The following is a 56,766-nucleotide window of genomic DNA, read 5'->3' on the forward strand; positions in this document are numbered from 1 at the left end:
GCGTGCCACCCCATGAAACCGCACATGGCGCAGGGCGCCGCGATGGCCATCGAGGACGGCGCGATGCTCGCGCGCTGCCTGAAGGAAGTCGGCGCGCAGAACCACGAGCTCGCGTTCGCGCTGTACGAGGCCAACCGTGCCGAGCGCGCGAGCAAGGTGCAGCGCATCTCGCACGACAACACCTGGCTGCGCACGAACGAGGACCCGTCCTGGTGCTTCGGCTACGACGTATTCGACGTGCCCCTGGTCGATCCGAAGACGAAGACCGCTGCCTGACACCGGCGCCGCGCGGGCGCGAGGCCTTTATGCTTTCGCGCTCGATCGAACCACGCTTTGCCATATGCCGAATCGCCGTTCCGCTCACGAACCGCCCATGGAAAACTCCCTCCATCCAGACTGCGCAGTGCTCGCGCTGCGGGTCAACGGGCGCGCGCATCGGGTGCCCGCCGCGCCCGATACGCCGCTGCTGCACGTGCTGCGCAACGACCTGGCGCTGAACGGCCCCAAGTTCGGCTGCGGCCTGGGCGAATGCGGCGCGTGCACGGTGCTGATCGACGGCGTCGCGGCGCGCTCCTGCGTGATCCCCGTGCGCGCTGCGCGCGGCCGGGAGGTGACCACGCTGGAAGGGCTGGGCACGCGCGCGCAGCCCGGCGCCACGCAGCAGGCCTTCATCGAATGCCAGGCGGCGCAGTGCGGCTACTGCCTGAACGGCATGATCATGACCGTGGAGGCGCTGCTGCGCCGCAACCCGCGGCCGACCGAGGACGAGCTGCGCAGCGAGCTGCACCACAACCTGTGCCGTTGCGGTACGCACATCGAAATCCTGCGGGCGGGCTTGCGGGCCGCGCAGCTACGCGCCGAATGCGGCGCCGCCTGCGTGGGTAAGCCGCACGGGGCGGGACGATGAGCGGTATGCCGCCCGGGCCGGCCGAGGCGACACCGGTGTCCAGGGTCGAGCGCCCCGTGGACTGCCTGCATGGCCTGATGCTGCGGCCGCCGGTGGTCCTGTGGGACGGCGCACGCTATCGCGGCAGCCGTCTGGTTCGTGCGCCGCTGGCCGACGCGCGCAGCCAGCCGGGCGTCGTCTCGGTGGTGCAGTGCGCCGAGTTTATCGGCGTGGTTGCCGTAGGGGCCTTGTATGCCGGCCAGGCGCTGGCCAGTCTCGCGCCGGTGTGGCGTGCGCCGGAGGGCGGGGTACACGAGGCACCGGCCGGCACGCCGCCCGCCTCGGCGGGCGTGTCTCACGCCGATGCGCCGTCCACCCCGGCGCGCTACGTCTGGCGTACGGCCGGCAGCGACGTGCCCGCGGGCATCGAGGTGGTGGTGTGGTGCGCCGACCATCATGCCGGCGTCTGGCTGCCGCCTTGTCCGGCACCGGCCCAATGGCTGGTGCGCCGGGAGCTTGCCGCGCTGTTGAGGCTGGCGCCGGACGCGCTCGAGCTGCATGTCCTCGAGGGTGGGGCCTCGGGCCTGCACCCCCTCAGTCTGATGGATGCGGCTGCGGAGGCCGCCTTGCTGTCGCAGGCGGTCGGCCGTCCGGTCGGTGTGCCATGCCGTGGCGAGCATCCGGCGGCGCTGGCCCTGAGCGCGGTGCCGGCCGATGCGTTCGGCGCCGATGCGCCGGCAGAAGACGCGGTTTCGGCGCCGCCACCCCGGGCGGGCGCGACGGGGCCCAGGTTGCGCGCGGAATCGCCGTGGGGTGTGCGGCCCAGCCTGGCGCGCCTGCTGAGCGAGCCCGACAGTGCCCACGCCGTGGCCGGTGCCGGCGTGCAGCCGGCGGGGGCGGTCGCCGCCGGTCGGGGCGCGGTCGCCGGCGCCGCGCACGTCGGTGTCCATGAACTGAACGCCGCCCAGGTCTTTGCCCAGGAAAGCCTGTGGCACGAGCAGGCGCTGGCCCGCGGCGAGGACCCGCTCGCCTGGCGGGTGCGGCAGATGCCGGACGGGCCGGGACGCGTGCTCGCGCAGCAGGTGGTGGAATCGGCTGCGCTCGGTGCGCACGCGCCGCAGCGCGGCCCCGCAAGCGACGGCTTGCTGCATGGGCGGGGCTTGGCCACTGCCCAGGTGCAATGCACGGACGATGACGGCGGCAGTCGCATGGTCTGGAGCGCCTGGGTCGCGCAGGTGCGCGTGCAGCCGCGCACCGGCGAGGTCGACGTGACCCGTGTCGTGGCCGGGCAGGACAGCGCGCATCTGCAGGCGGTGCAAGTCGCCAGCACGCATCGGCGGATCGTCCAGGACCCGGCGCTGCTCGCCAGCGCGCGCGAGCTGCTGGGTGCGCCGGCCGCTTTCGACGATTGGGCCCCTCGCGCCGGCGCGGGGACCACGGACGGTGGTGGTGACAGTGCGCTCGCGAGGCACACGGGCGCGCTCGCGCCGGCAGCGCAAGGCGCTGTGGCCGAAGGCCGTCTGGCCGTCGACGGCGTGCTCACGCTGCCGGCTGCCGCGGCGATCGCCAATGCCATCCACGATGCCACCGGGGTGCGCCTGCGCGAGGCGCCGTTCGAGCGCGAGGCATTGCGCCTCGCGCTCTCGGCGGGCGCGGGCGCCGCGCGCAGGCCGGGCCGGCTGCGCCGCGGCTGGGCCTGGCTGGCGAGCGGCGCGGCGGGCCTGGCGGGGCTGGCGGCGATGGCCTGGCCCGTCAAGCCGGCGCTGCCGCTGACCGAAGGGCCCGACGTGTCGCTGTATTCCGAGCAAGTCATCGAGCGCGGCCGCCTGGTGGCCGCCGCCGGCGACTGCATCGCGTGCCACACGGCCCCGGGCGGTGCGCCGAACGCCGGCGGGTTCGCCCTGGAGACGCCGTTCGGCACGATCTACTCCACCAACATCACGCCGGACAACGAGACGGGCATCGGCCGCTGGTCGTATGCGGCGTTCGAGCGCGCCATGCGCGAGGGCATCCACCAGGACGGACGCCAGCTCTATCCCGCGTTTCCCTATACCGCTTTCGCCAAATTGAGCGATGCCGACATGCAGGCGCTCTACGGCTACCTGATGGCGCAGCCGCCGGTGCAGGCCGAGGCGCCCGAGACGCGCCTTGCCTTTCCGTACAGCCTGCGGCCCGCGATCGCCGGCTGGAACGCCTTGTTCCATGACCCGACACCCTTCACGCCCGACCCCGGGCGCAGCGTCGAGTGGAACCGCGGCGCCTACCTGGTGCAGGGCGCGGGGCATTGCGCGGCCTGCCATTCCCCGCGCAACAGCCTGGGTGCGGAGAAAACGGGCATTCATTACCTGGCCGGCGGCGCGGCCGAAGGCTGGCAGGCGCCGGCGCTGAACCGCCTGGCCGACGGCCCGCTGCCATGGACGCGGGAGGAACTCTACCAATACCTGCGTACCGGATACGCCGCGCGTCACGGCGTCGCCGCGGGGCCGATGGCGCCGGTGATCCACGGCCTGGCCGAGCTGCCGGACAGCGACGTGCGGGCCATCACGACCTACCTGATGGCGCTGCCGGGCGAGACGGATGCCGGCGGCGTTGCCAGTGCGCAAGCCGGTGCGAAGGCGGCCGCGGCGCCGGCCGGCCCTGCCGGCGCGCCGGCGCAGGCCGACACGGCCCGGCTCTTCCCGCAGCACGCGAACGGCGAGCGCATCTACCAGAACGCCTGCGCGGTGTGCCATGAAGCGGGCAGCGGTCCGACCCTGTTCGGCGTCAAGCCGCTGCTGGGGCTGAACACCAACCTGCACGCGGCGACGCCGGACAACCTGATCCAGGTGATCCTCAACGGGATACAGACGCCGGCGGACGATGCCCTGGGCTACATGCCGGCCTTTCGCGACAGCCTGGACGACCGGCAGATCGCCGATCTGGTCGGCTACCTGCGCAGCCGCTTCGCGCCCGGGCAGCCGGCCTGGCGGGAAGTCGCCGACGCGGCGGGCAGGATGCGCGCCGCCGGCCATACCACTCACGAGCAGGGGGAGGCGCAGCAAGCAGAGTGAGGTGCCGCGCGCCCGGCAGGGGCGCGGCGTTGCCGTCGGGGCCCGAAGGAAGGGCAGGCGGGCGGGTTCGATGGGTCCTAGTGCGCGCACCCAAGGGCGCGGTTTGAGCAACATGGTGATGACCAATCAAGGAGTTTTCAGGTGTCGTCCACATTCATCTCGGTAGAAAAGGGCATCCAGACTGCGGGTGTCGGGAAGTTCCAGTACAGGCTGTTCGTGATCTTCGGCCTGGTCTGGCTGGCCGACGCGATGCAGGTGTTGTCGATCGGCTTCAGTGCGCCATCGATCGCCAAGACCTTCGGCCTGACCATGCCGCAGGCACTGCAGACGGGAACGCTGTTCTTCGTCGGCATGCTGGTCGGCGCGTTCGCATTCGGCCGGCTGGCCGACCGCATCGGCCGCCGGCCGGTCCTGATGATGGCCGTCGTCATCGATGCCTGCGCCGGCGTGGCCTCGGCGTTTGCGCCGGAGTTCGGCTGGCTGCTCTTGCTGCGCTTCCTGACGGGCGTGGGGGTGGGCGGCACGCTGCCCGTGGACTACACGATGATGGCCGAATTCCTGCCCAGCGACCGGCGCGGCCGCTGGCTGGTGCTGCTCGAATCGTTCTGGGCCGTGGGCACGATCTGCCTGGCGATCCTCGCGCTCTTCGCGGCTTCCTGGGGCGACGATGCCTGGCGCGTGATCTTCTTCGTGACCGGGCTGCCCGCCTTGATCGGCGTGGTGCTGCGCTTCTACATTCCGGAATCGCCCCTGTACCTGAACCGCAGCGGCAAGTCGGACCAGGCGCGCTCGGTGCTCGAACGCGTGGCCAAGGTCAACGGCCGCACGGGCGGCATTCCGCCGCTGCAGCCGGAACCCCACGAGCACAAGTCCATCTTCGCGCTGTTCTCGACCGAGCTGCGCCGCCGCAGCATCGCGCTGTTCCTCGCCTGGGCGCTGATCTCCATTGCCTACTACGGTGTCTTCGTCTACCTGCCGATCCGGCTGAGCAGCGAAGGCTTCGCCTTCATGCGGGGCCAGGAATTCCTGGTGATCCTGGCGCTCGTCCAGTTGCCGGGCTTCGCGCTGTCGGCCTACGGGGTCGAGCGCTGGGGCCGCAAGCCCACCCTGATCGGCTTCCTGTTGCTGAGCGCCGTCGGCTGCATGTTCTACAGCCTGGGCACCTCGCCGGTGGTGGTGATCGGCTCGACGCTGCTCATGAGCTTCTCCCTGCTGGGCACCTGGGGGGCACTGTACGCCTTCACGCCCGAGGTCTATCCGACCGCGCTGCGCGCCAGCGGCATGGGCACGGCGGGCGCGGTGGCGCGCTTCGGCGGCCTCTTCGCGCCGGCCATCATCGCGCCGATCATGACCACGCACTTCACGCTGGCGCTGGTGGTGATCTCCAGCATGCTGGTGGCGGGGGCCGTGGCGATCTGGGCGGTCGACGTGGAGTCGCGCAACCGGGCCCTCGATTGAGGCGGACGCCGCCGCGGCCTGCGGGGCGCGGCGGTGGGCGCTCGCGAGCCGATGCGCGTGCCGGCCGCCGCTCGTTCAGGCGGCCTCGGCGTCCGGGCCGTCGCCTTCCAGCATCTTCTTGAGCAGGAAGTCCAGGGCGAGCCGCTCGGCCGGATTGAGCCTGCCGTAGGTGCTTTCGGTGATCTGCCGGGCAAACGGCTCCATGCGCCGGACCAGATCCTTGCCCTCGTCGGTCAGGCTGACGACGACCTTGCGTCTGTCTTGCGCGTCGTGGCCCACGTGCACGAGCTTGCGCTGCCTGAGGCGGTCGACCACGCCGCGGATCGTGGCCTGGTCGATGACGGTGGCCTTCACGATGTCGACCAGCGAACTGCCGCTGTGATCGCGCACCGCGCACAGCACCACGAACTGCGCGGCCGTGAGCTGCGAATCCGGGATGTACTGCTGGAAAAGCGACGTGTGCCGTTGATAGACCCGCCGCAGCAGATGACCGACCTGCTCGGAGAACAGGTAGCCGTGCTGCGGCGTCGAAGCGTTCTTCATGGTGGCGTGCGTGGGCTGATGCGTAACGTAGGCATATGATATACGCGCCTCGGTTGGCGCCCGGCCTAGTCGGGAGGGCTTGAACACCATCAGGTGGAAAATCGCCAGGAACGCGCCGAGGACCGAAAAGCCGAGGACGAACTCGGCGCTGGCGGGCGCGGCGGGCGCGGCGGGCCGGCGCGTCGGTCCGGGCGCTATGATCCTGGGTTTGCCCGCACGGGCCGAGCGTACGGCCGGCCTGTCGCGCGCCGCAGGAGGCCGTTCATGGAATCCGTACCCTTCGATCTGAGTGCCGTGCCGGACCGCGCCGGCACGGTGCAGGCGGCTCTGCAGGGCGCCGCCGGGCGCATCGAGCTTTTGGTCGATCGCCCGGTCGGGTCCGCGCGCGGCGTGGCCTTGATCACCCACCCCCAGCCGGTGCTGGGAGGCAGCCCGCGGCACAAGGTGCCGCACCGCCTGGCGCGCGCAGTCCAGCAATCGGGCTGGATCGCCGTGCGGCCCGCCTTCCGGGGTGTGGACGGCAGCGAGGGCGTCTACGACGAAGGGCGGGGCGAGACCGAGGACGTGCTGCTGGTGGCGCGCGCCATCCGGGCGCAGGCGGGCCTGCCGCTGGCCCTGGTCGGTTTCTCCTTCGGAGCCTTCGTCGCCGGCCACGCCAGTGCGGCGCTGGGCGCCGCCGGCGAGCCGGCCGACGTGACCGCGCTGGCCGGCATGCCGGTGGGCACCGTGCCCGCCGGGCGTTACTACGCCGCGCCCGAACTCGCGCCCGACGCGCTGCTGGTGCACGGTGAACGCGACGAGATGGCGCCGCTGGCTTCGCTCATGGATTGGGCGCGCGAGCGTACCCATCCGATCGTCGTGATACCGGGCGCCGATCACTTCTTCAGCGGCCGCATCGACCGGTTGGTGCAATGCGTCACCGACCGGCTGCGCCTGCGGCTCGCGGACTCGCTCAGTCCTCCCCGAGCGCCGCGAAGCGTTCGGCCAGATGGTCGATGAGTGCGCGCACCGCGGGCAGTTGGCCCCGTCGCGAAGGAAACACGGCGTGGATGATCTCGCGCCTGGGTGCCCAGCCCGGCAGCGCCTGAACCAGTTCGCCGCGCGCGATCTGCTCCTGCACCATCATGGTCGGCAGTTGGACCACGCCCACGCCGGCGATGGCCGCGGTGCGCAGCGCGAACATGCCGCGGGTGACGAGCCGGGGCCGATGACGGACCGCGGCCCGCGCACCGTCGGGGCCGTACAGGTCCCAGATGTGTTCCTGGCGCGGCTGGCCCAGGTCCATGCTGGGCAGGTCGGCCAGGTCGGCCGGCACCGTGCAGACGCGCCCGCGCAGCAGGGTGGGCGAGGCGAGCAGGCACTGGCCCCGGTCGCCCAGCACGCGCATCACCAGGTCGCTGTCTTCGATCGGCGGCGGGCGCACGCGCATGGCGATGTCGATGTTTTCGGCGATGACGTCCACGCGGCGGTTGGTGTCTTCGAGGTGTACCTCGACCAAGGGGTGGCGCATCATGAAATCGGCAACCATGGCGGCGACCCGGGTGTCGAGCAGCGCCACCGGGCAGGCCATGCGCACGGTGCCGCGCGGCTGGGCCTGGGTGACGGCCACGGCCTCCTCGGCGGCGTCGGCCTCGATCAGCATCGCCTTGCAATGCTGGTAGTAGATCTGGCCGATGTCCGTCACCGCGAACTGGCGGGTAGAGCGCTGCAGCAGGCGCACGCCCAGGCGGGCCTCGAGTTGCGCGATGCGCCGGCTGAGGCGTGACTTGGGCATGCCCGATGCGCGGCCCGCCGCGGCAAAGCCGCCGTGTTCCACGACCTGCGCGTAATAGAAGAGATCGTTGAGGTCGTAGGGCATATCGTTCTATTCATGGGACGATGTGGCCCATTTTCGCCTCTTTTGATGTGATCGTCTCGAACCTATTATGGAAACATCCAGGTTTCCTGTGAGGAACATGCCATGAAGAAGATCCTTGGGGTGTACAGCGCGCCGAGGCCGCATTGGGTCGGCGACGGCTTTCCCGTGCGCTCGCTGTTCGGCTACGACGGCCTGGGCCGCCACCTGAGCCCGTTCCTGCTGCTCGACCATGCCCAGCCCACGCGGTTCGAACCCACGCCGCGCCGGCGCGGCGTGGGCGTGCACCCGCACCGCGGCTTCGAGACGGTCACCATCGTCTACCAGGGCGAGGTCGAGCACCGCGACTCCACCGGCGCGGGCGGTGTGATCGGGCCGGGCGACGTGCAGTGGATGACGGCCGCGGGCGGCATCCTGCACGAGGAATTCCATTCGCAGGATTTCGCCCGGCGCGGCGGTACGGTGGAGATGGTGCAGCTCTGGGTGAATCTGCCCGCCAAGGACAAGATGTCGGCGCCCGGCTACCAGACGCTCCTCGCTGCGGACATCCCGGTGATCGAGCTGCCCGACGCAGCGGGCGCGGTGCGCGTGATCGCCGGCGCTTATGGCGGACGGACCGGGCCTGCGCGTACGTTCACGCCGATCGACGTCTGGGACGTGAGCCTGAGGCAGGATGGCATCGCGCGATTCACGCCCATCGCCGGCCATACCCTGGCGCTGGTGGTGCTGCGCGGTACTGTGCAGCTCAACGGCGACGCCATCGCGCGCGAGGGTCAACTGGTGCACTTCGCGCGGGAGGGCGGCGAGGACGTCGTGATCGAAGCCAATGGCGATGCCCAGGTGCTCTGGCTGGCCGGCGAGCCGATCGACGAACCCATGGTCGGCTACGGGCCTTTCGTGATGAACACGGAGGACGAGATTCGCGAGGCCATCGCCGACTTCAACAGCGGCCGCTTCGGCGCGATGCATGCGTGATGTCCCCGTCCCTGGCCCCGACCCCGGCCGGGGACGGGTAGGCCCGCGGTGTGCTCGACCACATCGCCGGTTAGCGCGACCTCATCGACAGCGACGACACGCGGAGCCGGAGTCCGTCCGGCTGCATGGCTGCGCCTGGCTCACGCGCTCGCCGGTGGTGCGGACGTAGTGGCCCGGCCCCGCACGACGACCTGTGCGGGGCCTGGCCGCAGTTCGCCGATCGCGCTGGCGTGGGCGAAGCCGTCCCGATGAAAGCAGGCCAGCACGTCGGCCGCGGCTTCGGGCGCACAGGCGACGAGCAGGCCGCCGGAGGTCTGGGGGTCGGTCAGCAGGGCGCGCAGGGTAGCGTCGGCAATGCCATCCACCGCGTCGCCGTAGGAGGCCCAATTGCGGCCGGAGGCGCCGGTCACGACGCCAGCGGCGGCGAGTTCGGGTACGGCGGGCAGCCAGGGCAGGCGCGCCGTATCGATGTGCGCCTGAAGCTGCGAGCCGCGGGCCATTTCCAGGGCATGGCCGAGCAGGCCGAAGCCGGTCACGTCGGTGATGGCATGCACGCCCGGCAGGCGCGCAATCTCGGCGCCCGGGCGATTGAGCCGGGTGGTGCTGTCGATCATGGCCGCGTAACCCGCCGCGTCGAGCAGGCCCTGCTTGAACGCGGCCGACAGCACGCCCACGCCCAGCGGCTTGCCGAGGATCAGCACGTCGCCGGCCTGGGCGTCGCAGTTGCGCTTGATGTCGCGCGGATGGGCCAGCCCCATGGCGGCCAGCCCGTAGATGGGTTCGACCGAGTCGATCGTGTGGCCGCCCGCCACGGGTATGCCGGCCTCGGCGCAGATCGATTCGCCGCCGCGCAATACCTCGGCGATCACCTCGGGCGGCAGTACGTTGACCGGCATGCCGACGATGGCCAGGGCGAGAATGGGGCGCCCGCCCATGGCGTACACATCCGACAGCGCATTCGCCGCGGCGATGCGGCCGAAATCGAAGGGGTCGTCGACTACCGGCATGAAGAAATCGGTGGTGGCGATCAGGGCCTGCTCGTCGTTCAGGCGATACACAGCGGCGTCGTCGGACGTTTCCCGGCCGACGAGCAGCTCGGGCGGCGCGAGCGGGCCGGCGTAGCGGGACAGCAGCCCCGAGAGCACGCCCGGTGCGATCTTGCAGCCGCAGCCGCCGCCGTGGGCCAGGGAGGTGAGACGAGGCGTGGCTTGAGATTCGGTCATGGTGTGCGGCGCAGTGGCGGAAGGTAGCAGGAGTCGAACCTACCTGGGAGCGTCTGACGCCCCCAACCGGGTTTGAAGCCCGGCCGCGCCACCGGGCACGGATACCTTCCTTCGAGAACCCGACGATGATAGCCGCTATGCGGTGCCGCCGCGAGCCTGCAGCGGGGCGGCCGGTTCGAACAGATCCGGCGAGCCGCGCAGCACGTGGCCGTCGCGCAGCCGGCGGGTGAGGCCGACCCGATCGAAGAACTCCAGGATCTGGATCGCGCGCTTGCGCCCGAGCCCGGCGCGGTCGCGAAACACGGCCGCGTGGGCGGTGCCCTCGCGCTGGCACAGCTCGACCACGAGCGCGGCCAGGCGGGCAAGCTGCTCGCGATGGTAGAAGAGATCCTTGACCACCTGGGCCAGTTCGCCGCGGCGCACCAGCTTGCGCAGCAGCAGACGCGTTTCGTCTTCGGGAATGGCGAACTCGCGGGCGAGCTCGCGCGTCCAGGGCGGCTCGAACCCGCCGGCGTGGATGCGTGCGAGCAGCGCGGCCGCGCGCTCGTTGTCCAGCGGCGACAGGGTGGCACCATGGCCGGGCAGGTGCAGCCACGGCCCGTTGCGCGCGATCTGCCGGCCCGCCGTCATATGTTCCATCAAAGCCGACCACAGAGATTCCGAGACCTGCGGCAGCGCCATGCGCTTGAGGCGCTGCATCTGCGCGCCGGGCTCGTCGGGCGACTGCTCGTGAAAGGCGCCGAGCGCCTGGCACACGGCGGCGCACAGCGCTTCCAGATGCGGCTGCGCGATGAGCGTGCGCGGCCCGGCGGTGCGCGGCGTGAGCCAGGTAGCGCTGTCGGCGTCGAGTTCGGGCCAGGCCGTGCGGCCGGTCAGGCGTGCCAAGGCGTCTTCCGGAACGCCCCAGGCGGCCTCGCGCAGCACCGGTGCCAGCCCTTCGCCGCGCAGCAGGCATTCGATCGCGTCGAGCCAGGCCAGGCGCTGCGCCGAGCGCCGCTTGCGGTCCGGCGCGGCCGGATCGAGCACCATGCCGCCGCCGATGGTCCGGTTGGCCTGCGGGTTGCGCAGGATGTAGCGCTCGCCGGGCATGGCGCACACGGGCGCGTCGAACACGAGCTGCACGCGCGCTCGTTCGCCCCGGCCCAGCGTGTCGACCGAAAGCGGAACCGCGTGCGCGACGTGATGCGCCGCTCCCAGGTGGACGTGGACCGGCGTCCAGGTGCGCAGCGGCTGCTCGGCATCCGGCAGCAGGTGCAGGGCCACGTCGATGTGGCGCGCGGGGGCGAAGCAGCGCACGTCGGCGATCCAGTCGCCGCGCTGGATCGCATCCTTGTCGATGCCGGCCAGGTTCAATGCCAGGCGCTGGCCGGCAGCGCCGCAGGGGCTGGGCCGGTTCTGCGCGTGGATGCTGCGCACGCGCACCGGCGTGCCGGCCGGCATCAGCCGCAGGTCGGCGCTGTCGTCCACCCGCACGGTGCCGCCGTGGGCGGTGCCGGTGACGACCGTGCCACGGCCCTGCAGCGTGAACACGCGGTCGACGGCCAGGCGGAACAGCCCGTCCGCGTTGCGCGCTCCGGTGCCGCCCGCCTGCTCGGCGAGGTGGCCGCGCAGGGCGAGCAGGCCGGGGTCGTCGGCATGGCGTGCGTCGATCTCGAAGATCGGCGCGGCTTGCAGGAAGCTGCCGGCGATGAGCGCGGCAAGCTCGGCGCGCACGTGCGCGCGCTGCGCGGCATCCGCCCGGTCAGCCTTGGTGAGGGCGACGGCGCCGCGGGCCACGCCCAGCAGTTGCAGGATGGCCAGGTGCTCGCGGGTCTGCGGCATCACGCCGTCGTCGGCCGCGACCACGAGCAGGCCGAAGTCGATGCCGCTCGCGCCGGCGGCCATGGTGTGCACCAGCTTTTCATGGCCGGGCACGTCGATGAAGCCGAGGATGTCGCCGTCCGGCAGCGGCACGTAGGCGTAGCCGAGCTGGATGCTGATGCCGCGCGCCTTCTCTTCCTTGAGGCGGTCGGTGTCGACGCCGGTCAGCGCGCGCACCAGCGTGGTCTTGCCATGGTCGATGTGCCCCGCGGTGCCGACGATCATGGCGCGGCCTCGAGCTGGCGGGCGAAGGCGTCGGTGTCGACTTCTTCGAGGCAGCGCAGGTCCAGCCACAGTGCATCGTCGGCGATGCGGCCGATCACCGGACGCGGCAGCTCGCGCAGACGGGCTTCGAGCCGGCCCAGGTGGCGTCCGGCGCGGCCCGCGCCGGACCACCGGACCGTCAATCCGGCGCTCGGCAACTGGTCCACGGGCAGTGCGCCGCTGCCGATCTGGCTGAACATGGCGGTCACATGCACGGTGTAGTCGTGTCCGACCCACGCCTGCAAGGTGGATTGCAGTCGCTGCGCCTGGGCCTGCATCTGTGCCGCGGGCCGGGTGAACAGGCGCAGCGTGGTGAGGCGCTCGGCCAGGTGTTCGGGTGCGCGGTACAGGGCCAGCACGGGTTCGAGCGCAGCCAGGGTGAGCTTGCCCACGCGCAGCGCGCGCTTGAGCGGGTTCTTCTTGATGCGGCGGATCAGGTCGGCGCGCCCCACGATCAGGCCCGCCTGCGGTCCACCGAGCAGTTTGTCGCCGCTGAACGTGACCAGGTCGGCGCCGACGGCGAGCGTCTCGCGCACGGTTTCCTCGCGCGGCAGGCCCCATTGCGTGAGGTCGACCAGGGTGCCGCTGCCCAGGTCCACCGTGGCCGGCAGGCCGTGCGCGTGGGCCAGGCGTGCGACCTCGGCCACGGGCACGCTGCGCGTAAAGCCGGTGATCGCATAGTTGCTGCAATGCACCTTCATCAGCATGGCGGTGCGTGGGCCGATGGCGGTTTCGTAATCTGCTGGATGGGTGCGGTTGGTCGTGCCGACCTCCTTCAGGCGCGCGCCGGCCCGCCCCATGATGTCGGGAATGCGAAAGGCGCCGCCGATCTCGACCAGCTCGCCGCGCGACACCACCACCTCGCGGCGGTTGGCGAGGGCGTTGAGCATCAGCAGCACGGCCGCCGCATTGTTGTTGACCACGGTGGCGGCCTCGGCACCGGTCAGCTCGCGCAGCAGCTCTTCGACGAGGTCGTCGCGATCGCCGCGCCCTCCGCTGGCCAGGTCGAACTCGAGGTTGGCCGGCGCGGTGAGCGCGCGCACCACGCCGGCCACCGCGGCGTCGGGCAGCAGGGCGCGCCCCAGGTTGGTGTGCAGCACCGTGCCGGTGAGGTTGTAGACCGCGCGCAGCCGGGGCTGCGTGGCACGGGCGATCTCACGCTGTACCTGCGCGCCGATGTGCGCTTCGTCCAGCAGGTCCGGGCTGGCGTCGCCCGTGCGGATGCGCGCGCGCAGGCCGTCCAGATGGCGGCGCAGCGCGGCGACTGTGTAGGCATGGCCGTGGGCCTGGATCTCGGCCTGGATCGCGGGCACTTGCAGGAGCCTGTCGAGCGCCGGTATGTCGGATAGCTGGGCGAAAGCGCTCACTGCGCGGCTCTCCTGTGGCTGCGCGGCATCCTCCTCGCGGGAGGAAACGCGCTGGCTTCGGGCGGCCTGGCGGAGGCGCTCATACCTCCTCCCCATGCCAGAGCAGCGGGTTGCCGCTGGCGCGCTGGTAGCCGGCTTCGCCCATGAGGATGTCCAGGGCGAGGCTGGCCAGGTCGTCGGCGACGGGGTCCACGTACAAGTCCTTCTCCTGGTAGAAGATCTTGCGGTAGGTGCCGCAGTGATCGCAGGATTCGGCGCGCACGGCGCCTGCGCGGTCGCGGGTTTCGCGGGCGTCGTCGGTCGGCGGCGCGTCCCGGCTCTCGACGCTGTGATAGACGATCTTCTCGTTGTCGCCGCAGTGGCTGCAGGTCACGCGCACGCGGTGCCATTCGGTGGCGCACAGCGGGCAGCACAGATAGCGGTAGCCGTCGTACTGGCCGCCCACGCGCACGATGCTCGCGACCGGCGCGCTCGCGCACACCGGGCACACCTCGGGCGGGCTGGTCACCGGCAACTGCGCGGCGTCGAAGCGGCTGGCGAGCGCGGTCCAGTAGACCTGCAGCGCCGCCATCACGAAGGGCGCAGCGAGCGCGTCGACGCCCACGTCGGATTCGGCCGTCAGCACGTCGGCCAGGCGCTCGAGCGCGGCGGGGTCCTGCTCGGCCAGCGCCCGCAGGCGGTGACAGGTCTCGGCCGCCTCGGCAGGCAGGGCGGGGTCGGCCAGCAGGTGCTCGAGCAGGGCGTCCAGCACGTCGCGCCAGCGCGGGTCGCGCGGCCATGCGGTGGCCTGCATCGTGGGCAGGCCGTAGGCCTGGGCGCGCTCGATCTGCTCCGGGCTGGCGCCGGGTGGCGTCAGGCTGTCGCGCAGCGCGTGCTGGGCGTCCGCCACCCGCGCCATGAGTTCGAGATAGCCTAGCAGCGGATGCCCGGCGGCGAGCTGGCGCAGGCGGTTGGCGCGGTCCTGGAATACCGCGCCCGGCTGGGGCAGACGCACGCGCGCGATGGCGGTGTGGTCCAGGGATTCGATTTCGCCGCGTGAGAGGATGCGCTGCACGTGGAACTCCTGTGAAAACGAACACGGCCGCCTGCGGCAGCCGTGTCGCGAGGGTGGGGGCGCTCGCCCGGCCTATTTGCGAACCGGCTCCTTGGGGGCCTGGCGGAACCAGGCGCGGTGGTGTTTCCAGGCCCAGCCCGGGCTGACGGTGCCGCGCACCATCGCACCCACCGACCCCTTGACCCAGATCGCCGCGTAGATATGCACGATGATCGCGCAGATCAGGACGAATGCGAAGAAGGCATGCAGCAGCGAGGCCAGCCGGATCAGCCAGATCGGGAAGTAGAACGAGAAATACTCGCGCCACATCACGATGCCGGTGAGCAGCAGCATGATCATCGACACGATCAGGGCGTAGAAGAGCAGCTTCTGGCCGGCGTTGTACTTGCCGACTTCGGGCAGGCGGTCCTCCCGGTTGTTGAGCACGTCGCCCATCCTGCCCAGCCACTGGCGGTCGGCCTTGACCAGCTTGTTGTCGCCCATCATGCGCAGGGCGAAGACGAAGAAGCACACGAACATGAGCACCCCGATGAAGGGGTGCAGGATGCGTGTCCAGGGGCCGCCGCCGAACAGGTGGGTGAGCCAGAAGAAGGCCGGATGGAACAGCGCCAGCCCCGAGAGCGCGAGCATCACGAAGGTGAGGGCGATGATCCAGTGGTTGACGCGCTGGCCGGTGGTGTAGCGCCGGACCCGCCAGCGCGGCCGCGTGAGGCGTTCGCGCGGCGGCGGATCCTGGCGGGCGGGGGCGTTCACGTTCATGGGGTCATTCATGACGCGTCTCCTGGGCTGGCGCATTGCGCAGTTCGGCTTCGGCGTGGTCTTCGTCTTCCTCGTCGGTCTCGTTCGGGCCCGTGCGCACATAGTGAAAGAAGCCGGCCAGCGCGGTCACGGCCATGGCGGCGACGGCCAGCGGCTTGGTCACGCCCTTCCACAACGAAACCATCGGGCTGATCCTGGGCTCGTCGGGCAGGTTGTTGTACAGGCTGGGCTGGTCGGCATGGTGCAGCACGTACATGACGTGCGTGCCGCCCACGCCCGCCGGGTCGTACAGGCCGGCGTTCTCGTAGCCGCGCGACTTGAGGTCCTCGATGCGCCCGGCCGCGTGCTGCTTCATGTCTTCCTTGGTACCGAACACGATGGCACCGGTAGGACAGGTCTTCACGCAGGCGGGTTCCTGGCCCACGGCCACGCGGTCGGAGCACAGGGTGCACTTGTACGCCTTGTGGTCCTTCTGCGAGATGCGCGGAATGTTGAACGGGCAGCCGGTGATGCAATAGCCGCAGCCGATGCAGTTTTCCTCGTGGAAGTCGACGATGCCGTTGGCGTATTGCACGATCGCCCCGGGCGCGGGGCAGGCCTTCAGGCAGCCCGGGTCCTCGCAGTGCATGCAGCCGTCCTTGCGGATCAGCCACTCCAGGTTGCCCTGCTCGTTCTCGAACTCGGTGAAGCGCATCACCGTCCAGGAATGCTCGGTGAGGTCGGCCGGGTTGTCGTAGACCCCCACGTTGGTGCCCACTTCGTCGCGCAGGTCGTTCCACTCCATGCAGGCGGCCTGGCAGGCCTTGCAGCCGATGCACTTGGAGACGTCGATCAGCTTGGCGACCCCGCCGGTGACGGGTTCGCGCACGCTGGGCGACGGTGTGCTCGTCGCGGAGCGGCGCTTGATGTCCAGTGATTGCAGTGCCATCGTGCGCCTCCTATACCTTTTCCACTTTGACCAGGAACGACTTGAACTCCGGCGTCTGGCTGTTGCCGTCGCCCACGACGGGCGTGAGTTCGTTGGCCAGATAGCCCGGCTTGGCCAGGCCGACAAAACCCCAGTGGATGGGGATGCCGACCTGGTGCACTGTCTTGCCCTCCACCGTGAGCGCCTTGATACGCTTGGTGACCAGCGCCACCGCCTGGATGTGGCTGCGCTTGGAGGACACCCGCACGCGCGCGCCCGTGGCGATGCCCAACTCGTTGGCCAGCGCCTCGCCGATCTCGACGAACTGTTCCGGCTGCAGGACGGCCGTGATGCGCACGTGCTTGGTCCAGTAGTGGAAGTGCTCGGTCAGACGGTAGGTGGTCGCCACGTGCGGGAAATCCTGCGCGGTGCCCATCGCGGCCAGGTCGTCCTTGAACACGCGCGCGGCCGGGTTGCTGATCGCCCGCTTCTCGTTGGGGTGCAGCGGGTTGTAGCCGAGCGGGTTCTCGAAGGGCTCGTAGTGCACGGGGAAGGGCCCTTCGGCCATGCCCGCGCGGGCGAAAAAGCGCGCCACGCCTTCCGGGTTCATGATGAACGGGCCCATGCCGCTGCCCGGCGCCTCGTCGCCCTTGAAGTCGGCCACGTCGTAGCCGCCCCAGGCATGACCGTCCCAGGAAATCAATTGACGCCTGGGGTCGAACGGCTTGCCTTCGAGATCGCAGGACGCGCGGTTGTACAGGATGCGCCGGTTGGCCGGCCAGGCCCAGGCCCAGTTCAGCGTCTGGCCGATACCGGAAGGGTCGGCGTTGTCGCGCCGCGCCATCAGGTTGCCCGTGGGCCCCCAGGCGCCGGCGAAGATCCAGCAGCCGGAGGCCGTCGAGCCGTCGTCGCGCAGCTCATGAAAGCCCGAGACCTGCTCGTCGCGCTTGCGCACGATCTTCGTGGGGTCCTTGGCGTCGTAGATGTCGAGCAGGGCCTTGCCCGAATACTCCTTGGCGAGTTCCTCGGCCGTGGGCTCGTGCTCGCGGGCGTAGGGCCAGGACAGGTTGACGATGGGATCGGGATAGGCGCCGCCTTCCTTGCGATAGGCATCGCGAAAGTGCGTGAAGAGCGTGGCCATGATCTCGATGTCGCTCTTGGCCTCGCCCGGCGGCTCGGCGCCCTTCCAGTGCCACTGCAGCCAGCGCCCGGAGTTCACCAGCGCGCCTTCCTCCTCCGCGAAACAGGTGGTGGGCAGGCGGAACACTTCGGTCTGGATGCTCTTGGGGTCGACGTCGTGGAACTCGCCCGCGTTGCGCCAGAATTCCGAGGTCTCGGTGACCAGCGGGTCCATGATCACCATGAACTTGAGCTTGGAGAAGCTCTCGGTGAGCTTGCGCTTGTTGGGCGCGGCGGCGAGCGGATTGAAGCCCTGGCAGATATAGCCGTTCATCCTGCCCTGGTGCATGAGCTCGTACACCTGGAGCATGTCGTACAGCTTGTCGAGCTTGGGCAGGTAGTCGAAGGCCCAGCGGTTCTCGGCCGTGGCCGCGTCGCCCCACCAGGCCTTCATGAGGCTGACGTGGAACTTGCGATAGTTCTGCCAGTAGCTCATCTGGTTGGGCCGCAGCGGCTTCAGGGCGCGGGTCTCGATGTACGTCTCGAAATCCTGTTCGGCTTCCATCGCCAGGGTCATGTAGCCCGGCAGCAGGTTGGACATCAGGCCCAGGTCGGTCAGGCCCTGAATGTTGGAGTGCCCGCGCAAGGCGTTCATGCCGCCGCCCGGGATGCCGATATTGCCCAGCAGCAACTGCATCATCGCGCCGGTGCGGATGATCTGCGAGCCGATCGAGTGCTGCGTCCAGCCGAGCGCATACAGGATGGTGCCGGCGCGATCGGGCGATGCCGTCGAGGCCAGCATCTCGCACACCGTCTGGAACTGGTTGCGCGGCGTGCCGCAGACGCGCTCGACCATCTCGGGCGTATAGCGCTCGTAGTGCCGGCGCATCAACTGGTAGACGCAACGCGGGTGCTGCAGCGTCGGGTCGGTGCGAACGTAGCCGTCCTCGCCGCGCTCGTAGTCCCAGCTCGTCTTGTCGTAGCCGCGGCGCTCTTCGTCGTAGCCCGAATAGATGCCGTCGGTGAAGCTGTAGTCCTCGCGGACGATGAACGAGAAGTCGGTGTAGTTGCGTACGTACTCGTGCTGGATCTTGTCGTTGTCCAGCAGATACTTGATGACGCCGCCCAGGAACACGATGTCCGTGCCCGTGCGGATCGGGGCGTAGTAGTCCGCCACGGATGCCGAGCGCGTGAAGCGCGGATCCACGACGATCAGCTTCGCCTTGTTGTGCGCCTTCGCTTCCGTGACCCACTTGAACCCGCAAGGGTGGGCCTCGGCGGCGTTGCCGCCCATGATCAGGATGATGTCCGCGTTCTTGATGTCGACCCAATGGTTCGTCATCGCGCCACGGCCGAACGTCGGGGCAAGACCTGCCACCGTCGGGCCATGTCAGACACGAGCCTGATTGTCGAACGCGAGCATCCCGAAGCTGCGTATCACCTTGTGCGTGATGTAGCCGACTTCGTTGGGGCTGGCCGACGCGGCCAGCATGCCGGTGGTGAGCCAGCGGTTGACCACGCGCCCGTCCTGGGTGGTGGCCTGGAAGTTGGCGTCGCGGTCTTCCTTCATCAGCCGGCTGATGCGGGTGTAGGCCTCGTCCCACGAGATGCGCTGCCACTGGTCCGAACCGGGCGCCCGGTATTCCGGGAACTTCAGCCGGTTGGGGCTGTGCACGAAATCGATCAGGGACGCGCCCTTCGGACAGAGCGTGCCGCGGTTGACGGGGTGGTCCGGATCGCCCTCGATGTGCATGATGGCCGGCTGCGCGTTCTTCGCGCCGTCGCCAAGGCTGTACATCAAGAGACCACAGGCGACCGAACAGTACGGACAGGTGTTGCGGGTTTCCTTCATGCGCGCGAGCTTGTACTGGCGCACCTCGGCCATCGCCTCGCCCGGGGCCGAGCCCAGCAGTGTCAGGCTGGAGCCTGCGAGGGTGGCACCCGTCACCTTGAAGAACTGGCGTCGATTCAACTGAACCATCAAGCGCTCCCTTCTGGTGAGTGATCCGGTCTGCCCGGGGGCGAAACCGGTTTGATGGGAGTATAGGCCGCTGCTTCGGACAGGGGCAATCGGCGCCCGCGCGGGCGGCGGGGCCGCACGCTACCCCGCGAAAATGCGCGCGATCAGGGGGATCAGAATGGCCGAGACGACCACCTGGCAGCCCAGGGCGAGCCCGGCGTACGCGCCCGCCCCAGCGTTCACCTGGATCGCGCGCGCCGCGCCGATGCCGTGGGCCGCCGTGCCCAGCGCGAAGCCGCGCGCCATCCAGCCGGCTTCGGTGCGCGGTACGCCCAGCAGGTCGAAGAGATAGCGTCCGGTGAGCGCCCCGACGAGGCCGGACAGGATGGCGAACACCGCGGCGAGCGGCGCGATGCCGCCGATGGCCTCGGCGATGCCCATGGCGACCGGCGTGGTGGTGGACTTGGGCGCGAGCGAGAGCAGCACGTCGGCCGGCACGCCGAGCAGCCAGCCCAGGCCCACGGCGCTGCCGCTGGCCGCCGCGCCGCCGAGCAGCGCGGCGCGCAGCAGGCGCTGCCAGCGCCGGCGCAGCTCGTGGCGCCGCACCCACAGGGGCCAGGCCATGGCGACCACCGCCGGGCCGAGCAGAAAGTGGATGAAGGCGGCGCCGGCGAAGTAGTCCTCGTAGGGGATGCCCGCGGCCAGGAGCACCAGCGCCACCGCCGCAATGCCCCAGAGGACCGGGTTGGCGAGCGGCGCCTGTCCCAGCCGCACATAGACTGCGTGCGCGAGCAGGTAGACCGCGAGGGTGAGCGTCAGCCCGAACAGGGGCGTGGCAAAGACACTGGCCTCAGGCATCGTCCGGCTCCTTGCCGGCCCGCAGCGCGAGCACGGTCACGATCATGCCGATCCAGGTCGACACGATCAGAATCAGGGCCAGCCGGCCGCCGTAGGCCTGCAGCAGTTCGAGGTGTGCGAGCACCCCGACGCCGGCGGGAATGAAGAGCAGCGACAGGTGCGAGAGCAGGAAGCCGGCGGCCTGGGCCACGGGCTCGCGCACCCGCTGCCAGGCGAGCAGGGGCAGGAGCAGCAGCAGGCCCAGCACGGCGCCGGGAAAGGGCAGGCGGGCCCAGTGGGCGATCGCCTCGCCCAGAAGCTGGCAGGCGAGCAGGCAGGTGAATCCGATGAGGGGCGACATGCGGAGCGGACAGGGCGGCAGGACGTTCGCGCGCGTGGGGCGCCGCGCGTAGAGGCGTTGATCATACTCGCGTCGCCGTGCGCGGCGGACAGCGGCGGGTGGGATTCACACGCCGAGATAGCGGTGCGAGATCTCCGGCGCCGCGGCCAGTTGCGCGGGCGAGCCCGTCCAGACCAGGCGTCCTTTCTCGATCACCAGGTGCCGGTCCACGACGCGCGCCATTTCCTTCAGGTTCTTGTCGATCACCAGGATGGTCTCGCCTTCGGCCTTCAACCGCACGAGGCAGTCCCAGATGGCCGTGCGGATGACCGGCGCGAGGCCTTCGGAGGCTTCGTCCAGGATCAGCATCGCCGGATTGGTCATGAGGGCGCGTCCGAGCGCGAGCATCTGCTGCTCGCCCCCGGAGAGCGTGCGCGCGGATTGCCGCTCGCGCTCGCGCAGGCGCGGGAAGAGGTCGTACACCTTGTCTAGCGTCCACTTGTGCGAGCGTTTCGCGCTGGCCGTGGCCAGCAGGTTCTCGCGCACGCTCAGGCTGGGAAACACGCGCCGGCCCTCGGGCACGAGGCCCATGCCGGCCTGGGCGATGCGGTGCGGCGCGCGTCCCGTCATGTCCGCGCCGCCGATGTAGACCCGGCCCTGCGTGGGCCTGATCAGGCCCATGATCGTCATCACCGTGGTGGTCTTGCCCATGCCGTTGCGGCCGATCAGCGAGACCACGCTGCCCGCCTCGACGCACAGATCCATGCCGAACAGCACCCGGCTGGGGCCGTAGCCCGCGTGCAGGTTCTCAATTCTGAGCATCTTCGTCCCCCAGATAGGCGGAGCGCACCGCCGGATGGCCGCGCACCTCGCCGACGGTGCCGGTGAGCAGCACCGCGCCCTGGACCAGGACGGTGATCCGGTCGGCCAGGGCGAAGACGGCGTCCATGTCGTGTTCGATGAGCAGGATGCTGCAGTGCCGCCGCAGCCCGTCCAGCAGTTCGGTCATGCGCGCCGACTCGTCCGCGCTCATGCCGGCCATCGGCTCGTCCAGCAGCAGCAGACGCGCGTCCTGCGCGAGCGCGATGGCGATCTCCAACTGGCGCCGCTCGCCGTGGGAGAGTTCGGCTACCGCGACGGTCGGCCGGGTGAGCCCGGCCATGTCGAGATAGCGCATCGCCTGCTGCATCAGCCGGGCGTCGCGCAACAGCGGACGCCAGAGATTGAAGGCGCCGCGCCAGCGCCGCGCCCCGCCGTCCCGGGTGATCAGCGCCAGCGCGACGTTCGTGGCGGCGTCGAACTCCAGGTAGAGCTGGCTGATCTGGAACGCGCGGGCCATGCCCAGGGCGGGGCGCTCCCAGGCGCGCAGCCCCGTGATGTCGCGCCCGCCCAGCCAGACCGAGCCGGCGTCGGGCTGCAGCTCGCCGCTGATCTGGCCGATGAGGGTGGACTTGCCCGCGCCGTTCGGCCCGATCAGGGCGTGTATCTCGCCTTCGCGCACGTCCAGGCTCACGTCGCGGGTGGCATGCAGGGCGCCGAATCGCTTGTCCAGGTGGCGCAGCGCCAGGATCGGCGTACTGTCGGTGGAGGGTGCGGCGATCATGGCGCCACCTCCTTCAGGGCGGCACCGCGCGGGGCGTCGTGCGGCGCCACGACCTTGCGGCGAGGCGCCGGGCCGGTGAGCAGCCCGTGGATGCCCCGGCGTCCGAACAGCACGACCACGAGCAGCAGCGGGCCGAAGAACAGCATCCAGTGCTCGGTCCACCGGCCGAGCAGCTCTTCCAGGCCCAGGTAGGCCATGGCACCCAGCACCGGGCCGACCAGCGTGCCCACGCCGCCCAGGATGACCATCGCCATCAGCTCCCCGGACTTGTGCCAGGACGCCATGTCCGGACTGATGAACAGAGCGTGGTTGGCCCACAGGATGCCGGCGAGGCCGGTGCCCGTGGCCGAGAGGGTGAAGGCCGTGAGGCGATAGCGCAGGGCCGACACGCCCAGGCTGACGCTGCGCCGCTCGCTCTGCCGCAGGCCCTGCAGCACGTAGCCGAAGCGCGAGTTCACGACGCGGTGCCAGAGCGCCAGGCAGGCGAGCAGCAGCCCCGCGCAGAGGTAGTAGCGCTGGACGGGGTCGGCCAGGTCCACGCCGGGCAGCGCATTGGGCTGGTCCAGCGGCATGCCGTCGTCGCCGCCATAGAGCGGCAGCGAGGTGAGCAGGTAGTACACCATCTGGCCGAAGGCCAGGGTGATCATGATGAACTGCACGCCGCTGGTGCGCAGCGACAGATAGCCCACGATCAGCCCGAGCAGGCCGCAACAGGCCAAGGCCAGCGGCCAGGCCAGCAGGGCCGCCTGGGTGCCCGTCCAGCCCAGCAGGGGCAGGCCCATGCTGGCGTGGAACGCGAGCACGCCGACGACGTAGCCGCCCAGGCCGAAGAACGCGGCGTGGCCGAAGCTGTGCATCGCGCCGTAGCCCATGACCAGGTCCAGGCTGGCGGCGGCGATGCCGTAGATCGCGAAGCGGGTGGCCAGCCCCACCAGGTGCGGTGCGTCCAGCACGCTCGCCAGCACGGGCAGCGAGGCGAACAGGGCGACCAGGATGAGGTTGAGCAGGGTGCGTCGGGACATGGTTTCCTCCGGTCAGGCGCGCATGGGCAGCAGGCCGCGCGGACGCACGAGCAGCACGATCGCCATGAAGATGTAGATGCTTGCCGAGACCAGCGCGCCGGCGACGGACACCGCCGCACTGGGCGGCAGCAACAGGTCCATCAGGGCCGGGATGTAGGCCCGGCCGAGGCTGTCGACCATGCCCACGGCGAGGGCCCCGGCGAGCGCGCCGCGCACCGAGCCCACGCCGCCCACGACGATGACGACGAAGGTGCTGATGAGCACGCGCTCGCCCATGCCGGTCTCGACGGCGAGCAGGGGCGCGGTCATCAGCCCGGCCAGTCCGCAGAGCGCGCAGCCGAGCACGAACACGCCGGTGTAGAGGCGGCCGATGCGCACGCCCAACGCGTCGACCATGTCGTGGTCGTCGGCGCCGGCGCGGATCAGCATGCCGAGGCGGGTGTGGTTGATCAGCAGCCACATGAAGACGGCGACGGCGGCGCCGATGGCGATGAAGAGCAGCCGGCCGAGCGGGTAGGGCAGGCCCGGCAGAATCTCCACGGGCGTGGCCAGCCACGCGGGCGTGGGCAGCAGGATGGGGCTGCGGCCGAACAGCACCGTGACGAGTTCGTTCGTGAAGAACACGATCGCGAGCGTGGCGAGCACCTGGTCGAGATGGCTGCGCCGGTAGAGGCGACGGATGATCGTGCGCTCGATGACCAGGCCGTAGGCCGCCGCGGCGACGATCGCCGCCAGTGCGCCGAACGCCAGCGAGCCGGTGTTCATCGTCGCCCAGGCCGCGGCGAAGGCCCCGACCATGTAGAACGAGCCGTGCGCGAGATTGACCACGCCCATGATGCCGAAGATGAGCGTCAGCCCGGAGGCGAGCAGGAACAGCAGCGCGCTGTACTGCAGGCCGTTGAGGAGTTGTTCGACGAGTAGCACGGTAGGATGATCCCCAGAGGGTGCCCGGCGCGGCGCAGCGCGCTCGGGCAGTCGCGGGCCGGGACGCGGCGCCGGCGCGAGCGCGTCGGCCGCGGGTTCAGAGCTTGCAGTCCTGGGCGAAGGCGTCGCCGGCGCCGGCCGCCGCCACGCGCAGCAGCCTGGGCACGGGCTTGCCCTGGCCGTCGTCGATGATCTCGATCAGGTGCCAATCCTGCACGGGATGCTGGTTGTTGCCGAAGGCGAAGTTGCCGCGCACCGATTCGAAGCTGGGCTCGCGCATGGCCTGGCGCAGGGCGGGCAGGTCGTCCACCCGGCCGCCGGTGGCGGCGAGCGCGGAACCGATGATGTGCGCGGTGTCGTAGGCCTGGGCGGCATAGAGCGTGGGCGCGCGGCCGTACTCGGCCTGGAAGCGCTCGACGAACGTGCGGCTGGCCGGCACGTCCAGCGCGCTGCTCCACATCGAGATGACGCGGCTGCCGATCGCGAGCGGCCCCACCGCGTCCAGCATGCGCTCGTCCATGCCGTAGGCGGTCAGCACCATGGGGATCTGCTGGGTCAGGCCCGCGCTGCCGTATTGCCGTACGAAATTGATGCCCGAGCCGCCGGTGTGGAACTGGTAGACCGCGTCGGGCGAGAGCGAGCGGATGCGCGCCAGTTCGACCGAGTAGTCGAGCTGGTTCAGCTTGGTGTAGATCTCGGTGACCTCGCCGGCGAAGCTGGACTTGAACCCTTCCAGGGCGTCGCGTCCGCCCTGGTAATTCGCCGCCAGGATCACCATGCGCTTGTAGCCGAGTTCGTTGGCGACGCGGCCCGCGACCTCGTGGCTGGTGTTGTTCTGCGTGGCCGTGGCGAAGTAGTTGGGCATGCAGCGCGCGCCCGCGAAGATCGACGGGCCGGAATTGCCGCTGACGTACAGCGCGTCCTTGGCGACCGAGGGCGCGACGGCGGCGACCACGTTGGAGAACAGCCCGCCGGTGAACACCTTCACGCCGTCGATCAGCATGCGGTCGGTGATCTGCTTGGCACGCGCCGGCTGCAGCGCATCGTCCTCGACCAGCAACTGCACCGGGACGCCGCCCAGGCGGCCGTCGCCTTCCTTGACGGCCAGCGCGAAGCCGTCGCGCGAATCCTCGCCGAGGTAGCCGGCGGGCGTGGACAGCGTGGTCACGAAACCGATGCGCACGGGCTCGGCCGCGCCCGCGAGCGCGGGCATACAGAACAGGGGCGCCAGGAGCGCGGAGATCCAGGGGGTTTTCATCGCTAGCCTCAAGATGTTTGGATTCAGGCGGGAAGCCCGCTCGGCAGGAACTTCTCGTGGAAAAAGCGGTAGTGCTCAAGGCCGGCCGCGTCGAGCCGCTCGCGCAGCGCGTCGACCATCCCGGGCGGGCCGCAGACGTAGATGTCGAAGGGGGCACCGCGCAGGGTGTCGATGTCCAGGTGGTCGGTGACCAGTCCGGATGCGCCGGGCCAGCCGGCATCGGGCCGCGCGAGCACGGGCGTCCAGGTGAAGCCCGGCATCGTGCGTGCGTAGCCGTCCAGCCGCTCGCGCAGGCAGAGGTCGTCGGACTCGTTCACGCCGTAGAACAGGTGGACCGGCGCGGGCAGGGAATCCGCGCGGGCCATGCGCGCCAGCATGGCGAGGAACGCGGAAATGCCCGTCCCGCCGGCCGCGAAGATCGTGGGACGCACGATGTCGCGCAGGTAGAAGCTGCCGTGCGGCGCGCTGAGGGTCAGCTCGTCGCCCACCGTGCAGCGCTCGCGCACGTAGTCGCTCATGGCCCCGTCGGGCAGCAGACGCACGAGCAGCTCGACGGTGTCGGCGCCCGGCGCATTGACGAACGAGTAGGCGCGGGTCTCGCCCGTGTGCGGCACCCGCAGGCGCGCGTATTGTCCCGGCAGAAAGTCCAGGGCCTGGCCGCCGGCCACGGCCAGGCGGATCAGCGCCGCGCCCGGCGAGACCCTTTCCATGGCCGTGACCCGTACAGCGTGCGTGCGCTCGAGCGCGCTCGCGCACAGCGTCGAGGCGAAGTCGAACGAGAAGGCCGCGTCCGAGTGCAGCAGCGTCTGGCAGGAGAGCACCCGGCCCGCGGTGAGTTCGGCGGGCGAGAGCGTCTCGTCGTCCACGTAGGCGAGTGTGTAGCTGCCGCTCTCGCATTGCCCCTGGCAGGTGCCGCAGACGCCTTCGCGGCAGTCGCTGGGCAGTTGCAGGCCCTGGCGCACGGCGGCGTCGAGCAGCGTCTCTTCGGGCGCCACGTCGATGAAGCCGGTGACGCCGTCGGCGAAGCTGAGCGCGGCGCGAAAGTGGGCGGCGTCAGACATGATAAAAATCCAGCACCGCATTGATGGTGTCGTTGAGCAGCAGGCAATGCTTGCGGGCGATGCGCCAGCCGTGCGCGTCGGGGCGCAGCTCGTAGGTGGCGCGGCCGAAGAACATGCCGGCCTCGCCGTGGCGTACGTAGCAGGTCAGCCAGTTCGCATCCGCGCGCAGCAGCCCGTCGGCCTGCCGCGTCGCCCGCACGTTGCTGATCTGGTGCATCGTGCGCGGCAACGGCATGGAAGCCGCCGAGGCCTGCGTGCGCAGCCGGAACACGCGGTCCTCGAGGCCGGCGCGGCTGGGGTAGTAGATGAGCGACATCTCGCGCGTGGGATCGCTGGTATGCACCAGGTCGCCGTCCCATTGTGGCATGTGGAACACCGCGTCCGGCGTGTAGGTCTCGAGGTAGGCGTCCCAGTCGTGCGCGTCGCACAAGGCGGCATGCCGATAGAGGAATTGTTCGACCCGGTGCAGTGTGGCGGCATCGACGGCCTGGCCGTCGACGACCGGCTGGGCGGCGGTGGCGGGAGCGTTCATCATGCGGCCTCCCCGACGTTGCAGGCGACGGTCCGGCCCGCGTCTCGCGCGGGCAGGCCACGCAGCAGCAACTGTTGCCAGGTGCGGTGCTGGTGGACGAACAAGCCCTCGTGGGTCAGCTCGCTCCCGGTGAGCGCCGGCTGGATGCCGAGTGCGCGCGCAGCCGGGGTGGCCTGCGTGCTCCAGGTCTGGCAGCCGCGCGAGATGTCGTTCCAGGCCTCGAGGCGGCCCTCGAAGCCGCGCTGGGCCTCGCGGAACTCGACCAGGTCGTCGGGCGTGCCCATGCCGCTGACGTTGAAGAAGTCCTCGAACTGGCGGATGCGGGCTTCGCGGTCGGCCGCGGCTTCGCCTTTCACGCCGATGCACATGCTCTGGATTTCCGTCTTGTTCCAGGCGAGGGGCCGGATGATGCGGATCTGCGAACTGATGGCGTCCATCACGAACAGACTCGGATAGAGACTGAGGTTGCGCATGCGGTGCATCATCCATTCCGCGCGCTCCTGGCCGAACTCGGCCTGTGCGCGCGGCATCACCGTGCCGTACCCGGGGCGCACCTCGGGGTTGGGAGAGGCGCTGAAGAGCACGCTGTGGCCGTTGGCGAAGCTGAACCAGCCTTCCTCCACGTCGGCCTGGCCGGCGCCCATCTTGCTCAGGTCGATGATGCCCGCGCCGCCGCTGCGGGTGTTCATCGCGTTGCGGTGCTTGACGGTGTTCACGTAGTTGTAGTGCACCGTGCTGACGTGATAGCCGTCCAGACCGTTCTCGTTCTGCAGCTTCCAGTTGCCGTCGTAGGTGTAGGTCGAGCGTCCCGGCACGATTTCCAGCTCGCCCGTGGGCGACTGCTCGACCAGCAGGTCGAGGAAAACCCTGGCGTCGCCCAGGTAGTCTTCGAGCGTATCGGTCGCCTCGGTGTCGAGGCTGACGAAGACGAAGCCGCGGTAGCTCGCGATGCGCGCCCGGCGCAGGCCCCGCGTGCTCTTGTCGAAGTCGGCGGGATACTCGGCCGGCCCCTTGACCTTCACCAGGCGGCCGTCGTTGCGGTAGCACCAGGCATGGAACGGACAGGTGAAGGTCGACTGGTTGCCCTTGGCCGCCCGCGCCAGCGTGGCGCCGCGATGCTGGCACGCGTTGAGCAGGGCATGCAGCCCGCCCTTGGCGTCGCGGGTGACGATGAGCGGCTGGCGGCCCGCGCGCAGCGTCACGTAGTCGTTCGGCCGCGCGAGCTCGCTCTCGTGGCACGCGTATATCCAGACCTTCTCGAAGATGGCCGCCATCTCCAGGTCGAACAGTTCGGGTTCGGTGAAGATGTCGCGGCGGACCCGGTAGACCCCTTCCTGGGGGCGCATGTCCAGACATGCCTCCAGGTAGGCGGACCAGTCCCGCGGTGGGTGTGGGAAATGCATGGCTTGCTCCAGGCGTGTTCGGCTGCCTGGTATTGAGCCAGAGCGGCGGGGCGCGGCCTATCCATCCGCAGGGCGCGTGCTATCCGCTTTCTCGGGGTTGAGAGGCCAGGCCCGGGCTCGTGCACGCAGGCGGAGCGCGCGCACTATCGGCGTGCCGGCGCTCCAGGCTGGTGCGTTCCCGGACCGTGCGCAGGGACGGCCTATCCCGATAGTGGGCAGGGTCTATCCGACTACCGAAATGGCGTGGAACTTGCTGTGATCAGGGCTGTATTCTTGGCCAGGAAAAGGACATCATGGACGCTATGACTCGGAGTCGAGGGTACTCTCTGCACGCCTGTCGCACGGACGCGGACGGCGTCAAGGCCTGGATGTTTCCGATCTGCGGCCCGCACCAGCTACGCGTGAGCCAGGGCCGCATGCGCTTTCAATACCGTGGCGTCACCCTGCATGCGCTGTCGTCCGTCGTCGGCGTCGTCGAGTTCGGGGCCGACGTGGTCGCCGGCATCGAAGGCACGCCGCCGAGCGCGCTCAACTACAACGTGAGCCTGCCGCTCACGGGCGAGCAGGAGCTGTGCGTGGACGGCCGGCTGGTGCGCTCCAGCGCGGACCACGGCATCGTGGTGTCGCCGTTCACCATGCAGGAGCTGGCGATCGCCGGCGACTGCCGCAAGATGATGGTGTCCTTGTCCCAGCAGTCCGTGCACCGCGTGCTGGAAGAGCTGATCCGGCGCGAACCGGAGGTGCCCCTGGTGTTCGAGAGCCGGGTGGAGGCGGTGCAGGGGGCGACGGCCGCGTGGTGGCGCCTGGTGCGCAACCTGGTCGACGACGAGGGCGCGGTCCAGCCCCTGTTCGTCCAGCCGAGCCTGGCCCAGGAGATGGAGAAACTGCTCATCAAGGGCCTCATCCTCGCCCAGCCCAACAACTATTCGGACGAGCTCGCCCGCCTGGGCGAGGCGCGCGTGCCCCACTACGTGCAGCGCGCCCGGAATTTCATGGAGCGCCACCATGGCGAGGACATCGACCTCGACGACGTGGCCGCGGCCGCCGGCGTGTCGCGCGATACGCTGTTCTCCGCCTTTCGCAAGCACTGCGGCATTTCGCCCATGGCCTACCTGAAGCAGCATCGCCTGGAGGAGGTCCGCCGCCTGATCCTCGCCACCGGCAGCGCCGGCAACGTCTCGGCCATCGCCCTGGAGTGCGGCTTGCGGCACCTGGGGCGCTTCGCCGTGGAATACCGCCGGCTGTTCGCCGAGTCTCCGTCCGACACCCTGCGGCGCGCGCGCCGCGCCGCAGCGTGAAACCCACCCCCTACGCGCTGACGCGCGCCCCCTCAAGGAAACGCCGGGCCGTCCCAAGTTTCCTTGTCCCCGTCGGGGGGGACAGGCCGGGCGCAGCCCGACCCTTGGGGGCGCTCCAGCAGGCGGCACTGGCGGACCGGCAGCGCCGTATCCGCGGTGCCCTGGATCGCATCGCCGCAGTTTCATGCGTCGGGGTGGCGCCAACGCTATGGAAAACCTGCAACCATGTCCTATCGCTATACCGTCGACAGCCACACCTACGATTTCCCCGATCTGAAGTCCCTGCTCGCCAAGGCCAGCCCGGCGCGTTCCGGCGACTACCTGGCCGGAATCGGTGCCGCCACCTACGAGGAGCGCATGGCGGCCAAGCTCGCGCTGGCCGACGTTGCGCTCACCACGTTCCTCGACGAGGCGGTCATACCCTACGAGACGGACGAGGTGACGCGCCTGATCGTCGACAGCCATGACGCTGCGGCCTTCGCTCCCGTGCGCCATCTCACGGTGGGCGGCCTGCGCGACTGGTTGCTGGACGATGCGACCGACGCGCGCGTGCTCGCCGCGCTCGCACCCGGCCTCACGCCGGAAATGGCGGCGGCGGTGAGCAAGCTGATGCGCAACCAGGACCTGATCCTGGTGGCCCGCAAGTGCCGCGTCGTCACCCGCTTTCGCAACACCATCGGCCTGCCCGGGCGGCTGTCGGTGCGCCTGCAGCCGAACCATCCCACCGACGACCTGCGCGGCATCGCCGCGAGCATGCTCGACGGCTTGCTGTACGGTTCCGGCGACGCGGTGGTGGGCATCAACCCGGCGAGCGATTCGGTGGGCGCGCTCACCCGGCTCTGGCGCATGCTGGACGCGGTGCGAGAGCATTTCGACATCCCCACCCAGACCTGCGTGCTGACGCACGTCACCACGCAGATCGAAGCGATAGCGGCAGGCGCGCCGATCGACCTGGTGTTCCAGTCCATCGCCGGCACCGAGCAGGCGAACCGAGGCTTCGGCATCGACCTGGCGCTGCTGCGCGAAGCACGGGCGGCCGCGCTGGCGCTGGGCCGCGGCACGGTGGGCGACAACGTCATGTATCTGGAGACGGGGCAGGGCAGCGCCTTGTCGGCCAACGCGCACCACGGCGTGGACCAGCAGACCTGCGAGGCGCGCGCCTACGCGGTGGCGCGCGAGCTGAAGCCCCTGCTGGTCAATACCGTGGTCGGCTTCATCGGCCCGGAGTACCTGTACGACGGCAAGCAGATCATCCGCGCGGGGCTGGAAGACCACTTCTGCGGCAAGCTGCTGGGCGTGCCCATGGGCTGCGACATCTGCTACACCAACCATGCCGAGGCCGACCAGGACGACATGGACAATCTGCTCACCCTGCTGGGCGTGGCGGGCGTGAACTTCATCATGGGCGTGCCCGGCGCCGACGACATCATGCTGAACTACCAGAGCACGTCGTTTCACGATGCGCTGTACGTGCGCCAGGCGCTCGGCCTGCGGCGGGCGCCGGAATTCGAGGCCTGGCTGGAGCGCATGGGCGTGACCGATGCCGACGGCCGCCTGGGCGACGGGCGCAACGCGCTGATCGCGCAGTTGCCGCGGCTGGCGTTGACGGCCTGACCGGGGATCATGAATGACTGCACGAGACGATCGACCGGCCGCGAGCGGGCCGCTGGACCCGCGGGCGCAGGGCCACGATGCCGCATCATCGGCGGCGACCGAGGATGCGCAGGATCTGTGGCGCACCTTGCGCACCCACACCAGCGCGCGCCTGGCCCTGGGCCGGGTGGGGCCAGGCCTGCCCAGCGCCGAAGTGCTGCGCTTCGGCCTGGCGCATGCCCAGGCGCGCGACGCGGTGCACCGGCCGCTGGATGTCGACGCGCTCGCAAGCGCGGTCCGGGCCTTGGGCATGCCCGTGCTGCGCGCCCGCAGCCAGGCGCCGGACCGCGCCACCTACCTGCTGCGCCCGGACCAGGGGCGCCTGCTGGACGAGGCGAGCCGCCAGGAACTGGAGCAGGCCGAGCCCGCGGCCGAGCTGGCCATCGTGGCGGCCGACGGGTTGTCGGCGGTGGCGGTGCAGCATCACGTACCGCCGCTGTTGGCCGAGCTGCAGAAAGTCCACGGCACGGACTGGACGCGCACGCCGGTGGTGATCGCCGAGCAGGGCCGCGTGGCGATCGGCGACCCCATCGGCGCGGCCTTGCGCGCGCGCATGGTGGTGGTCCTGGTGGGCGAGCGCCCGGGCCTCAGTTCGCCGGACAGCCTGGGCGTCTACTTCACCTACGAGCCGCGGCCGGGGCGGCTGGACAGCGAACGCAACTGCATTTCCAACGTGCGGCCCGCCGGCCTGCCCTATGTCGAGGCGGCGGCCAAGCTCGCGTATCTGCTGCGCAAGGGCTTGCGCCTGGGGTTCACCGGTGTGCGCCTGAAGGACGACAGCGAGGCCGCCGTGCTCTCGGCGCCCGGCACGTCGTCCCGGCTCGGCGCCTGAGCGCCGGCACCGGGGCCTCTTATTGCATGCGCGGCAGGCCGGCGGCTTCGATCGCCTTGCCCATCGTGTCGTAGCCTTCGCGCAGCACGTCGGCGTATTCCTGGCCGCTCAGGGTGGCGGGGTCCACGCCCAGCGAGACGAAGTTCTTGCGCACCGTCTCGTTCTCCATGGCGGCGATGGCCGCGGCCTGCAGGCGTTCGCGGGCGTCGGCCGGCGTGCCGCGCGGTACGGCGACGCCCAGCCAGGAGTCGATCTCCACCGGATAACCGGCCTCGCGCAGGGTGGGCACGTCCGGGGCCTCGGGCCAGCGCATCGGGCTGGCCGAGGCGAGCAGCTTGAGCTTGCCGCTCTGGATGTGCGGCAGGATGTCCGACGGGTTCTGGGCGATCACGTCGACCTGGCCGCCGAGCAGGGCCGTGACCGTCTCGGTGCCCGACTTGTACAGGATCTGCTCGAACCTGCCGCCGGTCGCGCGGCCCAGTTCGAACAACGCCAGGTTGTTGGGCGCGGACGGCGCGCCGAAGAACACGCCCTTGCCCTCCTTGGCGGCCGCGACGAGATCGTCGATGCTGTCGTAGCCGGCGTCGGCGCGCACGGCGATGCCGTAGCGGTAGCGGCCAAAGCCGCTGACGAAGTCGAAATCGTCCATGCCGTAGGGCACGTCCATCAGGTGGGGCGCGATGGCGATGGTCGAGTAGGTCACCACGCCCACGGTGTACCCGTCCGGCTTCTGACGCGCCACGTAGGCCGGGCCGAGGGTGCCCAGGGCGCCGGGGCGGTTTTCCACCACCACGGTCTGCCCCAGGGCCTTCTCCATGCCCTGGGCGAGCGCGCGCGCGGCGACGTCGGTGTTGCCGCCGGCGCCGTAGTTCACCACCAGGCGAACCTCGCGCTCCGGGAAGTCGGCCGCCGCCGGGGCCGCCAGGCCGAGGGCCAGCGGGGCGAGGCACAGGGTATTCAGGTATCGATGCATGGGTGTCTCCTTCTTGGTCGGTCGTGCGGCGCAGGCCGGCAAGCCTCAGGGCATGTAGAAGCCCCCGTTGATGTCGATGATGGCGCCGTTGACGAAGCCCGCGGCGTCGCTGCACAGAAAGGCGATGGCGGCGCCCACTTCGTCCGGCGTGCCGAGCCGGCGCACCGGGATCTGCGCGGCATAGCGCTCGTTGACTTCGGGGCCGGCCTGCATGGCCATCTCGGTCAGGATGCGGCCCGGGGCGACGCAGTTGGCGGTGATTCCATGCGGCCCCATCTCGCCGGCGATGGCGCGCGTCAGCCCGATCACGCCGGCCTTGGCGGCCATGTAGCTCGGGCCGGCCACCAGCGACTTGGTGCGGCCGGCGAGCGAGGCGACGTTGACGATGCGGCCGTGCCGCTGCGCCTGCATGCCGGGCAGGAAGGTCTGGCACAGGCGCAGCACCGAGGTCAGGTTGACCTCGAGCACGCGCGCCCATTCGTCGGCGGTGACTTCCAGCACGCCGCTCGAGCGGCCGTCGGGCCGCTTGGGCGAGATGCCGGCGTTGTTCACGAGCAGGGTGACGGGCGCCAGCTCGCGCTCGATGCGCGCCTGCGCGTCGGCGCAGGCGGCGGGGTCGGCGACGTCCAGGACGAGCGCACTGGCACGCGCGCGCAGTTCGGCCGGCACGATGGCCAGATCGATGGGCTGCCGATCGCTGAGCACGACGTGGTGGCCGGCGCGCAGCAGCGCGATGGCCGAGGACAGGCCGATGCCCTGCGCCGCGCCCGTCACCAGGGCGATGCGGGTGCTGTCATGCGCGAACGTGTTCATCAGGCGGCCCTCCCGTCCGGGCGCGGCGACGTGCGGCGGCCGTTCATGCGGCCTCCGGCGTGTAGAACGTGATGGGCGGAAAGGCGTTCTGGTCGCACATCACTTCGATCAAGGTGCTTTCGCTGCGCGCGCGGGCGCGCTCGATGGCGGCCTCCAGCTCGGCCGGGTCCTCCACGCGTTCGCCGGCGCAGCCGCAGGCGCGGGCGATCGCCGCGTGGTCCACCGGCGCGAAGTCCACCGCCGAGGTGTGCGCGCCGAACTTCACGTTCTCGGCATGCTTCTGGTAGCCGAGGATGCCGTTGTTGATGAGCAGCACCGTGACCTTCACCCCCATGCGCGCGGCCGTCTCCAGCTCGGACCAGACGTGGCCGAAGCCGCCGTCGCCCACGACGCAGAAGACCTCGGCGCCGGGCCGCGCGATGGCCGCGCCCAGGGCCATGGGAAAGCCCCAGCCCAGGCCGGCCAGGCCGCGCGGCGTGATGAAGCGCATGCCGGGCGCCAGGCTGACCAGGTAGTTGGCGATCCAGATCGACGAGTAGCTGGCGTCGGCTGCGACGATGGCGTCGGGGGTGAGCGCCTGCTGCAGGGCCTGCATCATGCGCTCGGGCCGGATCGGCCGCTGGCTCGAGGCGCGCACGCCGGCCGACTCGGTTTCGTAGGCGCTGCGGCCTTGCGCGATCGATTGTTCCAGCGCGTCGCGGCGCGCCTTGCGCAGGCCGAGATCCTGGCCGACGAGCGCGTCGGCCAGGGCGTCCAGCGTGAGGCGTGCGTCGCCCGCGAGCCGGACCTGCGCTTCGTAGTTGCGGCCGATCTCCTGGCCGTCCACGTCGATGTGGATGTAGGTGGCGTTGCGCGGGTAGAGCTTCCAGGAGTCCGTGCCGTTCTGGTTGGTGCGCGTGCCGACCAGCAGCACCACGTCGGCGTCGGCGATCAGCGCGCGCTGGTGCCGGGTCGAACCGTTGGGGCCCAGGAAGTACGTCATCACCCCGACGGACAGCGGATGGCGCTCGTCCACGCCGCCCTTGCCCATGACCGTGGTCGCGACCGGCAGGTGGGCCTCGTCCTGCAGGCGCACCAGGGCGGCGCTGGCGGCGGAGACGTGGACCCCGCCGCCGGCGATGACCAGCGGACGCTCGGCCCGCGCGAGCAGGCCGGCGGCGCGCTGCACGGCATCGGGCGCCGCGCAGGCGCGATCGAGCGGGAACCGGCCGAGCGACACCGTGCGCGTGGGCGCGGGGGCGGGCTCGGTGAGCAGATCGGCCGGCAGCAGCAAGGCCACGGGCCCGGGCCGGCCCGAGCAGGCCGCGGCGAAGGCCTGGTCGATGTAGTCCTCGATGCGGCTGGCCACGTTGACGCGGCGCACCCACTTGGTGACCGGGGCGAGCATGCCGATGTGGTCCAGATCCTGGAAGGCGTTGCGATCGGTCTGGTCGCGGTTGACGTCCTGGATCAGGGCGATGACGGGGATCGATACCTTGAGCGCCTCGGCCAGCGGCGCGACCAGCAGGGTGGCGGCGGGGCCGTTCTGGGCGGTGACGACCGCGGGCTTGCCGCTGATGCGGGCGTAGGCGTCCGCCATGTAGCCGCCGGCGTTCTCGGTGCGGTAGGCGATCTGCCGCAGGCCGGCCGCTTCGGCGGCCAGATGCAGCATGCTCGGCAGGCTCTGCCCGAACAGGGTGTCGACGCCGTGGCGTTCAAGCGCCCGCACGATGGCGTGCGCAACGGTGTCCTTGGGCGCGAGCCCGGGGGTTTGCAGGGGCAGGGCCATGCTGTGTCGCTCCTTTGCTTATATTTTATAAAATATATCACCAGGCCGGCGCATCGGGCAATATGGCGCCTGGCAGCAAACGCTTGCAGGAAAGAACGGCCATGAAACACACCCTGACGCCCATGACGAGGCAGAACATCACCGCCGGCATCTACGCCGAGATCAAGCGCCGCCTGATGACGGGCGGCCTGGTGCCGGGCGAGGTGCTGACGCTGCGCTCGATCAGCGAGATGCTGGGCGTGAGCCAGACCCCGGTGCGCGAGGCGCTGCTGCAACTGGTTTCCGAACGCATGCTCGCGATGACGCCGGGCAAGTCGGTGCACGTGCCGGTGCTGGACCGCGGCCGGCTGCAGGATCTGCGCGACATCCGCCTGAACCTGGAAGCGCTGGCCACCGAACGCGCCGTGCCGCGCATTACGCCGGAGGAGGTGCGCCAGCTCGAGGCGCTGCACGCGCGCATGGCGCAGGCCAAGGCCGCCGAAGACATGGAAGGCACCCTGGGCGCCAACTACGAGTTCCACTTCGCGGTGTACCGCGCCGCGCGCATGCCGGACCTGGTGGCGATCATCGAAGGGCTATGGGCGCAGACCGGGCCGTCGCTGACTTATCTCTATCGCCGCCCGTTCGTGCACCTGGAGGGCCCGCACCCGCACCTGGCCCTGATCGACGCCCTGCGGCGCGCCGACACGCCGGCGGCGGTGGCGGCCATCCGAACCGACGTGGGCGGCTACGGCGCGGCGATGATGGCGCGCCTGCCGGTGGGCGCGCAGGACGCGGCGGCCTGAACGTCATCGTCCCGGGCCGCCGGCGGCATGCCGGTCATCGCGCAGCGCCGGGTTCGGCGGCTTGCCGACGATGCCGGATGCAGATCGCCTGCACGCGTCGTCCGCTACAGGCTCGCTCCCCCATCCACCACCATCAGCAGGCCCGTGACGTAGGCCGAGTCGTCGGAAGCCAGGAAAAGCGCTGCGTTGGCAACGTCCCAGGGCGTGCCCTGACGCCCCATGGGACAGCGTGAATCCCTGAACCTGTGGCCTTCGGCAGCCTGTTCCGCGCTCTGGTAGAGCGCGTCGGCATGGGGCGTACGGATCATGCCCGGGACGATACTGTTGCAACGAACCTGGTCGGCCGCGTACTGCCGGGCAATCACCCGGGTCATGTGATTCAGTCCGGCTTTCGAGGTGCTGTACGACAGGAATTGCATGGGGCTCCACTTCAAGCTGGCCGTCGACGACACATTGATGATCGATCCGGCCCGTTGCCTGCGCATGTGGGGCAATACGGCTCGCGAGGTGGCCATGGCCCCCCGCAGATTGATCGCCATGACCCGATCCCAGTCGGCGTCGTCGACCGCCAGCAGGTCGCCCTGGACCTCGACGCCCACGTTGTTATGAAGGACATCGATCCGGCCATGTTCGCGCATGAGCGCGGCGGTCACGGCATCGACCTGCGCGGTATCGGTGACGTCCAGTTCGCGAGCCACGGCCTGGCCGCCTGCCGCACGTATCGCTTCGGCCGTTTCCTGCGCGGCCGCCAGCGAACGGTCGGTGCAAACGACCAACGCACCTTCCCGGGCGAACACGATGGCGCAGGCCGCGCCATTGCCCACCTGGTCTGCGGTGGAGAACGCCTTCTTGAGCGTACCCGCGCCGGTGACCAGCGCGACCTTGCCATGGAGTTTCATGCGGGTTCCTTCGAAAAGCAGGACGAGGCCCGGCGCTGCCGGGATCCAGGCTGCGCGCCAGCGTCGGCCTGGGCTGGACACGGTGGCGCACGGCGTCTCATTGCGTCAGGACGATCTTTCCGAAGTGTTCGTTGCGGCGCATGAGCGCGAACGCATCTTCGGCCTGCTCGAGCGGCAGGCGCACGTCGATGGGCAGGCCGAGCTTGCCGGACTGCAGGGCGGGCCAGAGGTCGGCGCGCACGCGCTGGGCAATCTCGCCGATGTTCTCATCGGTGCGTGTCCGAAACGTCATGCCGAGATACTGGATGCGGCGCAGCGAATGCAGGTCAAAGTCGAAGCGCCCGGTTTCGCCGGCCATCCGGCCCACGTTGACCATGCGCCCGCCGATGGCGGTCGCGCGCATGCTGTCGTTGATCAACGGGCCGGCGAGGAAGTCGACCAGCAGATCTGCGCCCCGCCCCTGGGTTGCGGCCAGGGCTTGCGCTGCCCACTCAGGGTCGCCGCTGTCCAGCGCGAGGTCCACGCCGAAAGCGGACAGCCGGGCGCGGCTGTCCGGCTTGGTCGACGTGCCGATGAGCAAGCCCGCACCCAGGAGCTTCGCCACCTGCAGGCACATGAGCCCGACGCTCGAGGAAGCGCCCAGTATCAGCACCGACTGGCCTGCGCGAAGCTGGCCGAGTTCAGCAAGGGCGGTGTGGGACGTGCGCAGCGCGATGGGCAGACAGGCCGCCGTGTCGTAGTCGACGGCGCTGTCCGGCAGAGGAAAGGCACGGCGCCAGTCGGTGACGGCGTATTCGGCAAAGCCGCCCAGGCCCGAACACATGACACGGTCTGCCTTCCCATACGCCGTGACGGTGCTGCCGAGCGCCACGACCTCGCCGGCCCATTCGAGCCCGAGCGGCGTACCCGCGCCTCCATGCTGTCCGTGCGCCTTGCCGTCCGCAAGCGCCAGGTCGGCCCGGTTCAACGAACTCGCGTGTACCTTGACCAGTATCTGCGTGGGCCCCGGCACGGGGATCGGCACGTCGTCCAGGGAAATGCCGGTTTCGGTTCGTACGAATGCCTTCATGCGTCGTGCTCCCGGTGTGCGCGGGCCTGGCGCCTGCGCGATCCGTGCAGAAGGGCCTGGACGGCCCACCCACGTCGGATCAGGCCTGCGTTGTCACCGGCCCGCAGGACTCCCGCAGTATCAGTTGGGTCTTGACGACGATGCGTTCGGCGCTCGGCGTCTGTGACTTGCGATCGAGCTGCTTGAAGATGAGTTGGGCCGCGCATGTGCCGACAACGTCCAGATCCCAGTTCAGCGAGGTGATCGTCGGGCTGAAGAGCCGGGAGAGGTCGGTGTCGCCGATGCTGATGACGCTGACGTCCCCGGGTACGGTGTGGCCCATGTGGCGTATCGCCTGCAGGACGCCGGCCAGGATGCGTGTCCCCAGGCAGATGAATGCCGTCGGCCGTTCGGCGAACGACAGCAGCGACATGGCTTCGCTGAACGCGAACTCCATGGCCGACTGTTCGGCGCGGATCAGGTTCGGCAACGGCGTCAATCCGCGTTCCTCGAATGCGCGTCGGAAGCCGGCGATACGCTCCTTGCCGGTCCGCAGGTCGCTGGCGGGCGTGAGCAGCGCGACGCGCGTATGGCCCAGGTTCAGCACATACTGGGTCGCCTGCAGGGCGCCGGCATAGTGGTCGACCTGCACGCCGCTGCAGCCCTGGCCGAATTCGCGGTCCAGCGCCACCACGGGCAGTTCGCGCGACAGTTGTTCCAGCAGTTCCGGCGATTCCTTCTCGCAGGGCCCGAGGATCAGGCCGTCCACGCGCCGCCCGCGGAACAGTTCGATCAACGATGTCTCGCGTTTGCGTTCGGAGTGCGTGTTGGCCACCAGAAGCGAGTACCCGGCAGCCTGGAATGCCGTTTCGGCCGCGGTGATGATCTGGGCGTACAAGGGGTTCGCGAGATCCGAGACCAGCAGGCCGATCACGCCCGAGGAGCGCGTGCGCATGCTGCGCGCCACGGCATCCGGCCGGTAGCCGAGCTGTCGCGCGGCCTGCGTCACCGCGGCGATCGCCTCCTCGCTGACGCGCCCTGTGCGGTTGAGCGCCCTGGAGGCGGTGCCGAGTGATACCCCTGCCTGCCTGGCAACGTCCCGAATGGTGACCCGATCCTTCATGATTGCGCTTTTGCTGATGTCGAGGACAGCTACGATACACGCGCTGCTCCTGGGGTATCGGCATGGCGCTACCCGCGCGCGCGGATGGGGGACGCGCCGTCCCAGGCGTCGCAGGCGCGTTGGATCTCCTCGAAATAGTCCCCTTTGCCTCCGGTCAGTTCCGACAGTTCTATCATCCCGCTGGGCAGCTCCGGGTGCAGGAAGTAGCCGAAGCGGCCACGGATTCCCATGCGCCCGCCATGTCCTTCCACGTAACCTCGCGCCAGCAATGTCTCGGCGAACTCGTCGTAGCGATCCAGCGTCCAGTAGGCGACGTGCTGGGCGCATTCTCCCGCGCGCGCCAGGGAATCGCGATACAGCGACGGCGCATCGTCGCGCTGCTGGATCAATTCGAGCTGCAGATCGCCCGAGTTGGCCAGGGCGATGGAAAGCGTCGGCGGCTGCGACGGTCTGCCGTAATAGCGGAACTCGGTGGTGCCCGCGTCTTTCTTGTAGAACCAGGGGCCCACGCCCAGCACGCTCGACCAGTGCCGCATGGCCTGCTCGATGTCCGAGACCACATAGCCGACCTGGCGAATACCGCCGAAGACAATACTCATGATGACTCCTTCTGTCATGGGACGAACATGGCACACCGGCGCAGCGTCTTGTCAGTTCATGTACGCGCCGCCGTTGATGTCCAGCGTCGTGCCGGTCACGTACGTGCTCAGGTCGCTGGCCAGAAACAGGCAGCCGCCTGCTATCTCGTGCGGCCGGCCGGCGCGCTGAAGGGGCCAGGCCTGCGCGGCTTCGTCCTTGCTGGCGTCCGAACGGCCGGTGCGCGAAAAGTCCGTCGTGATCAGGCCCGGCGCGATGGCGTTGACCCGGATGCCGTGCGGCCCGAACTCCTTGGCCATTGCGCGTGTCATGCCCAGCACGCCGGCCTTGGCGGCGCAATAGTGCGCGCCGCCGAAGATGCCGCCGCCGTTCTGCGCCGACAGCGACGAGATGCAGATCACGCTGCCTGATCCTTGTTTGACCATGCTCGGCAGCACCGCTCGAGACAGCAGAAAGACCCCGCGCAGGTTGACGCGGGCAATCCGGTCGAAGTCGGCTTCGGATATCTCCTGGAACGTTGCTTTCTGCGTGACGGCCGCGTTGTTGATCAGGATGTCGATGCGGCCGGACGACCATTCGGCCACTTGCCGGACGGCCCGTTCGCAGTGCGCCATGTGGGCGACGTCACAGCCGAATGCGGCCACTTTGCCGGGATCGGGGTCGATGTCCCGGGCGGCCTCCCGCGCCAGGTCTTCTTCCAGGTCGAGGAGTGCGACGCGTGCGCCATGTTCGACGAAAAGACGTGCGGTGGCCTTGCCGATTCCCTTGGGATGCGACGCACCGGAAATGACGGCCACCCGGTTCTCCAGCAGTTTCATGTTCGTCTCGAATGATGCGGCTCGCGCAGACACTCCCGAGCCCGGGCCGCCCGCGCGCTTTCGCGGCAAGCCTATTGCGGCTCGATGCCGGCTTCGTGGGCGATGGTCTTCCAGGCTGCGATGTCTTCGGCGTTGGCTTTCTGATGCGCCGGCCCGGGAACGAACTGAGCCGTGATGCCCAGGCCGAGCAGCTTTTCCACGACATCGGGTTCCTGCAGGGTGCTCTCCAGCACCGCCGACAGCTTCTGCACGATCGGCTCCGGTGTGCCCGCCGGCACATACATGGCCCAGTTCAGCTCGCGGTCGAAATCGATGCCTTGCTCCTTGTAGCTCGCGACATCGGGCACGCTGGGCGAACGTCGGGTGCAGACGGCCAGGCCCTTGACCTGGCCGTCGCGCACGAACGGCGTGCCGGTGGCCATGTCGACGAAGCCGAGGTCGATATGCCCGCCGATGACATCGGTGACGACCTGCGTCGTGCCCTTGTAGGGCACGTGCTGCAGTTTGACGTTGCCTTGCTGGACCAGCACCTCGCCGCAGAAATGCCCCGTGGACCCCACGCCCCAGCTTGCGTACTGGATCGGCCGGGGTTTCGTCTGCGCGAGCGCCTTGAGTTCGGCCAGGTTGTCGACGGGCAGGTTCTTGGAGGCAATGACGAGGATGGCCGAGGTGCCGATGGCGCCGATCGAGGTGAAGTCCTTGAGGGGATCGTAGGGCAAGGCCTTGTAGACGGCCGGCGAGAGAACGTGCGTCGTCATCCCGCCTATGGTGATGGTGTAGCCGTCGGCCGGGGCCCTGGCGACCATGCCGGTGCCTATGGTGCCGCCCGCGCCGGGCTTGTTCTCGACCACGACGGGTTGCCCGAGTTGCGCCGAGAAGCGCTCGGCCAGTATCCGGCCCAGGGTATCGCCTCCGCCGCCTGCCGAGAACGGCAGCAGCATGCGGATGGGTTGCGACGGATAGTCCTGAGCCAGCGCGGCCGGTACAACGAATACGGCCGATAGCAGGGCCGCGGATAGAACGCTTTTCATGCTGAGTCTCCTCCGGTTCGTGCGTTGCGGGTCTCCCTGGGTCGACCGAGCCGGGAGATCTTGGTATTCGAGCGAGCCGGCCATGCTGCCCTGTGGCGCCAGCGCCGGTTTCACCCGGGGGAATGCCACGGTGCCTCAGAGCAGGCCGAGCGAGCGCAGTTTGGCGTCCTGACAGGAGTAGGGACGCTCGCAGACGATCTTGTCGGAGCCTGGCGCGAACTCGAAGGAGGCCGCCATGCGCACGCGGAACGTGCGCCCCGTGGGCTCGTACGTTCTGCCGTTGACGGTGAAGGCGCCGCGATGCGTGCCTTCCAGCCAGAATTCCACCAGCACGGTGTCGCTGTCGTCGGCAGCGGCGACGGCGATGATGTCGTTCCTGAGATCCGGGAACGCTGCGCGCGATGTGTGGAAGTACTCCATGACCTCCTGCCTGCCGTCGAAGACGGCGCCGCTGGCGTGCATTTCGTACCGCGGATGCTGGAACGTATCGAGAACCTTGTCCCATTCGTGCACGCATTCGAGCGCCATGTGATCTTTCACGGTCTGGATGCGGGCTGCGCGCAGGTCGTTTGCCATCGGTGTTGTTCCTCCTGGCCAGCCGAGCGATGCGAACTGCGGCTGGGATGCTTCACGTTCGGCCGGAAGCTGTCATGCGCATGATGTGGAAACGTTCACGCAAATTATCGAAATTTTTTGGCTGGTCAGAAAGATGGGGTTTACCCTGGAAGAGCAAGGATGCGGTTTTTACCAAGAGAAATTAATTGCTTGATGGATTTCTTCGGTGGCGGAGAAGGCATGTCGCTACATGGAACGTTTCCACTGGCGAGCAGAAAGTGCGCCGTGAGGGGAGCAGGCGCGCACTGTGTGCGGCCAGCCGGGCCAGCCGCTCGAGCCGGCCCGCCGCCCGTCTTCAGGCCGTTACCGCGATCGGCCCGGCCTCGCGGTCGAGGTCGGGCATGATCAGCGGGCGCACGGGCTGTGCGCGCTGTTCGAGTTCCTCGCGGGCCGCGCGCAGGATGCGGTAGACGTCGGCGTCGAAGCGGGGCGGGGCCTCGCGGGCCAGCACCGCGGCCTCCTGCGCGTCCTGCGCCGTGCCGACATAGGCCCAGCGATTGAGCACGTGCAGCACCCCGCCGTTGCCCGGCAGGGCGATCGGGCCGCCGTAGGGCCAGGGCTCGACGCGGTGCGGCGCCAGCGCCTCGCACAGGCGGGCGTAGTGCAGGTGGGTCGGTTCGTGGCCCAGGCAGGCACCCAGGCAGCGGCGCAGTTGCCGCGCGAAGCAGGGCTTGCCGGGCGTCTGCTTCTCCAGTCCGGTATGGACTGCGCACAGGCCATGCTCGTCCACGCGCTCGCGCAGCCAGCCGCGGGCCGCCGCGCGGCTGGCGAACAGACCGTAGACCTCTGCGTCCACGCCGATGCCCGGATCGTTGGCGCCGGTGAGCACGAGCTGGCCGGAGACCAGGTCGGGCACCAGGCGCCAGGCGTAGGTGTTCTGCCGGGGCCGCAACTGTCGGTTGTAGAGCGGCGCGAGCGCCTTGACCTGGCTTGCCTCGACCAGCAGGGCCTCCAGTTCGGAAGCCGTCTCGGTCCACGCCACGCGCCGCACCTGCTGCGAAAGCTCCATGCTCGCGGTGCGCCGATGGTCGCCCGAGAAATGCGACAGCACGCGCCGGCGCAGGTCCACGGCCTTGCCGATGTAGAGCGGCGCGCCGCGCTCGTCCTCGAAGCGATACACGCCCGGCGCGTTCGGCAACTGCTCGGGCAGCTCGGCCGGCAGCGCCGGCGGCAGGCTGGGCAGCTCGCACAGCTTGCGCACGGTCTGCAGCAGCAGTTCGGGCGCGAATTCGGTGCGCGCCATTTCCCAGAATGCATGGATCGCGCGCGCGTCGCCCAACGCGCGGTGGCGCCCGCCGTCGGCCTCGCCCATGCGCAGGCCATGCCGGGCGATCAGCGCGTCCAGGCTGTGGCTGTCGGCTTGCGGGTAGAGGCGGCGCGACAGGCGGACCGTGCACAGCACGTTGGCGCGAAAGTCGGCGTCCATGCGCGCGAACGCGTTCTTGATGAAGCCGTAGTCGAAGCGGGCGTTGTGCGCGACGAACACATGGCCGCTCAGCAGGCCGACCAGTTCGCCGGCGAGCGCCTCGAAGGGCGGCGCATCGGCCACCATGGCGTCGGTGATGCCGGTGAGCGACTGGATCGCGCGCGGGATCGGGCAGCCCGGGTTGACGAAGCTGCGCCACTCGTGGACACCGTCGTGCCCGACTCGCACCACGGCGATTTCGGTGATGCGGTCGTGCTGGGCCGACCCGCCCGTGGTTTCGATGTCGACGAAGGCGAGATCGGGAAAGGAATGCTGCTGCATGCGCGCGATTGTACTGCCGCGCGGCCCTAGCCGGCCGCGCCGCGGGCGGCGGCCAACTGGCCTTCGACCAGGGCGGTGAAGGGCGCGAGCAGGGCGTCGTGCCGCGCGGGCGCGTCGAGCGTGTCCAGCGCGGCGGCGATGGCCTCGATGGTGGCGAGCGCGCTCTCGAAGCAGGCGCGGCGCACGGTGTAGCGCGAGCCCCGGCCCGGCGGCAGGGGCAGGCGGGGCAGGGCCGCCAGGCCGGGGTGGGTGCGGACCAGGCGGCGCGCCTGGCGCCAGGTGCCGTCGGGCACGATGAGGCGGCGCGGGCGGGCGCCCGGCGCCGCCGTCCCGGCATGGCCCGCCTCGGGTGGGAACAACAGCCAGCTTTCCTCGTCTTCCCACAGGCTGCTCGGAAAGCTCAGGCCCACGTGCAGCTCGGCATCGGCCAGCCCGAGCACGGCCAGGCGCGCGGTGTTGAGCGGGTGGCGCGCTTCGTCGGGGTGCTGGAGCACGATGACGCGGGTACGATTCGACAAGATACGAACATGCGCGCACAGGCAGTGCGAGACCGGGCGCCGGCAGCGCGGGCACGCCAGGCGTCCGGATGGGGAGGAAACGCAGGACATGACGCAGCATACCGTAGGCATCCCGCTGGTCCACGAACTGCTGCGCGAGCCCGCCGCGCGCGGCGTGGACATCGCGGCCGTGCTGCGCCGCGCGTACATCTCGCCGGCCCTGCTCGAATCGGACCAGGCGCGCGTGTCGCGCAGCCAGTACGCGGCGCTGATGCGCACGGTCAAGCGCGTGATGCGCGACGAGTTCTGGGGCTGGGGCGGGCAGCCGCTGCCACCCGGCACTTTCGCCGTGCTGTGCCGCCGGCTCGTCGGCCTGCCGGATCTGGGGGCGGCGCTGCGCGACGCCGTGGCCTTCCTGCGCCTGTTCCTGCGCGAGCTGCAGCCGCGTCTGGTCCTGCGCGGGGACGCTGCGATCCTGCTGGCCCGGCGCAAGGGGCAGCCGCTGCACGGCGCCTACGATTTCGGCGTCGCCACCCTGATGTTCGAGTGCCTGCAGGTGGCCGGCTGGCTGGTCGATCGCAGGCTGGAGCCGCGCTGCGTGACCTTCCGCTGCCGGCGGCCCGAGCACATCCGCGACAGTGTGCGTCTGCTCACGCCCAACCTGCACTTCGAGCAAGGCGAGAACAGCATCGTGCTCGACGCGGGCCTGCTGCAGTTGCCCGTCGTGCGCGATGCGCAATGTCTGCGCCGTTTTCTTGCGGCCATGCCCGAGAACCTCATCCTGCCCTATCGGGCCAGCAGCGGCGCCGGCGCCCAGGTGCGCCACCATCTGCGCCAGTTCCCCTTCGACGCCCAGCCCAGCCTCGAACAGTGCGCCGCCAGCCTGGGCGTGGCGCCGCAGACCCTGCGCCGGCGCCTGAGCGACGAGGGCACGGGCTTTCGCGTCATCGCCGCCGAGCTGCGCCGCGACGCGGCGATCGGGCTGCTCGCGCGGCGCGATCTCTCGCTCAGCCAGATCGCCGGCATGCTGGGTTTCTCCGAGTCGAGCACCTTCCATCGCGCCTTCAAGAAGGCCACCGGCGTGGCGCCCGGCGAGTACCGCCGGCATCACCTGACGGGAGCGGCGGACGCATCGCAGGCCTGAGCGTTTGGGTCAATCGCTGGAGCGCTACGGTCATTGTGGCTCCCAGGGGCGGCATGAATAATGGCGCGGCAGGCGCCGCCTGGGGCGGCCCCACGACAAAAAGAAGACCTGGAGACCCTATGACCACGTACCAAAGCGCAAGCCGTTCTCCGGCCGATGGGCCGGCGTTCTTCACTCACCTTGCTGCGACGTTGGGCTGGCTGCGTGCCGGTGCCCTGGCCCTTTGCGCCGCCGGCGCGCTCGCCGCGGCCCCGGCGCTGGCCGCCGACTGGCCCCAGCGTCCCGTCAATCTGATCGTGCCGTATCCGGCCGGCGGCGCCACCGACCTGCTGGGCCGGGTCGTGGCCCAGCGCCTGTCGGAACAATGGAAGCAGCCGGTCACCGTGGACAACCGCGGCGGCGCGGGCGGCATGATCGGCGCGGAGGCCACCTCGCGCGCCGCCCCCGACGGCTATACCCTGATGCTCACGCTGTCCTCGATGCTGCAGTTGCCGCACATGCAGCCCAGCGCGACCCTGGACGCGCGCAAGGACCTGACGGCGATCACGATGGCCGCCGTCACGCCGCTGGTGCTGGTCGTCAACGAATCCGTGCCGGCCCGCACGCCGGCCGAGCTGGCCGATCTCGCGCGCAAGGACCCCAAGCGCTACGGGTCCTACGGCTCCTACGGCACGGGCTCGACCGGCCACCTGCTGATGCACGTCTGGGGCAGCCAGCAGAATCTCGAACTGGTGCACGTCGCCTACAAGGGCGAGGCGCCGTCCGTGACCGACGTGCTCGGCGGGCAGATCCCGGCCGTCATCATGTCCCAGAACGGCGCCTTGCCGCACCTGAAGAGCGGCAAGCTGCGCGCCTTGGCGCTGACCGGCGCGGAACGCGCGCGCGACATGCCGGATGTACCCACATTCAAGGAGCTGGGCTACACGGGCATGGAACTGGCCGGCTGGTTCGGCGTGTTCGCGCCCCCGGGCCTGCCGCAGCCGCTGTCCGAGCGCATCGCCGCCGACGTGCGCCGCGTGCTGGAAGACCCGGCTACGGCCGAGCAGGTCGCGCCCGCCGGCATCATCATCAAGACCAGCAGTTCGCCGGAAGTCTTCAAGCAGCAGGTGGCGCAAGACTACGAGCGCTGGGCGGACGTGGTCCGCGACGCCGGACTCAAGGCGGACTGAGCCATGTCGCTGACGCAAGGCGTGCACCGCGCGGTGCAGCAATCCGCCGACAAGATCGCAACCGTCTTCGGCGAGCGGCGGCGCTCCTATGCGCAGCTCGCCGAGCGCGCCGCCCGCCTGGCGGGCGGACTGCAGGCCCTGGGCGTCGCCGCGGGCGACCGGGTGGCGATGCTCGCGCTCAATTCCGACCGCTATCTGGAATATTTCGTCGGCACCTGGTGGGCGGGCGCGGCGGTCAACCCGCTCAACACGCGCTGGTCGGCCGTCGAGATGGCGTATGCCCTGCGCGACTGCGACACGCAGGTGCTCTTTGTGGACGAGGCGCATGCCGGCATGCTGGCCGACGTGCGGGCGCAGGCGCCCTGCGTGCGCACCGTGATCCATGTGGGCGAGGGCGCAGCGCCCGCCGGCACGCTGGCCTACGAGGACTGGCTCGCCGCCGCGCCGCCGGCGCCCGACGCCTGCGCTGCCTGGGACAGCCTGGCGGCCATCCTGTACACGGGCGGCACGACCGGGTTTCCCAAGGGCGTGATGCTCTCGCACATGAACCTCTGGTCCTCGGCGATCGCGCGCATGGCGCAGTTCGAGGTGCCCCGCTCGTCGGTGACTCTGCTGGTGCCGCCGCTTTTCCACACCGCGGCGCTGGGGCGCTTCGTGTCGCAGCTCGTGGTGGGGGGCACCTCGGTGGTGAGCGCCATGTTCCGCCCGGAGGCGGTGATGCGCACCATCGCCGAAGAGGGCGTGAACGACATCATGCTGGTGCCCAGCATGATCCAGATGATGCTCGACGACCCGAGCTTCGGTGCGCACGATCTCTCCGGCCTGGAGCGCATCGCCTACGGCGCCTCGCCCATGTCGATGGGGCTGCTGGAGCGCGCCATGGCGGCCTGGCCGCACGCCGGCTTCTACCATGCCTACGGCATGACGGAGACCGCGCCCGTCATCAGCATCAACCCGCCCGCCAATCACACGCCGCGGGCGCGCGAGCGCGGGCTGCACCGTTCCGCGGGCCGGGCGAGCTACGCCGTCGAGGTGCGCATCGTCGATGCCGAGGGCCGGGAGGTGCCGCGCGGCACGGTGGGCGAGATCGTGGCGCGCGGCCCCAACGTGATGATGGGCTACTGGAAGCAGCCCGAGGCCACGGCCGAGGCCCTGAGGGACGGCTGGATGCACACGGGCGACGGCGCCTACATGGACGACGAGGGCTACCTCTACGTGGTGGACCGCATCAAGGACATGATCGTGACCGGCGGCGAGAACGTCTACAGCGCCGAAGTCGAGAGCGTGCTCTCGCGCCATCCCGACGTGTCCCAGTGCGCGGTGATCGGCGTGCCCGACGAGCGCTGGGGCGAGCGGGTGCACGCGGTCGTGGTGCCGCGCGCGGGCGCGAACATCGATCTCGAGGCCCTGCGCGAGTTCTGCCGCGAGCGGCTGGCGGGCTACAAGCTGCCGCGCAGTCTGGACGCCGTCGACGAGCTGCCGATGTCGCCGGCCGGCAAGGTGCTCAAGCAGGTGCTGCGCAAGCCCTACTGGAGCGGCCGGGAGCGCAACGTCAACTGAGCCTGCGGCGGCGTAGCGGCGAGGCGTCGGCGAGCGCGGGGCTGTCGTTCGCGCAGGCCGCGTTCACGCCGATGGGCGAGTCTTCAAGGGAGGCCGGCCCCGGGCGGGGCGGGGGTGCCGGCGACTTCGAACGCGACGCTCTGGTGGCGTCCGGTCGCGTCGATGGCGGTCAGCCGGTGCCGGCCGTCGCGCGCGAAGCGCAGGGTCGGGCTGGCCGGCTCGGCAGGCAGCGTCCGGCCGTCGAGCAGCCAGCGCACCGGCGCCGCGCCACCCTGCGCCTGCACCCGCACCGCCACCTCGCGGCCGCCGGCGGCCGGACGCAGTACGGCCTCGTCGGCAACCCCCTGGATCGCGAGTCCGCCGGCGGCGGGCTGCGCCGCAGGACGGCAATCCGGCGCCCAGCCCAACTCGGCCAGCGGCTGGGCCAATCCGCGCAGCGCCAGCCAGGGCCGCACGGCCACCGGCCAGGTGGCCAGATCGGTTGCCTGCGATTCGCGCGCGCAGGCGGGCGTGACGCGCAGGCCCGACGCGGCATCGCGCCACACGGTCTGTACCAGTGGGGCGCCGCCGATGCGGTCGGCCAGCGTGGGCGGCGCCGTGCCGGCGATGGTCCAGGCCGTGCGGCGCTGCAGGCATTGCGCCGGCGGTGTGTCCGCGGCGCGCAGGCCCAGCGGCCAGCAGATCGTCGTGCGCGCCACCCCGGGCGGCGGTGCCGCACGCGCCGCGCCGGCGGCCGGCAGGGCCGCGGCCAGGTCGGCGAGCAGCGGCGCCGCGACGTTGGCGCCGAAGAAACCGGGGTTGGGCGTGCCGTCCGGCCGCCCGACCCAGACGCCCAGCGTGTAGCGCTCGGTCACGCCGATCGCCCAGGCATCGCGAAAGCCGAAGCTGGTGCCGGTCTTCCAGGCGAGGCCGCGCCGCGCGCCGGCGTAGGGCCGGTCGGGATGGCCGCCGGTCTCCAGAATGTCGCGCACGATGTAGGCGGCCTGCGGGCTCATCAGGCGGCGTTCCTCGCGCGGCTGCCCGGCCAGCAGCCGGGGCGTGCCCGCCACGCCGTCCCGTGCCAGCGCCCGGTAGGCGCCGACCAGCTCGGTCAGGGTGGTCCCGGCACCGCCCAGGATCACGCTCAGGTTCGGCTGGGCGTAGGCCGGCAGCCGCAACGGCAAGCCGCCGTTGCGCAGGCGCGCCACGAAGCGTTGCGGGCCGACGCGCTCGAGCAGGTCCACGGCGGGCACGTTCAGCGATCGCACCAGGGCCTCGGCGACGCTGACCGGCCCGATGAAACCCGCCTGGAAGTTGCCGGGCCGGTAGCCGCCGAAGGATTGCGGCGCATCGACCAGCAGGCTCTCGGAATGCACCAGCCCGTCGTCCAGCGCCAGGGCGTACAGAAAGGGCTTGAGCGTGGAGCCGGGCGAGCGCGAGGCGATGCTCATGTCCACGTAGCCGGCGCGCTCGGGGTTGGCGAAGTCCGCCGTGCCGGCGTGGGCCAGGACCTCCAGCGTGTCGTTGTCCAGCACCATGGCCGCCATCGTCATCTGCGGCGGCAGGGTGAGCACGCGGTCCTCGAGCATGCGTTCCAGTGTGCTCTGCAGTTCGGCCGACAGCGTCGAGCGCACCACCGGCCCCGGGTGTTCGCGCTGCAGCCGCTCGGCCGCGAGCGGCGCCAGCCAGCGCGCGCGCAGCGGCGGCACCAGGATGTTCTCGAGGCGGGCATCCTGTACGGCGGCCGCCGGCCAGCGCCCGGTGGCCGCCATGCGCTGCAGCACCTTGTCGCGCGCCGCGCGCGCCGCCTCGGGGTGACGATCCAGGCGCAGCCGGGAGGGCGCCTGCGGCAGGGCGGCGAGCAGCGCGGCCTCGGCATGCGTCAGGTGCGCGGCGGGCTTGCCCAGCCACATCCGGCTCGCCATCTCCACGCCCTCGACGATGCCGCCCATCGGTGCATGATTCAGGTACAGGGTGAGGATCTCGTCCTTGTCCAGGTGCCATTCGAGCTGCAGCGCGCGCAGTATCTGGCGCGCCTTGGTGGACAGGGCGCGGGTGTCCGCCTGCAGGCCGGGTTCGATCAGCCGGGCGACCTGCATCGTCAGCGTCGAGCCGCCCGACACGATGCGCCCCCGGCGCAGCCACTGCCAGCCCGCGCGCGCCAGGGCCCAGGGGTTGACCCCGGGATGCCAGCGGAACCAGCGGTCCTCGTAGGTGAGCAGCGCGTCGAGATAGCGCGGCGACACGTCGGCCAGGCCGACCGGGTAGCGCCAGACGCCGTCGGGGCTGGGCCAGGTGCGCAGGGGGACCCCGTCGCGATCGGTGACCACGGTGCCGCCGCGCGCGTCGGGCAGGGGCAGGGGGTACCGCTGGTCCAGCACCAGCGCCGCCGCGCCCAGCGCCAGGCCGAGCGTACCCAGCGCGGACGCAGCCAGGCGGGCGCACCGGCGCCGGCGCGAGGACCTGCCGGGCGGCAAGCGCTCCCTCCGGGCGGCCACGCGGGAGCGCTCAGCGTCGCGCGCCGGGGCCATCGGCGCGCTGCACCGTGACGGTGCCGGTGCGGCCAATGCCGCGGATCTCCGGCCGGTACATGTCTTCGAGAAGCGCGGGCGGCATGGTGTAGGTGCCGGGGTTGGTCGCCTGCAGGCGGTAGAACAGGACCACGCTGGGCTTGCTGCCGGCCGCCACGCGCACGCCCGCCACGTAGCGGTCGTCACGGTACTCGCGATAGCTCGCCACCGAGTCGTCGGCGGCCGCGTCCATGCGCGTGCCGCCGAAGTCCACGTTGCGGATCTCGTCGTCGGGTGAGAGATTCTCGTTGTTCAGCTCGAAGCCGGCCGGGATGCGATGCACCAGCAGCCCGGTCTCGATGTCGTGCTCGGCCTGTAGCTCCAGCTTGACGACCAGGGTCTGGCCCGAGGCGATCGGCTCGCCCTGCCAGGCGCGTCCGTCCGTGTGGTACCAACCGGCGGTGACGCCGGCACTGCGGCGCTCCGGCTGCACGGGTGCGGGCATGTAGCCCTGGCTGCGGACCTCGTAGAAGAGCGGGGCCTGCCCGGTGTTGGTCAGACGTGCGGTGCGCGCCGCCTTGCCGTCCAGGCTGGCGGTGGCGGTGCCGTCGCGCGCCAGGGTGTGCTCCGAGCCGCCGACCGCCAGTGCCAGCCGCCAGTCGTCGGTGGCGCCGACGCGCGCCGCCTGCCAGGCCAGGATCAGGGCGAGCTGTTCCTGCGTCGACAGATAGCTGCGCTCGCCCAGGGTCTGGGTGGCCTGCACGAAAAGCACCTCTTTGCGCGGGTGCTCGAGCGTGTGCTGGGTCATCAGGCTGTAGGCCAGGGCGTTGTCGCGCACGCGGCTGCCGTAATCGCCCAGCCAGTAGCTGCCGGCGGCGCCGGCCATGCCATAGGGCCGGGTCATGCCGGCGTCCAGTGCCTGCCGGCTGCGCGGGGCGTCGCCCATGAGCTTGAAGGCGGCGGCCAGGTGAATCAGCGGCAGCACGGAGCGGGCGCGCTCCGCCTGGCCGTCGTACAACTCGCGCAGGCTGGCGAGCGGCGCCTGCTGCTCCCGGGCGAGCACGTAGCCGGCATAGGCCAGGGCGGCGAAGCGCTGGTGGCCGTCGGCGATCAGGCGGGCGTCGGCGTCGCGATAGCTGGTCTGGTCGTCGAACCGGGCCAGTCGCTCGGGCAGCGTCGGAAAGCGCGACGGGCCTTCGCGCAGGCGCGCCTGCAGCCAGCCGTTCGCGCGTTCGATCATCTGCGCGGGCAGGGCGTGGCCGGCGCGCCGCGCATCCTGCAGGAAGGCCGTGACATAGGCCGTCAGCCAGACATCCTGGCGGCCATCGCCCCAGAGGGAGAAAGCGCCCGAGGCCGCCTGCATGCCGGCGAGCCGGCCGATGGCCGCCGCCACGCGGCGTTCGCGCTCCTCGGCCGAGACGTCCCGCATGCCGAGCGAGCCGGCTTGCCCAGCGTCGATCATGAGATAAGGATAGGCCGCGCTGATGGTCTGCTCGGTGCAGCCGTAGGGATAGGTCAGCAGATCGTGCACCAGTCGTTCGACCGGCACCGGTGGGCGGGCGTCGGCGCTCACCGACACCTGCAGCCCGGCCTCGGCCAGGCCGGCGAACCAGCCCGGTTCGGCTTGCGCGCTCTCGCCCGGCGCCAGTCGGCCGCGGTGCACGCTCTGGCGCGCCGGCGTGGCCGCGGCCACGCCGAGCGTGGCGCGACGTTCGATGCGGATCGGCTCGCTGCCGCCCTTGCCCTGCACATGCAGGGTGAGCAGGGCGTCGCCCACGCCCTGGGCGCGGGCGGTGAAGCGCAGCGTGCGGCGCTCGCCGTCCGCCAGGCGCAAGGTGCGCGCGCCTTCCTCGATCGCCAGGGGCGCAGCGGCCTCCAGCGCCAGCTCGACGTCCTGGGCGTTGCCGCTGAGATTGGCCACGTCGAGCGCGATCGACGTCTGGTCGCCGTCGTTCAGAAAGCGCGGCGCGGCGAGTTCGGCGACGATGGGTGCGGCCACCACCATCTGCGCCTCGGCGCTGCCGTAGCGATCCTGCGTGAACGCCGCGGCCATCAGGCGCAGGGTGCCGTTGAAGTCGGGCAGCGCCAGCGGCACCTGCACGCGCCCGTCGGCGCCGACCTGCAGCGGCCCGGAGAAGAGGTCGACCAGGCGGACCTTGGGCGGCATGGGCTCGCGCAGGCGCTCGCCGCTGTCGCCGCCCCATTTCAGGCGGCCGCGCTGGCCCTGCATGGCTTCGATCAGTCGTCCGTACATGTCCAGCATCTGCGCGCCGTAGCGCTGCTGGCCGAAGAAGAAGTCGAAGGGGTCGGGCGTCGGATAGCGCGTGATGTTGAGAATCCCCACGTCCACCGCCGAGAGCGTCGCCCAGACCGTATCGCCCGGCGCCGCCCCGTCGACGGACAGCGCGACCGTTTGCGTGGTCTCGGGGCGCACCCGCGCCGGCGCGTCGATCTTCACGCCCAGGCGGCGATCCTCGCGGGCGAGCGGGACGTGCAGCAGGCCCACCGCGCGCGCGGGCGTGACCCGGGCCTCGCCCTGGGCGCCGGCGCGAAACGCGATCACGCTGATGTAGAGGTCCTGGCGCTCCCAGGCCGGGTCAAAGGGGATGGCCAGCGTCGTGCCGCCGGCCTGGATCGGCATGCGCGCGTTCCAGCGCACGCCGCCGCCTTCGACCAGGACCAGGGCTTCGCCGTCATGCGGCGGCACGGCGTGCACGCGCAGCGTGTCGCCATCGCCCACGGCATTCTCCAGGCGTAGCTGGACGCGATCGGGCCGATTGCCCAGGTTTTCGGCGTCCTGCGCGTCCCAGCCGGCGTAGAAGCGGTAGCGCAGCACGCGGCCGTTCTCCGGGTCGGTGATCTCAAGGCGGTAGCGGCCCCAGTCGACCGGCACCGCCAGGCGGGTGCGCTCGGCGAGGTCCAGCGTGCGCGAGTCGACCAGTTCGTCGGTCTCGGTGTAGCCGCTGTTCCAGCCGCTCTGGTCGTCGAAGCGCCAGTAGTATTCGCGCCGCTCATGGAACAGGCGCACCGAGGCTTCGCCGCCCGGCGCGAGCGTGCCGTCGCGGCGCGCTCGCGCCACCTCGAACTCGGCGAGGCTGCCCTGGCGGGTCACGTCGTTGTCGAAGAGCGGACGCACGCCGACCAGCGCCTCGGCCGGCCATACCAGGGTGTCATGGGTGCGGATCACGGGCCGCCCGCCCGATTCGAGCAGGCTGAGGCGCACCCGCGCCCGCATGGGCGATTGGGCGCCGGCGAGTTCCAGCGGCACCTCCAGACTCGCGCGGCCCTCGGCGTCGGTTTCCTGCTCCGGCAGTTCCTGCCACTGGCGGCGGGCGTCGTCGGCCACGTCGCCGAAGATGAAGCCGGGCAAGGTTTCCGGCAGCGGCACACGGGCACGCTCGACGCCGAGCGTGCCGAGCAGGCGATTGCCGGCCGCGGGCGCGCCATACAGATAGCGGCCGCGCACCTGGAGTTCCAGAGGCTGGCCGACGAGCAGTTCGTCGGCCGCCTTGGTGAAGTCCAGGGCCATGCGTTCGGGCAGGAACTCCTCCACCGAGAACGACCACACGGTGTCGGGCTGGCGTGCGCCCGGATCGCGGCGCAGCTCCAGCCGCCAGGTGCCGGTGGCCGCGTCGGCGGGCAGTGCGATGTCGTGCTCGACGTAGCCTGGGGCGCTCGCATGCGGCTGCCAGACCTCGGTGCGTACCGTGCGGCCATCCGGGCGCTTCAGCGTGGCGGTGATCGGGGCCGCGGGCAGGGGTTCGCCGTCCGGGCCGCGTTGCAGCACCGACACCGCGAAGGTTTCGCCGGGTCGATACAGGTCGCGCCCGGCGTAGGCGAACAGCCGGTTCTCGCCGGCGGCGTGACCGGTGGCGGCGAACTCGCTCAGGTCCAGCGCCGGCTGGGCGAGCGAGAGCAGGGTCTGCTCCTGGCCGCGCCGGGCCACGACCAGCCGGGCGTCGCCCGGCAGGCTGGCGAAGGCCGCCCGGCCGACGGCATCGGTGCGTGCGCCGGCAATGCGCTTGCCGTCGCCGTCGAGCAGATCGACGGCGACGGCCTCGGCGGCGCGTGCGCTGGTGAGCGACGTTACATAGACATCCAGCGCGTCGGCCTGGCGATGGGCGTGCACGCCGAGATCGCTGACGTAGAAATACGTGACCTGGGATTCGTAGTTGAAGCGCCCGGGCTGGCTCATCACGGCCACGTAGATGCCTGGCTCCTGCAGCTCGGCGATGTCCTCGACCGGCAGGAAGGTGGTGCTGCGGCGGTCCTTCTCGGTGCTGGCGACGAAGCGGCCGGTGTAGACGCTCTGGGTGATGGGCGCCAGGCGGTCGAGGTCGTAGATGCCGACGCTGCCCTGCAGGCTGCGGTTGCCGGCCCAGCGCCAGGGGTCGTCCTCGGCGTCGTCGCCGTTCGTTTCGGCGGCAGCCTCGGGTTCGTTGCCGCGCACGCGCAGCACGGTTTCGTAGAAGTAGGGCGCCTTCTCGGGCGGGATGCGCAGGAACTGCACATCGACCTCGGGCACGTTGACGGTCACGATGGGCAGCCCGCCGTTCTGCCCGGCCGGCAGGACGACGCCTCGGCTGGGGAAGAAGTATGCCGGCGGCATGGTCGGTGTCTCCAGATCGCAGCTCGCCGCTTCGGGCAGGGTGGCGCCGTCGGCAGCCGCCACCTGGGCGCCGATCGCCACCTGATAGCGCCGGTTCGGCTGCTGGTAGGGCAGATAGGCCACGCGCGGGTTCTCGCCGAGCACCCACTCGCCCTGGATGGGCTGGGCAGCCGCGGCATCCTTGGCGGGCGTGGCGGCGGCCTGCTCGGCATCGTCCTGCGCCCCGCCGCGGCGTCGTTGCGCGGTCTGGTCGGGCACCGGGCCGAGGTCGCTGGCCTTGAGCAGGCTGGCCAGGTCCTGGCCGGCACGCAGCGGCTGGGTGAAGGTGACGGCGATGGCCTGCGCGTTGTCGTACAGGCGCGCCGTGCAATCGAGCAGGGCGAAGGCGTCGGGGGTGCCGGTGTCCGAGGCCGGCAGCGCCGGCGCCCCGGACGCGGGATCTGCCTTGGCAGGCTCGGCCGGCGCAGGCGTGGCCGGCGCCGTTGCGGCGCCTGGCGACGCCGAGGCCACGCTTGCCGTCGCCGCGGGCGCAGCCGGGGCGCCGGCCCGGGCATCGGCGCTGCGCGCGCCCATCCACCAGCCGACCGCCGCGACCGCAACGAGAAGAAGCAGGCCGAGAAACACTCCGACCCATACCGTGCGATTGCTCTTTGTCATCCGCCTGTCTCCGCTGCCCTCGCGCCCGGCTGGCGCACCCGGCCGATTGTGCCAGAGGCTGCGGCGGGGCCTGTTGGTACGAGGCGACGTTGGCCGCGCGGCACAGTAAAATGGCGGCTTCCGCCTTCATCCTCCCGCCTTTCCGTGTCGAACATCCTGCGTCTGCCCGGCTCCAACGCCCTGTCCTCCTTTCGCCGCGAGCGCCTGCTGGCCCGCCTGCACGCGCTCGGCGCGCCGATTGCCGAGGTCTCAGCCCGTCACGTGCACTTCGTGCACACGGATGCCGCGCTGGACGCCGCGGCGCGCGCCAACCTGGAGCGCCTGCTGGCCTACGGCGAGCCGGCCGACGCCGAGGTGCAGGGCGTCGGCCTGTTGGTGATT

47 protein-coding genes and 1 tRNA gene (2 of these 48 cut by a window edge) are annotated in these 56,766 nt (G+C 70.5%); 14 read left to right on the top strand and 34 right to left on the bottom strand.

Translation table 11 applies throughout. The features are described from left to right. The 4 genes from FOZ76_RS05655 to FOZ76_RS05670 all read left to right on the top strand — a co-directional run. On the top strand, positions 1–276 hold the 3' end of the coding sequence (locus FOZ76_RS05655; protein WP_143947166.1) for an FAD-dependent monooxygenase. Its footprint begins 882 nt before the window's first position; 276 of the gene's 1,158 nt are visible here — the last part of the coding sequence; its start codon lies beyond the left edge, outside the window; it ends in the stop codon at positions 274–276. A 97-nt stretch (positions 277–373) separates the two neighbouring features. Continuing rightward, positions 374–907, top strand: coding sequence for a (2Fe-2S)-binding protein (locus tag FOZ76_RS05660; protein ID WP_143947167.1), 534 nt, complete (start codon positions 374–376; stop codon positions 905–907). Beyond that, on the top strand, positions 904–3,936 hold the full coding sequence (locus FOZ76_RS05665; RefSeq protein WP_143947168.1) for a c-type cytochrome: 3,033 nt from the start codon (positions 904–906) through the stop codon (positions 3,934–3,936). The genes FOZ76_RS05660 and FOZ76_RS05665 overlap by 4 nt, the downstream gene beginning before the upstream one ends. 141 nt (positions 3,937–4,077) lie before the next feature. Further along, positions 4,078–5,394: an MFS transporter gene (locus tag FOZ76_RS05670; RefSeq protein ID WP_143947169.1), complete on the top strand. Its 1,317-nt coding sequence runs from the start codon at positions 4,078–4,080 to the stop codon at positions 5,392–5,394. Positions 5,395–5,469: 75 nt separating this feature from the next. On the opposite strand, the gene FOZ76_RS05675 is transcribed toward FOZ76_RS05670, so the two are convergent. Then, positions 5,470–5,937 carry a MarR family winged helix-turn-helix transcriptional regulator gene (locus tag FOZ76_RS05675; RefSeq protein ID WP_143947170.1) on the bottom strand — a complete coding sequence of 156 codons (468 nt, stop codon included), beginning with the start codon at positions 5,935–5,937 and terminating at the stop codon, positions 5,470–5,472. A 264-nt stretch (positions 5,938–6,201) separates the two neighbouring features. Here FOZ76_RS05675 and FOZ76_RS05680 point away from each other — a divergent pair, with 264 nt between their 5' ends. Then, positions 6,202–6,936 (top strand): alpha/beta hydrolase, encoded by a 735-nt coding sequence (locus FOZ76_RS05680; RefSeq protein WP_246129308.1) that lies wholly within the window; start codon positions 6,202–6,204, stop codon positions 6,934–6,936. Here the strand turns inward: FOZ76_RS05680 and FOZ76_RS05685 are convergent. Beyond that, positions 6,890–7,795 carry a LysR family transcriptional regulator gene (locus FOZ76_RS05685; protein ID WP_143947171.1) on the bottom strand — a complete coding sequence of 302 codons (906 nt, stop codon included), beginning with the start codon at positions 7,793–7,795 and terminating at the stop codon, positions 6,890–6,892. The two genes, FOZ76_RS05680 and FOZ76_RS05685, sit on opposite strands and share 47 nt — an antisense overlap. Positions 7,796–7,897: 102 nt before the next feature. Between FOZ76_RS05685 and FOZ76_RS05690 the strand changes: the two genes are divergently transcribed. Then, on the top strand, positions 7,898–8,767 hold the full coding sequence (locus FOZ76_RS05690) for a pirin family protein (RefSeq protein ID WP_143947172.1): 870 nt from the start codon (positions 7,898–7,900) through the stop codon (positions 8,765–8,767). A 140-nt stretch (positions 8,768–8,907) separates the two neighbouring features. Here the strand turns inward: FOZ76_RS05690 and selD are convergent, their stop codons facing one another. From selD to antA, 18 genes are all read right to left on the bottom strand, one after another. After that, the gene (gene selD / locus FOZ76_RS05695; protein ID WP_143947173.1) at positions 8,908–9,990 is read right to left on the bottom strand and encodes a selenide, water dikinase SelD; all 1,083 of its coding nucleotides are present in this window, start codon (positions 9,988–9,990) and stop codon (positions 8,908–8,910) included. A gap of 14 nt (positions 9,991–10,004) precedes the next feature. Further along, a tRNA-Sec gene (locus tag FOZ76_RS05700) sits at positions 10,005–10,100 on the bottom strand. Between the two features lie 25 nt (positions 10,101–10,125). Beyond that, positions 10,126–12,075, bottom strand: coding sequence for a selenocysteine-specific translation elongation factor (selB, locus tag FOZ76_RS05705; RefSeq protein ID WP_143947174.1), 1,950 nt, complete (start codon positions 12,073–12,075; stop codon positions 10,126–10,128). Then, positions 12,072–13,481: an L-seryl-tRNA(Sec) selenium transferase gene (selA, locus tag FOZ76_RS05710; RefSeq protein WP_246129309.1), complete on the bottom strand. Its 1,410-nt coding sequence runs from the start codon at positions 13,479–13,481 to the stop codon at positions 12,072–12,074. Before selA ends, selB begins: the two co-directional genes overlap by 4 nt. A 79-nt stretch (positions 13,482–13,560) precedes the next feature. Then, a complete protein-coding gene (gene fdhE, locus FOZ76_RS05715; protein ID WP_143947176.1) occupies positions 13,561–14,535 on the bottom strand; it encodes a formate dehydrogenase accessory protein FdhE in 975 nt (324 codons plus the stop codon). Positions 14,536–14,607: 72 nt separating this feature from the next. Then, on the bottom strand, positions 14,608–15,306 hold the full coding sequence (locus tag FOZ76_RS05720; protein WP_246129310.1) for a formate dehydrogenase subunit gamma: 699 nt from the start codon (positions 15,304–15,306) through the stop codon (positions 14,608–14,610). Further along, positions 15,299–16,222, bottom strand: a complete 924-nt coding sequence (fdxH, locus tag FOZ76_RS05725; RefSeq protein WP_143947177.1) for a formate dehydrogenase subunit beta — start codon at positions 16,220–16,222, stop codon at positions 15,299–15,301. The genes FOZ76_RS05720 and fdxH overlap by 8 nt, the downstream gene beginning before the upstream one ends. A 10-nt stretch (positions 16,223–16,232) precedes the next feature. Further along, positions 16,233–19,301, bottom strand: a complete 3,069-nt coding sequence (fdnG, locus tag FOZ76_RS05730; RefSeq protein ID WP_143947178.1) for a formate dehydrogenase-N subunit alpha — start codon at positions 19,299–19,301, stop codon at positions 16,233–16,235. A 120-nt stretch (positions 19,302–19,421) separates the two neighbouring features. Next, on the bottom strand, positions 19,422–20,138 hold the full coding sequence (locus FOZ76_RS05735) for an LrgB family protein (protein ID WP_143947179.1): 717 nt from the start codon (positions 20,136–20,138) through the stop codon (positions 19,422–19,424). Beyond that, positions 20,131–20,478 (bottom strand): CidA/LrgA family protein, encoded by a 348-nt coding sequence (locus FOZ76_RS05740; protein WP_143947180.1) that lies wholly within the window; start codon positions 20,476–20,478, stop codon positions 20,131–20,133. Before FOZ76_RS05740 ends, FOZ76_RS05735 begins: the two co-directional genes overlap by 8 nt. A gap of 105 nt (positions 20,479–20,583) precedes the next feature. Continuing rightward, the gene (locus tag FOZ76_RS05745; RefSeq protein WP_143947181.1) at positions 20,584–21,279 is read right to left on the bottom strand and encodes an ABC transporter ATP-binding protein; all 696 of its coding nucleotides are present in this window, start codon (positions 21,277–21,279) and stop codon (positions 20,584–20,586) included. Beyond that, the gene (locus FOZ76_RS05750; RefSeq protein WP_143947182.1) at positions 21,266–22,060 is read right to left on the bottom strand and encodes an ABC transporter ATP-binding protein; all 795 of its coding nucleotides are present in this window, start codon (positions 22,058–22,060) and stop codon (positions 21,266–21,268) included. Before FOZ76_RS05750 ends, FOZ76_RS05745 begins: the two co-directional genes overlap by 14 nt. Further along, positions 22,057–23,082, bottom strand: coding sequence for a branched-chain amino acid ABC transporter permease (locus FOZ76_RS05755; protein WP_143947183.1), 1,026 nt, complete (start codon positions 23,080–23,082; stop codon positions 22,057–22,059). The genes FOZ76_RS05750 and FOZ76_RS05755 overlap by 4 nt, the downstream gene beginning before the upstream one ends. Before the next feature lie 12 nt (positions 23,083–23,094). Then, positions 23,095–24,006: a branched-chain amino acid ABC transporter permease gene (locus FOZ76_RS05760; RefSeq protein ID WP_143947184.1), complete on the bottom strand. Its 912-nt coding sequence runs from the start codon at positions 24,004–24,006 to the stop codon at positions 23,095–23,097. A gap of 97 nt (positions 24,007–24,103) precedes the next feature. Continuing rightward, positions 24,104–25,264 (bottom strand): ABC transporter substrate-binding protein, encoded by a 1,161-nt coding sequence (locus tag FOZ76_RS05765; protein WP_143947185.1) that lies wholly within the window; start codon positions 25,262–25,264, stop codon positions 24,104–24,106. 23 nt (positions 25,265–25,287) lie between these two features. Then, entirely contained in the window at positions 25,288–26,325 is a 1,038-nt protein-coding gene (gene antC / locus FOZ76_RS05770; protein WP_143947186.1) for an anthranilate 1,2-dioxygenase electron transfer component AntC, read from the bottom strand. After that, positions 26,318–26,860: an anthranilate 1,2-dioxygenase small subunit gene (gene antB, locus FOZ76_RS05775; protein ID WP_246129311.1), complete on the bottom strand. Its 543-nt coding sequence runs from the start codon at positions 26,858–26,860 to the stop codon at positions 26,318–26,320. The genes antC and antB overlap by 8 nt, the downstream gene beginning before the upstream one ends. Continuing rightward, entirely contained in the window at positions 26,857–28,260 is a 1,404-nt protein-coding gene (gene antA / locus FOZ76_RS05780) for an anthranilate 1,2-dioxygenase large subunit (RefSeq protein ID WP_143947187.1), read from the bottom strand. Before antA ends, antB begins: the two co-directional genes overlap by 4 nt. 293 nt (positions 28,261–28,553) lie before the next feature. Between antA and FOZ76_RS05785 the strand changes: the two genes are divergently transcribed. From FOZ76_RS05785 to eutC, 3 genes are all read left to right on the top strand, one after another. Further along, the gene (locus FOZ76_RS05785) at positions 28,554–29,558 is read left to right on the top strand and encodes an AraC family transcriptional regulator (protein ID WP_143947188.1); all 1,005 of its coding nucleotides are present in this window, start codon (positions 28,554–28,556) and stop codon (positions 29,556–29,558) included. A gap of 225 nt (positions 29,559–29,783) precedes the next feature. Next, entirely contained in the window at positions 29,784–31,172 is a 1,389-nt protein-coding gene (locus FOZ76_RS05790; RefSeq protein ID WP_143947189.1) for an ethanolamine ammonia-lyase subunit EutB, read from the top strand. Between the two features lie 13 nt (positions 31,173–31,185). Then, the gene (gene eutC / locus FOZ76_RS05795; RefSeq protein WP_143947190.1) at positions 31,186–32,043 is read left to right on the top strand and encodes an ethanolamine ammonia-lyase subunit EutC; all 858 of its coding nucleotides are present in this window, start codon (positions 31,186–31,188) and stop codon (positions 32,041–32,043) included. 19 nt (positions 32,044–32,062) lie between these two features. Here eutC and FOZ76_RS05800 read toward each other — a convergent pair whose 3' ends face one another. The 3 genes from FOZ76_RS05800 to FOZ76_RS05810 are packed head-to-tail and all read right to left on the bottom strand — an operon-like array spanning position 32,063 to position 35,597. Beyond that, complete coding sequence (locus tag FOZ76_RS05800) at positions 32,063–33,016, bottom strand: tripartite tricarboxylate transporter substrate binding protein (RefSeq protein ID WP_143947191.1); 954 nt, start codon at positions 33,014–33,016, stop codon at positions 32,063–32,065. Between the two features lie 45 nt (positions 33,017–33,061). Further along, the gene (locus FOZ76_RS05805) at positions 33,062–33,829 is read right to left on the bottom strand and encodes a 3-oxoacyl-ACP reductase (RefSeq protein WP_143947192.1); all 768 of its coding nucleotides are present in this window, start codon (positions 33,827–33,829) and stop codon (positions 33,062–33,064) included. Positions 33,830–33,872: 43 nt separating this feature from the next. After that, complete coding sequence (locus FOZ76_RS05810; protein ID WP_143947193.1) at positions 33,873–35,597, bottom strand: acetolactate synthase catalytic subunit; 1,725 nt, start codon at positions 35,595–35,597, stop codon at positions 33,873–33,875. Positions 35,598–35,698: 101 nt separating this feature from the next. On the opposite strand from FOZ76_RS05810, the gene FOZ76_RS05815 reads away from it, so the two are divergent. After that, on the top strand, positions 35,699–36,382 hold the full coding sequence (locus FOZ76_RS05815) for a GntR family transcriptional regulator (RefSeq protein WP_143947194.1): 684 nt from the start codon (positions 35,699–35,701) through the stop codon (positions 36,380–36,382). A gap of 104 nt (positions 36,383–36,486) precedes the next feature. On the opposite strand, the gene FOZ76_RS05820 is transcribed toward FOZ76_RS05815, so the two are convergent. The 9 genes from FOZ76_RS05820 to FOZ76_RS05860 form a co-directional block, all read right to left on the bottom strand. Beyond that, a complete protein-coding gene (locus tag FOZ76_RS05820) occupies positions 36,487–37,281 on the bottom strand; it encodes an SDR family NAD(P)-dependent oxidoreductase (RefSeq protein WP_143947195.1) in 795 nt (264 codons plus the stop codon). Between the two features lie 97 nt (positions 37,282–37,378). Beyond that, positions 37,379–38,350 carry a quinone oxidoreductase family protein gene (locus tag FOZ76_RS05825; RefSeq protein WP_143947196.1) on the bottom strand — a complete coding sequence of 324 codons (972 nt, stop codon included), beginning with the start codon at positions 38,348–38,350 and terminating at the stop codon, positions 37,379–37,381. A gap of 79 nt (positions 38,351–38,429) precedes the next feature. Continuing rightward, positions 38,430–39,452, bottom strand: a complete 1,023-nt coding sequence (locus FOZ76_RS05830) for a LacI family DNA-binding transcriptional regulator (protein ID WP_143947197.1) — start codon at positions 39,450–39,452, stop codon at positions 38,430–38,432. 68 nt (positions 39,453–39,520) lie between these two features. Next, positions 39,521–40,051, bottom strand: coding sequence for a VOC family protein (locus FOZ76_RS05835; protein ID WP_143947198.1), 531 nt, complete (start codon positions 40,049–40,051; stop codon positions 39,521–39,523). Between the two features lie 51 nt (positions 40,052–40,102). Next, positions 40,103–40,867 carry an SDR family NAD(P)-dependent oxidoreductase gene (locus FOZ76_RS05840; RefSeq protein ID WP_143947199.1) on the bottom strand — a complete coding sequence of 255 codons (765 nt, stop codon included), beginning with the start codon at positions 40,865–40,867 and terminating at the stop codon, positions 40,103–40,105. A 71-nt stretch (positions 40,868–40,938) separates the two neighbouring features. Beyond that, on the bottom strand, positions 40,939–41,898 hold the full coding sequence (locus FOZ76_RS05845; RefSeq protein WP_143947200.1) for a Bug family tripartite tricarboxylate transporter substrate binding protein: 960 nt from the start codon (positions 41,896–41,898) through the stop codon (positions 40,939–40,941). Between the two features lie 135 nt (positions 41,899–42,033). Next, positions 42,034–42,474, bottom strand: a complete 441-nt coding sequence (locus FOZ76_RS05850; protein ID WP_143947201.1) for an ester cyclase — start codon at positions 42,472–42,474, stop codon at positions 42,034–42,036. Positions 42,475–42,808: 334 nt separating this feature from the next. After that, entirely contained in the window at positions 42,809–44,260 is a 1,452-nt protein-coding gene (locus FOZ76_RS05855) for an exonuclease domain-containing protein (RefSeq protein ID WP_143947202.1), read from the bottom strand. 26 nt (positions 44,261–44,286) lie between these two features. After that, positions 44,287–44,889: a tRNA-uridine aminocarboxypropyltransferase gene (locus FOZ76_RS05860; protein WP_342781863.1), complete on the bottom strand. Its 603-nt coding sequence runs from the start codon at positions 44,887–44,889 to the stop codon at positions 44,287–44,289. Between FOZ76_RS05860 and FOZ76_RS05865 the strand changes: the two genes are divergently transcribed. The 3 genes from FOZ76_RS05865 (at position 44,867) to FOZ76_RS05875 (ending at position 48,630) form a co-directional block, all read left to right on the top strand. Further along, positions 44,867–45,901: an AraC family transcriptional regulator gene (locus tag FOZ76_RS05865; protein WP_170235306.1), complete on the top strand. Its 1,035-nt coding sequence runs from the start codon at positions 44,867–44,869 to the stop codon at positions 45,899–45,901. The genes FOZ76_RS05860 and FOZ76_RS05865 overlap by 23 nt on opposite strands. 119 nt (positions 45,902–46,020) lie before the next feature. Then, positions 46,021–47,070 carry a Bug family tripartite tricarboxylate transporter substrate binding protein gene (locus FOZ76_RS05870; protein ID WP_170235307.1) on the top strand — a complete coding sequence of 350 codons (1,050 nt, stop codon included), beginning with the start codon at positions 46,021–46,023 and terminating at the stop codon, positions 47,068–47,070. A gap of 3 nt (positions 47,071–47,073) precedes the next feature. After that, positions 47,074–48,630, top strand: coding sequence for a long-chain-fatty-acid--CoA ligase (locus FOZ76_RS05875; protein WP_143947206.1), 1,557 nt, complete (start codon positions 47,074–47,076; stop codon positions 48,628–48,630). Between the two features lie 83 nt (positions 48,631–48,713). Here FOZ76_RS05875 and pbpC read toward each other — a convergent pair whose 3' ends face one another. Both pbpC and FOZ76_RS05885 read right to left on the bottom strand, forming a co-directional pair. Then, positions 48,714–51,140: a penicillin-binding protein 1C gene (pbpC, locus tag FOZ76_RS05880; protein WP_143947207.1), complete on the bottom strand. Its 2,427-nt coding sequence runs from the start codon at positions 51,138–51,140 to the stop codon at positions 48,714–48,716. Beyond that, positions 51,118–56,385: an alpha-2-macroglobulin family protein gene (locus tag FOZ76_RS05885; protein WP_143947208.1), complete on the bottom strand. Its 5,268-nt coding sequence runs from the start codon at positions 56,383–56,385 to the stop codon at positions 51,118–51,120. The genes pbpC and FOZ76_RS05885 overlap by 23 nt, the downstream gene beginning before the upstream one ends. A gap of 144 nt (positions 56,386–56,529) precedes the next feature. Here FOZ76_RS05885 and purL point away from each other — a divergent pair, with 144 nt between their 5' ends. After that, positions 56,530–56,766, top strand: the 5' end (the start) of a protein-coding gene (gene purL / locus FOZ76_RS05890) for a phosphoribosylformylglycinamidine synthase (RefSeq protein WP_143947209.1). The gene runs 3,783 nt beyond the window's last position; 237 of the gene's 4,020 nt are visible here — the first part of the coding sequence; it begins with the start codon at positions 56,530–56,532; its stop codon lies off the right edge, out of view.

The sequence above is a fragment of the Verticiella sediminum genome (assembly GCF_007558815.1).
Classification (GTDB): domain Bacteria; phylum Pseudomonadota; class Gammaproteobacteria; order Burkholderiales; family Burkholderiaceae_B; genus Verticiella; species Verticiella sediminum.

What these genes read in the sequence shown, in the direction of transcription:
- FOZ76_RS05660 (WP_143947167.1), top strand. Translation starts at nt 374, where the DNA reads ATGGAAAACTCCCTCCATCCAGACTGCGCAGTGCTCGCGCTGCGGGTC.
- FOZ76_RS05665 (WP_143947168.1), top strand. Translation starts at nt 904, where the DNA reads ATGAGCGGTATGCCGCCCGGGCCGGCCGAGGCGACACCGGTGTCCAGG.
- FOZ76_RS05675 (WP_143947170.1), bottom strand. Translation starts at nt 5,937, where the DNA reads ATGAAGAACGCTTCGACGCCGCAGCACGGCTACCTGTTCTCCGAGCAG.
- FOZ76_RS05680 (WP_246129308.1), top strand. Translation starts at nt 6,202, where the DNA reads ATGGAATCCGTACCCTTCGATCTGAGTGCCGTGCCGGACCGCGCCGGC.
- FOZ76_RS05685 (WP_143947171.1), bottom strand. Translation starts at nt 7,795, where the DNA reads ATGCCCTACGACCTCAACGATCTCTTCTATTACGCGCAGGTCGTGGAA.
- FOZ76_RS05690 (WP_143947172.1), top strand. Translation starts at nt 7,898, where the DNA reads ATGAAGAAGATCCTTGGGGTGTACAGCGCGCCGAGGCCGCATTGGGTC.
- selD (WP_143947173.1), bottom strand. Translation starts at nt 9,990, where the DNA reads ATGACCGAATCTCAAGCCACGCCTCGTCTCACCTCCCTGGCCCACGGC.
- selB (WP_143947174.1), bottom strand. Translation starts at nt 12,075, where the DNA reads ATGATCGTCGGCACCGCGGGGCACATCGACCATGGCAAGACCACGCTG.
- FOZ76_RS05720 (WP_246129310.1), bottom strand. Translation starts at nt 15,306, where the DNA reads ATGAATGACCCCATGAACGTGAACGCCCCCGCCCGCCAGGATCCGCCG.
- fdxH (WP_143947177.1), bottom strand. Translation starts at nt 16,222, where the DNA reads ATGGCACTGCAATCACTGGACATCAAGCGCCGCTCCGCGACGAGCACA.
- FOZ76_RS05735 (WP_143947179.1), bottom strand. Translation starts at nt 20,138, where the DNA reads ATGCCTGAGGCCAGTGTCTTTGCCACGCCCCTGTTCGGGCTGACGCTC.
- FOZ76_RS05740 (WP_143947180.1), bottom strand. Translation starts at nt 20,478, where the DNA reads ATGTCGCCCCTCATCGGATTCACCTGCCTGCTCGCCTGCCAGCTTCTG.
- FOZ76_RS05745 (WP_143947181.1), bottom strand. Translation starts at nt 21,279, where the DNA reads ATGCTCAGAATTGAGAACCTGCACGCGGGCTACGGCCCCAGCCGGGTG.
- FOZ76_RS05750 (WP_143947182.1), bottom strand. Translation starts at nt 22,060, where the DNA reads ATGATCGCCGCACCCTCCACCGACAGTACGCCGATCCTGGCGCTGCGC.
- FOZ76_RS05755 (WP_143947183.1), bottom strand. Translation starts at nt 23,082, where the DNA reads ATGTCCCGACGCACCCTGCTCAACCTCATCCTGGTCGCCCTGTTCGCC.
- FOZ76_RS05765 (WP_143947185.1), bottom strand. Translation starts at nt 25,264, where the DNA reads ATGAAAACCCCCTGGATCTCCGCGCTCCTGGCGCCCCTGTTCTGTATG.
- antC (WP_143947186.1), bottom strand. Translation starts at nt 26,325, where the DNA reads ATGTCTGACGCCGCCCACTTTCGCGCCGCGCTCAGCTTCGCCGACGGC.
- antB (WP_246129311.1), bottom strand. Translation starts at nt 26,860, where the DNA reads ATGATGAACGCTCCCGCCACCGCCGCCCAGCCGGTCGTCGACGGCCAG.
- antA (WP_143947187.1), bottom strand. Translation starts at nt 28,260, where the DNA reads ATGCATTTCCCACACCCACCGCGGGACTGGTCCGCCTACCTGGAGGCA.
- FOZ76_RS05785 (WP_143947188.1), top strand. Translation starts at nt 28,554, where the DNA reads ATGGACGCTATGACTCGGAGTCGAGGGTACTCTCTGCACGCCTGTCGC.
- FOZ76_RS05790 (WP_143947189.1), top strand. Translation starts at nt 29,784, where the DNA reads ATGTCCTATCGCTATACCGTCGACAGCCACACCTACGATTTCCCCGAT.
- eutC (WP_143947190.1), top strand. Translation starts at nt 31,186, where the DNA reads ATGACTGCACGAGACGATCGACCGGCCGCGAGCGGGCCGCTGGACCCG.
- FOZ76_RS05800 (WP_143947191.1), bottom strand. Translation starts at nt 33,016, where the DNA reads ATGCATCGATACCTGAATACCCTGTGCCTCGCCCCGCTGGCCCTCGGC.
- FOZ76_RS05805 (WP_143947192.1), bottom strand. Translation starts at nt 33,829, where the DNA reads ATGAACACGTTCGCGCATGACAGCACCCGCATCGCCCTGGTGACGGGC.
- FOZ76_RS05810 (WP_143947193.1), bottom strand. Translation starts at nt 35,597, where the DNA reads ATGGCCCTGCCCCTGCAAACCCCCGGGCTCGCGCCCAAGGACACCGTT.
- FOZ76_RS05815 (WP_143947194.1), top strand. Translation starts at nt 35,699, where the DNA reads ATGAAACACACCCTGACGCCCATGACGAGGCAGAACATCACCGCCGGC.
- FOZ76_RS05820 (WP_143947195.1), bottom strand. Translation starts at nt 37,281, where the DNA reads ATGAAACTCCATGGCAAGGTCGCGCTGGTCACCGGCGCGGGTACGCTC.
- FOZ76_RS05825 (WP_143947196.1), bottom strand. Translation starts at nt 38,350, where the DNA reads ATGAAGGCATTCGTACGAACCGAAACCGGCATTTCCCTGGACGACGTG.
- FOZ76_RS05830 (WP_143947197.1), bottom strand. Translation starts at nt 39,452, where the DNA reads ATGAAGGATCGGGTCACCATTCGGGACGTTGCCAGGCAGGCAGGGGTA.
- FOZ76_RS05835 (WP_143947198.1), bottom strand. Translation starts at nt 40,051, where the DNA reads ATGAGTATTGTCTTCGGCGGTATTCGCCAGGTCGGCTATGTGGTCTCG.
- FOZ76_RS05840 (WP_143947199.1), bottom strand. Translation starts at nt 40,867, where the DNA reads ATGAAACTGCTGGAGAACCGGGTGGCCGTCATTTCCGGTGCGTCGCAT.
- FOZ76_RS05845 (WP_143947200.1), bottom strand. Translation starts at nt 41,898, where the DNA reads ATGAAAAGCGTTCTATCCGCGGCCCTGCTATCGGCCGTATTCGTTGTA.
- FOZ76_RS05850 (WP_143947201.1), bottom strand. Translation starts at nt 42,474, where the DNA reads ATGGCAAACGACCTGCGCGCAGCCCGCATCCAGACCGTGAAAGATCAC.
- FOZ76_RS05855 (WP_143947202.1), bottom strand. Translation starts at nt 44,260, where the DNA reads ATGCAGCAGCATTCCTTTCCCGATCTCGCCTTCGTCGACATCGAAACC.
- FOZ76_RS05865 (WP_170235306.1), top strand. Translation starts at nt 44,867, where the DNA reads ATGACGCAGCATACCGTAGGCATCCCGCTGGTCCACGAACTGCTGCGC.
- FOZ76_RS05860 (WP_342781863.1), bottom strand. Translation starts at nt 44,889, where the DNA reads ATGCCTACGGTATGCTGCGTCATGTCCTGCGTTTCCTCCCCATCCGGA.
- FOZ76_RS05870 (WP_170235307.1), top strand. Translation starts at nt 46,021, where the DNA reads ATGACCACGTACCAAAGCGCAAGCCGTTCTCCGGCCGATGGGCCGGCG.
- FOZ76_RS05875 (WP_143947206.1), top strand. Translation starts at nt 47,074, where the DNA reads ATGTCGCTGACGCAAGGCGTGCACCGCGCGGTGCAGCAATCCGCCGAC.
- pbpC (WP_143947207.1), bottom strand. Translation starts at nt 51,140, where the DNA reads ATGGCCCCGGCGCGCGACGCTGAGCGCTCCCGCGTGGCCGCCCGGAGG.
- FOZ76_RS05885 (WP_143947208.1), bottom strand. Translation starts at nt 56,385, where the DNA reads ATGACAAAGAGCAATCGCACGGTATGGGTCGGAGTGTTTCTCGGCCTG.